The 57,230-nt window shown below is 68.1% G+C and carries 47 protein-coding genes (2 of these 47 cut by a window edge); 19 read left to right on the top strand and 28 right to left on the bottom strand.

The features are described 5' to 3' along the window. The 7 genes from ACSQ89_RS03665 to tssK form a co-directional block, all read right to left on the bottom strand. On the bottom strand, positions 1-276 hold the 5' portion of the coding sequence (locus tag ACSQ89_RS03665) for a hypothetical protein (RefSeq protein ID WP_436295308.1). Its footprint begins 489 nt before the window's first position; the window shows 276 of its 765 coding nt (coding positions 1-276); its start codon is at positions 274-276; its stop codon lies off the left edge, out of view. A gap of 240 nt (positions 277-516) precedes the next feature. Further along, complete coding sequence (gene mltA, locus ACSQ89_RS03660) at positions 517-2,154, bottom strand: murein transglycosylase A (RefSeq protein WP_436295307.1); 1,638 nt, start codon at positions 2,152-2,154, stop codon at positions 517-519. 54 nt (positions 2,155-2,208) lie between these two features. Continuing rightward, positions 2,209-4,083 (bottom strand): protein kinase domain-containing protein, encoded by a 1,875-nt coding sequence (locus ACSQ89_RS03655; protein ID WP_436295306.1) that lies wholly within the window; start codon positions 4,081-4,083, stop codon positions 2,209-2,211. A 55-nt stretch (positions 4,084-4,138) separates the two neighbouring features. Next, positions 4,139-4,789, bottom strand: coding sequence for a type VI secretion system-associated protein TagF (gene tagF / locus ACSQ89_RS03650; protein ID WP_436295305.1), 651 nt, complete (start codon positions 4,787-4,789; stop codon positions 4,139-4,141). Next, the gene (gene tssM / locus ACSQ89_RS03645; protein ID WP_436295304.1) at positions 4,786-8,385 is read right to left on the bottom strand and encodes a type VI secretion system membrane subunit TssM; all 3,600 of its coding nucleotides are present in this window, start codon (positions 8,383-8,385) and stop codon (positions 4,786-4,788) included. Before tssM ends, tagF begins: the two co-directional genes overlap by 4 nt. After that, positions 8,382-9,710 carry a DotU family type VI secretion system protein gene (locus ACSQ89_RS03640; protein ID WP_436295303.1) on the bottom strand — a complete coding sequence of 443 codons (1,329 nt, stop codon included), beginning with the start codon at positions 9,708-9,710 and terminating at the stop codon, positions 8,382-8,384. Before ACSQ89_RS03640 ends, tssM begins: the two co-directional genes overlap by 4 nt. A 33-nt stretch (positions 9,711-9,743) precedes the next feature. Continuing rightward, positions 9,744-11,075, bottom strand: coding sequence for a type VI secretion system baseplate subunit TssK (gene tssK, locus ACSQ89_RS03635; protein ID WP_093110748.1), 1,332 nt, complete (start codon positions 11,073-11,075; stop codon positions 9,744-9,746). 195 nt (positions 11,076-11,270) lie between these two features. Here tssK and ACSQ89_RS03630 point away from each other — a divergent pair, with 195 nt between their 5' ends. Then, on the top strand, positions 11,271-12,752 hold the full coding sequence (locus ACSQ89_RS03630) for a caspase family protein (RefSeq protein WP_436295302.1): 1,482 nt from the start codon (positions 11,271-11,273) through the stop codon (positions 12,750-12,752). Positions 12,753-12,762: 10 nt separating this feature from the next. Here ACSQ89_RS03630 and ACSQ89_RS03625 read toward each other — a convergent pair whose 3' ends face one another. Next, on the bottom strand, positions 12,763-13,782 hold the full coding sequence (locus tag ACSQ89_RS03625) for a Bug family tripartite tricarboxylate transporter substrate binding protein (protein ID WP_436295301.1): 1,020 nt from the start codon (positions 13,780-13,782) through the stop codon (positions 12,763-12,765). A 68-nt stretch (positions 13,783-13,850) separates the two neighbouring features. Further along, on the bottom strand, positions 13,851-14,936 hold the full coding sequence (locus tag ACSQ89_RS03620; RefSeq protein ID WP_093110742.1) for a CAP domain-containing protein: 1,086 nt from the start codon (positions 14,934-14,936) through the stop codon (positions 13,851-13,853). Between the two features lie 182 nt (positions 14,937-15,118). Between ACSQ89_RS03620 and ACSQ89_RS03615 the strand changes: the two genes are divergently transcribed. After that, positions 15,119-15,394 carry a DUF4242 domain-containing protein gene (locus ACSQ89_RS03615; protein ID WP_093110740.1) on the top strand — a complete coding sequence of 92 codons (276 nt, stop codon included), beginning with the start codon at positions 15,119-15,121 and terminating at the stop codon, positions 15,392-15,394. Between the two features lie 17 nt (positions 15,395-15,411). Here the strand turns inward: ACSQ89_RS03615 and ACSQ89_RS03610 are convergent, their stop codons facing one another. Then, positions 15,412-16,047 carry a LysE family translocator gene (locus ACSQ89_RS03610; protein WP_436295300.1) on the bottom strand — a complete coding sequence of 212 codons (636 nt, stop codon included), beginning with the start codon at positions 16,045-16,047 and terminating at the stop codon, positions 15,412-15,414. Between the two features lie 71 nt (positions 16,048-16,118). Between ACSQ89_RS03610 and ACSQ89_RS03605 the strand changes: the two genes are divergently transcribed. Both ACSQ89_RS03605 and ACSQ89_RS03600 read left to right on the top strand, forming a co-directional pair. Beyond that, entirely contained in the window at positions 16,119-16,493 is a 375-nt protein-coding gene (locus ACSQ89_RS03605) for a VOC family protein (protein ID WP_436295299.1), read from the top strand. Positions 16,494-16,598: 105 nt separating this feature from the next. Further along, positions 16,599-16,844, top strand: coding sequence for a hypothetical protein (locus tag ACSQ89_RS03600; RefSeq protein ID WP_436295298.1), 246 nt, complete (start codon positions 16,599-16,601; stop codon positions 16,842-16,844). A 26-nt stretch (positions 16,845-16,870) separates the two neighbouring features. Here the strand turns inward: ACSQ89_RS03600 and ACSQ89_RS03595 are convergent, their stop codons facing one another. The 11 genes from ACSQ89_RS03595 to phnD all read right to left on the bottom strand — a co-directional run bounded on the left by ACSQ89_RS03595 (position 16,871) and on the right by phnD (position 28,460). Continuing rightward, positions 16,871-17,602: a hypothetical protein gene (locus ACSQ89_RS03595; protein WP_436295297.1), complete on the bottom strand. Its 732-nt coding sequence runs from the start codon at positions 17,600-17,602 to the stop codon at positions 16,871-16,873. Positions 17,603-17,633: 31 nt separating this feature from the next. Continuing rightward, positions 17,634-19,031, bottom strand: a complete 1,398-nt coding sequence (locus ACSQ89_RS03590) for a hypothetical protein (RefSeq protein WP_436295296.1) — start codon at positions 19,029-19,031, stop codon at positions 17,634-17,636. Between the two features lie 64 nt (positions 19,032-19,095). After that, positions 19,096-19,521 (bottom strand): hypothetical protein, encoded by a 426-nt coding sequence (locus ACSQ89_RS03585; RefSeq protein WP_436295295.1) that lies wholly within the window; start codon positions 19,519-19,521, stop codon positions 19,096-19,098. Between the two features lie 307 nt (positions 19,522-19,828). Then, positions 19,829-20,566, bottom strand: a complete 738-nt coding sequence (locus tag ACSQ89_RS03580) for a CC0125/CC1285 family lipoprotein (RefSeq protein ID WP_436295294.1) — start codon at positions 20,564-20,566, stop codon at positions 19,829-19,831. A gap of 73 nt (positions 20,567-20,639) precedes the next feature. Further along, a complete protein-coding gene (locus tag ACSQ89_RS03575; RefSeq protein WP_436296085.1) occupies positions 20,640-21,767 on the bottom strand; it encodes a hypothetical protein in 1,128 nt (375 codons plus the stop codon). An 18-nt stretch (positions 21,768-21,785) separates the two neighbouring features. Further along, on the bottom strand, positions 21,786-22,172 hold the full coding sequence (locus ACSQ89_RS03570; RefSeq protein ID WP_436296084.1) for a hypothetical protein: 387 nt from the start codon (positions 22,170-22,172) through the stop codon (positions 21,786-21,788). A 22-nt stretch (positions 22,173-22,194) separates the two neighbouring features. Continuing rightward, positions 22,195-24,258 carry a DUF637 domain-containing protein gene (locus tag ACSQ89_RS03565; protein WP_436296083.1) on the bottom strand — a complete coding sequence of 688 codons (2,064 nt, stop codon included), beginning with the start codon at positions 24,256-24,258 and terminating at the stop codon, positions 22,195-22,197. Positions 24,259-24,267: 9 nt separating this feature from the next. Next, the gene (locus ACSQ89_RS03560; protein ID WP_436296082.1) at positions 24,268-24,495 is read right to left on the bottom strand and encodes a hypothetical protein; all 228 of its coding nucleotides are present in this window, start codon (positions 24,493-24,495) and stop codon (positions 24,268-24,270) included. Between the two features lie 20 nt (positions 24,496-24,515). Then, positions 24,516-26,147 carry a ShlB/FhaC/HecB family hemolysin secretion/activation protein gene (locus ACSQ89_RS03555; protein WP_436296081.1) on the bottom strand — a complete coding sequence of 544 codons (1,632 nt, stop codon included), beginning with the start codon at positions 26,145-26,147 and terminating at the stop codon, positions 24,516-24,518. 248 nt (positions 26,148-26,395) lie between these two features. Beyond that, on the bottom strand, positions 26,396-27,421 hold the full coding sequence (locus ACSQ89_RS03550) for a phosphate/phosphite/phosphonate ABC transporter substrate-binding protein (RefSeq protein WP_244503826.1): 1,026 nt from the start codon (positions 27,419-27,421) through the stop codon (positions 26,396-26,398). A 7-nt stretch (positions 27,422-27,428) separates the two neighbouring features. Then, on the bottom strand, positions 27,429-28,460 hold the full coding sequence (phnD, locus tag ACSQ89_RS03545) for a phosphate/phosphite/phosphonate ABC transporter substrate-binding protein (RefSeq protein ID WP_093105489.1): 1,032 nt from the start codon (positions 28,458-28,460) through the stop codon (positions 27,429-27,431). 236 nt (positions 28,461-28,696) lie between these two features. Here phnD and ACSQ89_RS03540 point away from each other — a divergent pair, with 236 nt between their 5' ends. The 4 genes from ACSQ89_RS03540 (at position 28,697) to ACSQ89_RS03525 (ending at position 34,628) form a co-directional block, all read left to right on the top strand. After that, the gene (locus ACSQ89_RS03540) at positions 28,697-30,589 is read left to right on the top strand and encodes an ATP-binding protein (RefSeq protein WP_436294490.1); all 1,893 of its coding nucleotides are present in this window, start codon (positions 28,697-28,699) and stop codon (positions 30,587-30,589) included. Between the two features lie 168 nt (positions 30,590-30,757). Next, the gene (locus tag ACSQ89_RS03535) at positions 30,758-31,762 is read left to right on the top strand and encodes an ABC transporter substrate binding protein (protein WP_093105413.1); all 1,005 of its coding nucleotides are present in this window, start codon (positions 30,758-30,760) and stop codon (positions 31,760-31,762) included. Next, complete coding sequence (locus ACSQ89_RS03530) at positions 31,759-33,744, top strand: ATP-binding response regulator (RefSeq protein ID WP_436294489.1); 1,986 nt, start codon at positions 31,759-31,761, stop codon at positions 33,742-33,744. Before ACSQ89_RS03535 ends, ACSQ89_RS03530 begins: the two co-directional genes overlap by 4 nt. 104 nt (positions 33,745-33,848) lie before the next feature. Continuing rightward, a complete protein-coding gene (locus tag ACSQ89_RS03525) occupies positions 33,849-34,628 on the top strand; it encodes a hypothetical protein (protein ID WP_093105407.1) in 780 nt (259 codons plus the stop codon). A 73-nt stretch (positions 34,629-34,701) separates the two neighbouring features. On the opposite strand, the gene ACSQ89_RS03520 is transcribed toward ACSQ89_RS03525, so the two are convergent. Then, positions 34,702-35,082, bottom strand: coding sequence for a tautomerase family protein (locus ACSQ89_RS03520; RefSeq protein ID WP_436294488.1), 381 nt, complete (start codon positions 35,080-35,082; stop codon positions 34,702-34,704). An 80-nt stretch (positions 35,083-35,162) separates the two neighbouring features. Between ACSQ89_RS03520 and ACSQ89_RS03515 the strand changes: the two genes are divergently transcribed. Beyond that, positions 35,163-36,020, top strand: a complete 858-nt coding sequence (locus ACSQ89_RS03515) for a LysR family transcriptional regulator (protein WP_436294487.1) — start codon at positions 35,163-35,165, stop codon at positions 36,018-36,020. 114 nt (positions 36,021-36,134) lie between these two features. On the opposite strand, the gene ACSQ89_RS03510 is transcribed toward ACSQ89_RS03515, so the two are convergent. The 4 genes from ACSQ89_RS03510 to ACSQ89_RS03495 form a co-directional block, all read right to left on the bottom strand. After that, positions 36,135-39,863: a two-partner secretion domain-containing protein gene (locus tag ACSQ89_RS03510; protein ID WP_436294486.1), complete on the bottom strand. Its 3,729-nt coding sequence runs from the start codon at positions 39,861-39,863 to the stop codon at positions 36,135-36,137. 1 nt (position 39,864) lies between these two features. Then, positions 39,865-41,535, bottom strand: a complete 1,671-nt coding sequence (locus ACSQ89_RS03505) for a ShlB/FhaC/HecB family hemolysin secretion/activation protein (protein ID WP_436294485.1) — start codon at positions 41,533-41,535, stop codon at positions 39,865-39,867. Beyond that, complete coding sequence (locus ACSQ89_RS03500; protein ID WP_436294484.1) at positions 41,532-43,643, bottom strand: CHAT domain-containing protein; 2,112 nt, start codon at positions 43,641-43,643, stop codon at positions 41,532-41,534. The genes ACSQ89_RS03505 and ACSQ89_RS03500 overlap by 4 nt, the downstream gene beginning before the upstream one ends. A gap of 195 nt (positions 43,644-43,838) precedes the next feature. Next, complete coding sequence (locus tag ACSQ89_RS03495; protein WP_093105392.1) at positions 43,839-44,735, bottom strand: LysR family transcriptional regulator; 897 nt, start codon at positions 44,733-44,735, stop codon at positions 43,839-43,841. 96 nt (positions 44,736-44,831) lie between these two features. On the opposite strand from ACSQ89_RS03495, the gene ACSQ89_RS03490 reads away from it, so the two are divergent. Beyond that, positions 44,832-46,292 carry an amino acid racemase gene (locus ACSQ89_RS03490; RefSeq protein WP_436294483.1) on the top strand — a complete coding sequence of 487 codons (1,461 nt, stop codon included), beginning with the start codon at positions 44,832-44,834 and terminating at the stop codon, positions 46,290-46,292. Between the two features lie 36 nt (positions 46,293-46,328). On the opposite strand, the gene ACSQ89_RS03485 is transcribed toward ACSQ89_RS03490, so the two are convergent. Next, entirely contained in the window at positions 46,329-47,270 is a 942-nt protein-coding gene (locus ACSQ89_RS03485) for a 2-hydroxyacid dehydrogenase (RefSeq protein WP_436296080.1), read from the bottom strand. Positions 47,271-47,418: 148 nt separating this feature from the next. On the opposite strand from ACSQ89_RS03485, the gene speB reads away from it, so the two are divergent. Next, positions 47,419-48,396: an agmatinase gene (gene speB / locus ACSQ89_RS03480; protein ID WP_093105386.1), complete on the top strand. Its 978-nt coding sequence runs from the start codon at positions 47,419-47,421 to the stop codon at positions 48,394-48,396. 18 nt (positions 48,397-48,414) lie between these two features. Here speB and gcvA read toward each other — a convergent pair whose 3' ends face one another. Then, complete coding sequence (gene gcvA, locus ACSQ89_RS03475; protein ID WP_436294481.1) at positions 48,415-49,356, bottom strand: transcriptional regulator GcvA; 942 nt, start codon at positions 49,354-49,356, stop codon at positions 48,415-48,417. Positions 49,357-49,530: 174 nt separating this feature from the next. On the opposite strand from gcvA, the gene argH reads away from it, so the two are divergent. The 8 genes in view from argH to ACSQ89_RS03435 are tightly spaced (at most 33 nt apart) and all read left to right on the top strand, a layout consistent with a single transcriptional unit that may run on beyond the window. Beyond that, on the top strand, positions 49,531-50,970 hold the full coding sequence (gene argH, locus ACSQ89_RS03470) for an argininosuccinate lyase (protein ID WP_436296079.1): 1,440 nt from the start codon (positions 49,531-49,533) through the stop codon (positions 50,968-50,970). Then, a complete protein-coding gene (locus ACSQ89_RS03465; RefSeq protein ID WP_093105382.1) occupies positions 50,964-51,839 on the top strand; it encodes an amino acid ABC transporter permease in 876 nt (291 codons plus the stop codon). Before argH ends, ACSQ89_RS03465 begins: the two co-directional genes overlap by 7 nt. A gap of 2 nt (positions 51,840-51,841) precedes the next feature. Continuing rightward, positions 51,842-52,615 (top strand): amino acid ABC transporter ATP-binding protein, encoded by a 774-nt coding sequence (locus ACSQ89_RS03460; protein ID WP_093105380.1) that lies wholly within the window; start codon positions 51,842-51,844, stop codon positions 52,613-52,615. 33 nt (positions 52,616-52,648) lie between these two features. Beyond that, entirely contained in the window at positions 52,649-53,479 is an 831-nt protein-coding gene (locus ACSQ89_RS03455) for an ABC transporter substrate-binding protein (RefSeq protein WP_093105378.1), read from the top strand. Positions 53,480-53,484: 5 nt separating this feature from the next. Then, positions 53,485-54,363 (top strand): polysaccharide deacetylase family protein, encoded by an 879-nt coding sequence (locus ACSQ89_RS03450; protein WP_436294479.1) that lies wholly within the window; start codon positions 53,485-53,487, stop codon positions 54,361-54,363. Continuing rightward, positions 54,360-55,268 carry a polysaccharide deacetylase family protein gene (locus ACSQ89_RS03445; RefSeq protein WP_436294478.1) on the top strand — a complete coding sequence of 303 codons (909 nt, stop codon included), beginning with the start codon at positions 54,360-54,362 and terminating at the stop codon, positions 55,266-55,268. The genes ACSQ89_RS03450 and ACSQ89_RS03445 overlap by 4 nt, the downstream gene beginning before the upstream one ends. Further along, on the top strand, positions 55,265-56,668 hold the full coding sequence (locus ACSQ89_RS03440) for an MmgE/PrpD family protein (RefSeq protein ID WP_436294477.1): 1,404 nt from the start codon (positions 55,265-55,267) through the stop codon (positions 56,666-56,668). The genes ACSQ89_RS03445 and ACSQ89_RS03440 overlap by 4 nt, the downstream gene beginning before the upstream one ends. A 12-nt stretch (positions 56,669-56,680) precedes the next feature. Continuing rightward, positions 56,681-57,230, top strand: partial view of a class II aldolase/adducin family protein gene (locus ACSQ89_RS03435; RefSeq protein WP_093105369.1) — the 5' portion only. It continues 224 nt past the right edge of the window; 550 of the gene's 774 nt are visible here — the first part of the coding sequence; the start codon lies at positions 56,681-56,683; its stop codon lies off the right edge, out of view.

Genomic DNA, 57,230 nt, shown 5'->3' with positions numbered 1-57,230 from the left:
GCTCGACGGCGCGCTGTGGCTTGCGGCCTCGCCGCGCGCGGCATCGTCCGCTTCGTCCGGATCGGCATCGAGCCGCAGCACCTTGACATAGATGAACTGCGCCACCAGTTCCTGACGGCCCTCGCCGAGCACGCGCAGCTCGGGCGGGTTGCAGCTGCGCAGCGCGCCGCCGACGATGCGGTACATCTCGCCCATCTCGCCGGGGGACAGCGTCTGCCTGCGCCGCCAGAGGCGGACGAGTTCGACGCTTTGCTCCGAAGACAGGGTCTCTTGCATGGTGTGTTTCGCGACTACGGTGTCTTTGCCCGTTGGGCTGTCCGCCCGGTATGCGGCGGCTGCGTGCGCTTCGAAGGCCTGGCGCCCTCACCCCCGCCCTCTCCCGGAGGGAGAGGGAGTAAGACCTGCGCGTGAAGCGTTCTGCCTTGTTCCCTCTCCCTCCGGGAGAGGGCTAGGGTGAGGGGTCGGCCGGCACAGGGCATACCGCCCGCCGACGCGCCCATCAGCCTTGCGGCGTTCCTAGTCATCGACGCACGCGCCTTCTTCAGGCACAAGGCATTGCGGCAAGTCTGCACCGACCGCCGCCCCACGCGTGCGAATGGTCGAGGTCGCGGCCGCCGCCACCGCGAGGCCGCGCGGCAGCAGGATCCACAGCTGGCCGCGCTCCTTCATGCGCCGGGCCTGGGTCGCGGCCTGCTGGCCGTTGCCGAAGAAATAGTCGGCCCGCACCGCGCCGCGGATCGCGCCGCCGGTGTCCTGCGCGATGGTGAGGCGCTGCATCGGCGTGCCGGTGCCGGGCGCACGCGTGGAGACGAAGACCGGATAGCCCAGCGGCGTGCTGCGCGGATCGACTGCGATCGAGCGGCCGGCCGACAGCGGCACGCCGAAGGCACCGACCGGCCCGCCGCCGCTGCCCGGCGACTCCTTGAAGAACACATAGCTCGGGTCCTTGATGCCGGTGCCGATCACCGGCCCGGCCACGCGCCGCCCCGGCACCATGACCGCACCGCTGTTGACCGGACGCGCGAGCGTGAAGCCGCGGGTGCGGATCACCGAGGTGTCGTTGCTGTCCTCGTCGTCATCGCCGTCGTCGAGTTCGAGCTCGATCGCGCCGCCGCGCACCTTGACGGGACTGCGCGTCTTGCCCGAGGAGGACTGCGCCAGCGTCGGCCGGAAGGGCTGGCCGTTCTGTTCGGCATAGGCGACGCGGATCACGTCGCCGTTGGGCAGCCGGATTCGGCCCGAGCCCTGGATCTGCATCTCGTAGAGCGCGGTGGCGCTGTTCACGAAGGCCAGCACGCGCGCGTTGGGCGCGCCCTTGGTCTCGATCTCTTCGCGCGTGTAGTAGGGCAGCAGGCGCCTGCCCTCGATGCGCAGGCGTACCTTGCGGTCCAGCGTGTCGCGCGTGATGGCCGAGAGGTCGAGCGCATAGAGGCCCGGCGCGCCCATGTCGCGCGTGCTGAGGCCGCTCTGCACCACCACGTTGCGGCCTTCGACGCGCGCCGCCACCGTGCCGCTGCCGGCCGGCAGCTTGCGCGCATCGGCGAACAGCATGTCTTCGGGCTGGCCGTACACCGGATAGATGAAGGGCGGCGCGTACTGCCGGCTGCCGGTGATCTCGGGCTCGAAGTAACCGGTGACCACGCCGTCGGGCCGGCGGTCGTCGTCGCGGATCTGGTAGGCCGAGAACTCGCGCTCGAAGAAGCCGCGGATGGCCGGATTGCTCTTGTCGTCGACGGCGCGCGCGCGATCGCAGACCTGCCGCCATTCGGTGCCGCGGCCGGTCAGCACCTTGCAGCTGCCGAGGAAGGCAGGCCAGCTTTCGGCGAAATCGTCGCGGCCCCAGCCCGGCACGGCGTCGAAGCCCACCGAGGTGTAGGTGGCAAGCTGGGTCGAGAAGGTGCGCGACTGGCCGGCCACGCTGGCGCCGGCGCTGGTCGAAGCCGGGCGCGAGGCGGAGGGCGCGGGCGTGACCTGCGCAGCCGCGGCTGCCGCGGGCGCGGCGGCGGGGGCACTGGCCGTGGCCGGTGTGGAGCTTGTGGAGCTTGTGGAGCTGACCCCCGGCATCGTGCCGCAGGCCGCCAGCGCGGCCATCGCGATGGCGGCGGCACCCCAGCGGGCGGGTGAAGCGAAGGGCAGTGAGGAAGGCTTGTTCATGAAGAACTCCTGGTCTGGGGGGCGGGGCCTGACGGGCCGCTGCCCCACAGACGATTACTTCTCGGTGATTTTGAAAAACGCGCTGCCATAGACGTCGTTGCACGGTGTGTTGGGCGCGCACACCGGCTTGCCCGCGAGCGGCGGCGGCCCGCTGCCGCGCGCGGCCTCGAGCGCTGCCAGCACGGGCAGCGGGAACTGTGGGAACACGCCGTCGTTCTGGATGCCCGAGGCGCTGAAGTCGCGCTCGTGCTCGCTGACCAGCACCGCGAACTGGTTGATGCCGGCCGGCCCGCCCGCGTCCATCGGCCACGAAGCGCGCGGCAGCGACAACGCAGCACCGGCGCCGATCTTGTTGTACTTGTCGAGCAGGTTCGGGAACAGCAGGAACAGCTCGCCGCCGCTGGACAGCAGGTAGACGTAGACGAAGCCTTCGCGCTTGCTGCGCACTTCGAAGCCCAGCCTGTCCTTGCCGATCGCGACCTCGGCCTTGCGCGGGTTCGCCGTCACCTCGAAGCCCGGCGCGGCGCCTTCGGCCAGCGACTGCAATGACTCGCCCGGCGTGCGCACCTTGGGTGGTGGCGGGGGCGGTGGAGGTGGAGGCGCCGGCGTCTGCGCGACTTCGGTGGACGGCGGCGGCGCTGCGCCGGCCGGCGTCGTGTCGGCCGGCTTGCCCTGGAACCACCACCATCCGCCCGCGGCGGCAATGACGGCCACGGAGGCCACGGCGGCGATGGCCGCGCCCTTGCCCTTGGGAGCCGGCGCGGGCGCGGGTGCCGCAGGACTCGCGCTGCCGGTACGTCCACCCGGTGCCGCCGCGGGTGCCGGCGCCGGCGCACGGATCACCGTCCGGTCGCCATCCAGACCCAGCGCCGCACGCAGCGCTTCCATCGACTGCGGCCTCGATTCGGGCCGCACGCCCAGGCCGGCATCGATGGCCGCGAGCAGCCCGGGGCTGTAGCGCTGCAGCAGCGCCTCGTTGCCTGCCAGCGGCACATAGCTGTCGGCCAGGAGGCGCGCGACCGAGGGCGGCGGCGCGCGGCCGCAGACGGCCACGTGCATCACGGCCGCGAGCGCATAGACATCGGTCCACGCGCCCTGCGACATGTCGGGCATCTCGGCGTACTGCTCGATCGGCGCGTAGCCGGGCTTGAGGATGACCGTGATCGCCTGCGTCTTGTCGGTGATCACGCGCCGCGCGGCGCCGAAGTCCAGCACCACGGGACGGCCCGAGCCTTCGAGCAGGATGATGTTGTCGGGCGCGATGTCGCGGTGGTAGCAGTGGGCGTGGTGCATCACCGCGAGCGCCTGCGTCACGCCGTCCATGATGCGCATCAGCCAGGCTTCGTCAACGCCTCCCGTCATGGCAGCCAGCGCCTGGCGCAGCGTGTCGCCGCGGTAGAAGGGCATCACCATGTAGGTGGTGCCGCGCTCCTGCCAGAAGCGGTAGACCTTGAGCAGCGAGGGATGGTCGAACTGGGCCAGGAGGCGCGCCTCGTTGATGAAGCTGCGCATGCCGAGCTCGAAGGTCTCGCGGTGCCGTTCGGACAAGGGCGCGACCGTGCCGTCGAGCTGGCGCGTCGAGAGCGAGGTCGGCAGGTATTCCTTGATCGCGACCACGCGTTCGAGCGTCGGGTCCCAGGCCTCGTAGACGACGCCGAAGCCGCCCTGCCCGACGATGCGCGTGACCTCGAATTCGGCGAGCCGGCTGCCCACCGGAAGCAACCCAGCCTCGGCGTTGCTCGGCGCTTTCTCGGCGCGCGTGATGCCGGCCACGGTGGGCATCTCGCTCGCCGGCAGCGCGGTGCCGCCGGAGATGACGGTCGCGCCCTCGTCCGGCGTGGGCGCAGCAGGCCGGCCGGTGACGACCTGCGTGCGGTCGTCGCCTTCTTGCGGCGGTGTGCCTGGCGGCCGGTCGTCGTCGGGGCTCATTGGCTAAGCTCCGTGCTACGCACTGCGGTATTCGCCTTGGGAGCGGCCCGGCGGCTCATGCTGCCTCCCCTTCCTGCGCCGCGGCATCGGGTCCGAAGCCGAACAGCGCATCGAACTGGTCATCCTGCGGCAGGCCCTGGCTGGTCATGCCCGGGCCTCGTTCGGCCACCGGATCGGTGAACCACAGCGAGTGGCGCGTCACCGGCAGCGCCAGCGACGGCCCGTCGCCCTCGCCCGCCTCGACCGAAAAGCCCGCAAACAATTCCTGCAGGCGCGCATCGAAGCGCTGCGCATCGAGATCGTGCTCCAGCCCTTCGAGCGCGGCCTGCGCGGCCAGCGTCCACCAGTGCTGCGTGCGCGCCAGCACAGCGCCATGCAGCTCGGGGCGCGAGGACACCAGCTCGGATGCGATTGTGAAGGGAAAGTAGCGCCCCACGCCGTCGACCGAGGGCATCATCACGCCGAGCCAGCCGCCGGCGCCGATCACGCCCTCGCCGAGCACGAAGCACCAGAGCGGCGCCTGGAGATAGCGCTCGGTCCAGTCTTCGCGCCGCGCGCGCAGCCGCGTGAGCCCATGCTGCAGCCAGCGGTCCCAGGCGTTGCGGAAGGGCTCGGGCAGACGGCGGCTCGCAAAGTCGCCCATGCCGGGCAGCTTGCCGAACCAGCCCGGCGCCATGTTCGAAGCGGCATCCTGTTGCGAATTCACAAGCCCTCCGGACACGCGAACTCCCGCAGCTCGCGCAAGCGGATCGGATGCTGCACGCTGTTGGTCGTCACCTCGAAGCGCGTTTTGCGGGCACCGATCTGGAAGGTGATGAAGAATTTCTCGGGCGCGTCGCCGGCTTCGAGCTGGCCGTCGTCGAGCACGCGGAACAGGGCCCACGGCCCGTCGACCGCCATGCCCGAGCTGCCGCTGGTCGACGGCGGGCTGACCTGCACGCGCACCTGGTTGCTGCCCTTGGGGCCGGGCCATTGCACCGCCATCGGCACCACCGGGCCGTGCGCGTATTTCACGAGCTGGCCGTCGACATCGAGGATGAACTGCGTGATGCCGGCATCCATCTCGACCGGCTTGAAGTCCAGCCGCATGGCGGGCGTGCGGCCGGCGGCGCGGAAGAAGATGTCCTTGATGCGCGCCGCGCGCTCGAACTGCGCGATCGCCTGCGCCGTGATCGCGCCCTGCTCCGCCACCGGCTTGTAGCGCCAGGGCCGCGTGCTGGTGTCGACCAGCGCAGCCAGCCGCTTCTGGAAGAAGTCGTCCATCAGGCCGCCGGGACCGAACATCTGGCCGAAGTCCTCGGGCAGCACGTCGCGCTTGCTGCTGGTGACGAAGGGATAGCGCCCGGCGATCGCGCGGGTGCAGAACTCGGTCACCGGACGCAGGTCCTGGCTCAGGCTGCCGCGCTCGGCCACGCGCGCCTGCGTGGCGCCGGCCTGGCTCAGGTTCTCGACCATGGTGCGCACTGGTTCCGGCAGGCGCCCGGCATCGGACTTGAGCTTGCCGGCCACGTCGCCGGGCGGCGGCGAGCTGCGGCTCTTGACCGCGGTGTCGACTGCGTTGAGGTAGACGTAGACCTCGTTGAAGAGCTTGAGCGCATCGTCGATCGGCGCCGGCCCGTTCGGCGTGGGCGAGGTGACGAGGCGGCGCAGCGGCTCGAAGCGGTCGTCGACGATGCTCTCGATGCGCCTGGGCGCGGCCGCCGGCTTGCTGGGGTCGCCGCCGAACAGGTCTTCCAGGCCCTTGCGCGTGTTGCGCACGGTCTCGGTGGCCTTGCTCACCACGTCCCTGCTGGTCTCGGCCGGCGTCAGCGTGGTCTCCTTGACCACCGCGCGCAGGAAGCTGGCGAGCGGCGAGCCGGTGCCCGAGAGGATGCGCGCGGTCTCGATGTTCTTCTCCAGGCCGGTGGCGCGCATCAGGCGCACGTCGGACAGGAGCGCCTCCCACACCTTGACGTACTCCTCGAGGTAGAGCCTGCGCACGCGGTCGGTCAGCGCGCCGAGCGCGGCGGCGTCACGCAGGCGGTCGGCCGTGCCGCGCTCCTGGCCGAGCACCCACGGGTCCTCGTTGGCGAGCAGGCCGGTGAGCACCGTGACCTCGTTCTGGAAGCGCTTGTGGTAGCCGTCGTAGGTGAACATGCCCGGCACGCCGTCGGCGAGCGGCTTGCCGCTGATGCGCTCGAACACCAGCGGGCCCGCGGGGCCGGCGGCGGTCGCGACGCTGAAGGGCGGGATGTCCTTGCCGAGGCGCTGGCGCTTCAAGCGGCTGAACACGCGCTGCTCCAGCGGATAGCTCGCGAGCACCGCGCGCACGTTGCGCACCAGGTTCTCGTCCATCTTGAGCGGCGAGCGCGGCGGGCCCTGGGCGATCAGCACGTCCAGCTGGTCCTCGAGCAGCTTGCGCTGTTCTTCGGGAATGCCGCGGTCGAGGCTGCGCGCCCAGTCGAGCGTGATCCAGGCCTTGAGCGCATCGGCATCGAAGCGCTCGGGCTGGTGCAGCATCAGGTAGGTCTTGAGCGCCTCGTAGCTGAACTCGAGGTTGTCCTTCTGCGCGGTGCGCAGCTGGTCCTCGATGCGCTTGGCGAGCTGCGGCAGGAAGGCCTCGTTGAGCGCGCGCTGGTGCGCCAGCATCGCGGCGGCATCGAGCTTGTCGCCCTGGTAGAGGCCGAGCGTCATCGACAGCGGCTCCTCGCCTTCGCGGTTCTCGGGCGCCTTCCAGATGTTGCGCAGCGCCTGCAGCACCGGCGCGACCTCGACCAGGTTCGACACGCGCGAAGGCAGCGCTGCCAGCGTCTGCCGCGCCGGCTCGACGCGCGCCTCGACGGCCTTCAGGTAATTCATGTTCTGCCAGGTGCTGTAGCCCCAGCCCGCGAGCAGGGCGACGGTGATCAGCGTCATCGCGGCCACGCCGGCCAGACGCAGCGTGTTTCGGCGTCGTTCGAGCTTGACGTCGGCGCCCGCGAGGCGCTGCTCGGGAAACACCACGTCGCGCAGCAGCGAGGTGAGGAAGTAGCTGCGCCCGCTGCTCTTCTGCGGCGGCAGCATGGCGCGCTCGAGCCCGAAGCTGCGCGCGAGGCTGCCCATCACACGGTCGATCGGGCTGCCTTCCTGCGTGCCGCTGGTGAAGTAGACGCCGCGCACCCACGGCGGCTGCGCGAAGCGCGAGCCGGTGAAGACCTGCTCGAGCAGGTCGGACAACAGCGGCCCGATGGAGCCGAACTGCGCCGGAAAACCGAAGATCGCGGCGCGCCGCGTGCCGTCGGTCTCGCGCTGCATGCGCTGGATCAAGGCGTCGTTGACGCGATCGTGCAGCAAGCCGAACTCGCGCTGGAAGGCGGTGGCGAGCCCCTTCTCGTCGACCTGCGCGCCCTCCTCGGCCGGCAGCGTGAATCCGAAGACCTGCGCGCGCTGCTCCTTGCCCAGATCGGCGAAGTATTCGCTGAAGCCGTAGAGCAGGTCGCTCTTGGTCACGAACACGTAGACGGGCAGGCGCGTCGTGAGCTTGGCGTCGAGCTCCAGCAGCCGCGCGCGGATCGAGGCCGCGAGCGTGCTGCGCGCCTCGGTGCCCTGGCTCAGCAGGTCGGCCACGCTGACGGTGAGGAACACGCCGTTGAGCGGGCGCCGCGGCCGCACCTTCTTGAGCAGGCCGAGGAAGCCTTCCCATGCGCTCTTGTCTTCCGTCTGGTGACTGTCTTGCGTGGTGTAGCGGCCGGCGGTGTCGATCAGCACCGCGTCGTCGGTGAACCACCAGTCGCAGTTGCGCGTGCCGCCGACGCCGCGGATGGCGCCGGGGCCGAACTTGTCGGCCAGAGGGAACGAGAGGCCGGAGTTGATCAGCGCCGTGGTCTTGCCGGCGCCGGGCGCGCCGATGAACACGTACCACGGCAGGTCGTAGAGGTAGCTGCCGCCCGAGAGCGAGAGCCAGTCACGCCAGCCGGGCTTCTTGCCGGCCGCGTGCAGGCGCATCTGCTTCAAGGTGGCCACGGCCTCGGTGAAGCGCGTGTTGAGCACCTTCTGCTCGCCGTTGTCGGCGGCCGCCGCGGGCTGCGCGGTGGGCGCCTTCATGAGGCCGTCGGTCAGATGCTGGCTGGCCTTGCGGGTGCGCCAGCGGCGGTAGACGGCGCGCAGCACCACCAGCAGCACGATGATGCCGATCAACACCGCGCGCGCGAGCTCGCTTTCGAGCGGGGCCAGCGCGCCGATCTTGATCAGCGGGCCGATCCACCAGATCAGCAGTGCGACGACGACGAGGGCCAGCGCGGTCAACAGGAGGGGATGGAAGAGCCATCCGAAAAGCTTTTTCATCGCTTCGCTCCCGCGAGTTCGGCGGCCACCTGGTCCGGCGGGCTCAGGAGCACGATGTCGACGCGACGGTTGCGCGCGCGGTTGGCCGGCGTGTCGTTGGCCGCGACCGGCTCCGCATCGGCCTTGCCGTCGGAGCGCATGCGGGCCGGCTCGATGAAGCTGGAGAGCGCGCCCTTCACCGCATCGGCGCGCGCGGCCGAGAGATGCCAGTTGGACGGATAGCGCATCGAGCGGATCGGCTGGTTGTCGGAATGGCCGGTGATCAGCACCTCGCCCTTGACCTCGGCCAGCGCTTCGCCGATGCGCTTCAGCACCGGCAGCGACTGCGCCATCGGGTCGGCGCTGCCGGAGCCGAAGAAGCTGTCGCCGCGCAGCCGCACGGTGCTGCGGTCGGCCTCGTCGGTGACGGTGACCAGGCCCTGCTTGATCTCGGGCTCGAGGAACTTCGCCAGCCGCGGCGACTTGGCCAGGATGGCGGGCGGCGCGATCTGCAGGTTGGGCACGCGCAGGCTGGAGACCGCCGCGTAGGTGGTGTCGGAGCGGTGGTTGAGCGTGAGCCGCAGGCCGAACCATGCGAGCGCCAGCAAGAGCGCGAAGCCGGCCGCGAACACCCACATCGGCAGCGACTCGCGCAAGCGCGCCGAGCCCGTGCCCTGCCCGCGCCAGTGCGGCGAGAGCTCGGCTTCGACCGGCGGGCGGTCTTTCGCGATCAGGTCGGCCAGGCGCTGGCGCACGGTGTCGAGCTGCGCGCGGCCGTTGTCGATCACGCGGTAGCGGCCCTCGAAGCCGAGCGCGAGCACGCTGTAGATCAACTCGAGCAGTTGCCGATGCGTGGGCACGTCCTGCGCGAGCTTGGCCAGGAGCTGGAAGATCTTTTCGCCGCCCCAGGTCTCGTTGTGGAACTGCACCAGGAGGCTCTGCTTGTTCCAGCCGCCCTGCACGCCCCAGGGCGTGTTGGCCACCGCCTCGTCGAGTGCGGTGCACAGGATGTAGCGCGCGGCCAGCACCGTTTCGTTGGAGATGCCGGCGCGGCGCGCGGCGGCGTCGAACTGGTTCACCGCATCGGCGGTCGATGCCCGTAGCGACTGCACGTTGGGCGCTTGCGCCAGATTGCGCAGCTTGCCTATCAGCACCAGCAGCTTCGCCGCGGCCGACACCAGCGGATTGAGCAAGCCCAGCTCGCCCACTTCGGCCGGCAGCGGATCGCCGCCACCGCCCATCGACGTGGGCGGCACGGCCGGCGTGTTGCCCCCGGGCGCGCGCGGCTTGGGCTTGATGACCGTGCGCTCCGACTCGAAGGCGGCGAAGGGGTCCGGGGTTGTCATGGTGGTGCTCCGGCAGGGGCGCGGGCGAGACGATTACGAGCGAATGGCCCAGAACGCGAGGTCGAGGCCGGGGAAGTCGCCTGCGATATGCATTGCGACGCCGCCCGACTGTTCGAGCTGGCGCCAGAGATCGCTGTTGCGCGTGTCGAGTTCGAAGTAGTTGGCGCCCGAATGAAAGGGGATCTGCCGCGGCGCCACCGGCAGCGGCATCAGCGTGACCCCCGGCAGCGCGAGGTTGACCAGGTCGCGGATGCGCTCCACCGGCGCGATTTTCACCTGCGTGGGGAAGCGCGCGCGCAGCGCCTCGCTCGGCATCTGCGCGTTGACCGCGAGCACGAAGGTGGCGTTGCGCTGCAGCTCGACATCGGGAATCACGGCCACGCGCACGCCGTGCTTGCGGTCGTGCAGCTCGATGCGGATGGCCGATTGCTCCAGCACCATCGACAGGCTGCGCCGCAGGTCGTCCATCACCGGCTTGAAGCTCATCGCCAGGTCGTCGTGGATGTAGGGGCCGAAGCGCGCGACGCGGCGCGAATCGCGAAAGCTCGCCAGGTCGCCGGCCAGCGCCAGCGCGTGTTCGTAGAAACGCTGCGGGTGCAGCATGGCGCTCTTGGCCAGGTGCGCGAACACGGCCTCGTTGCGATTGACCGTCTGCAGCAACATGAAGTCCGCGATCTCGGCCACGCCGCCGGTGCCGCCCTGGCTCATGCGCCCGGCCAGCGCCTCGCCGCGCTGGCGCAACAGGCCCAGCAGCTCGTCGAGCCACGCGCGGATGACGGCATGACCCGCCACGTCGAGCAGCGGCGGCAGCAGCACGCGATCGAGCTGCACCTGGTTGTCGACGCGCCGCTCGACCACACGCGAGACATTGAGCGTGGTCCAGGCATCGGTCGCGTCGCCGGCGCGCATCAGGCGGGTGTGCAGCTGGCCTAGTTGCAACATCGCGGTGCGTTCGCCGGCGGTGTTGGAATCGGGCACGTCGGACTCCAGCACGCGATGGCGCACCAGGTCGTCGTACGCCTCGGCATCGGCCTCGCGCGCGCCCGCGCGGCGCAGCGGCAGGGCCAGCACGACGGCCTCGTCGCGCATCGTGCTCGAGATGTCGATGGGTTCGGGCAGCGGATCGACCGCCGGCATGTCGAACACGGTGCCGTCGCCGAACACGCCGACTGCGCGCACCAGCGCCAGCTTGCCCAGCGAGAGCGCAGCCTGGTCGATCTCGAGCTCGGCAAAACCCCAGGCATATGGCGTGGTGCTTCGCAACAGAAGATGCCGCGCATGATCGGCATGGCGCTCGCTTTGCTGCAGGTGCTGAGGCTGCAGCAGCATCCCCTCGCTCCAAACCACTTTAGTTCGCCAACTCATCCGCGCTCCGTCGACGGCGGGGGCTCCCGCCTGGGTGGAAACATCTAGTTTCCGGCGCGCCGGAGGCGAGGCAAATCTGGCTAATGGCCTAGGCGCAGCGACCGGGATAGTGCTAAGGGGCTAGGCGCAATGAAGCACGAGCCCCTGCAGAAATACGAATTGCCATGGCGATAGCGCGGGCGGATATTCGTTGGCATGTCCGCCCCACGTGCCGCCGACGATCCAGCCGACATGGGCGCGGTCGTGTGCCGGCTGCTCGGAATGCTGGTGCTGGTGCTGGTGCTGGTGCTGGTGCTGGGGTTTGTCCTATTTGCACTGACGGCGGCCGCCCCTGCGCAGGCCCAGCCGGCCGACAAGCGCATCGCGCTGGTGATCGGCAATGCGCGCTATCCGAAGGTGCCGCTGGACAACCCGGAGAACGACGCGCGGCTGATCGCGAACAACCTGCGCAAGCTGGGCTTCGATGTCAACGAGCAGCTCAATGTCAACGTGCTGCAGTTTAGGCGCGCGCTGCGCGAGTTCGCGCGCCGGGTGCAGGAGGACGATGCCATCGCGGTGCTGTACTACGCCGGCCACGGGGTGCAGATCGACGGCCGCAACTACCTGCTGCCGGTCGACATTAACCTGCGCGACCAGGAGGAGGTCAAGGACGAGTCGGTCGACATCGAGGAGCTGTTCCTGAGTCGCATCGAGAAGGCACGCTCGCACCCGCGCATCGTGATCCTCGATGCTTGCCGGGACAATCCTTTCGCCGGCAAGACGCGCAACATCCGCTCCGCCGGCGGGCTGGCGGAGATGGGTGCGCGCGGCACCTTGATCGCGTTCGCCTCGGCGCCCGGCGCACCGGCCGAAGACGGCCCGAGCGGCCGCAACAGCGTCTACACCAAGCACCTGGCCGTGGAGATGATGGTCCCCGGCCTCGAGGTCGAGCAGATGTTCAAGAACGTGCGCGTCAAGGTGCTGCGCGACACCCGTGAGCGCCAGCTGCCCTGGGTCAACACCTCGCTGACCTCGAACTTCAGCTTCAACCCGCAACGCAACCCGCCGCCGGCCCAAGAGCAGCCGGGCCGCGAGGCGGCGCGGCAGCCTCAGGTTCGCGAGCCCGCGGGTCGGCGCTTCGAGCCGAACGAACTCGAGAAGCAGCTCGAGCGCGCGCAACGCGAACTCGACGCCGGGCGCGCAACGGCGCCGCCATCCATCCCGCCACCGGCGCCGCCGCCACAGCCGGCCGCAAAGCCGGCCGCACAGCCGCCAGCACTTCCGGCCCCACAGGTGGCCGCGCTATCGCCCCCCGCGAGCAGCACCACACCCGCCTCGGCAGCGCGCAAGTTCCTGGACCGCGCCGAGGTGGAGCAGCTCCTCGTCGGCAAGACGCACACCCTCAAGGACAGCACAGCGGGCTACCTGATGCGCTGGGACATGCGAAGCGGCGGCCTTATTTATTACAACAGCCAGAGCATCGGCAACGCGAGCAGCAACGGCTCGGGCCGCTGGGAGCTGAAGAGCGACGGGAGCCTCTGCGCCAGGTTCAACCCCGTGCCGCCGAGCCGGCTGACCGACGCGCGCAGGCCCGACGACGGCTGCTGGTATTTCTTCCGCGACGGCGAGAAGCTCATGCGCGCCGGCGCGGCGGCGCCCGAGGCGCAGCCGCAGGCGGAGATCGTGAAGATCCAGTAAGCCCGGCGCCTCACTCGGCGCGAATGTCGTTGGCCTTGACCACCTCGCCCAGCAGCTTGTAGTAGTCGCGCGTCAGCGCCCCCAGCTGCTCGGGCGTGCCGCCGCCGGCTTCGTCGCCGCGGTCGGCAACGGTCTTCTGCACGCCCGGGTCCTTGAGGGCGCTGTTCATCGCCGTGTTGACCTTCTTCACGATGTCGGCATTCAGGCCGGCCGGGCCGTACAGGCCGATGAAGGAGATGACCTGGAAGTCCTTGATGCCTCGCTCCGCGGCCGTGGGCACGTCCGGGAAGGCCGGCACGCGCTTGGGGCCGGTCGCCATCAGTGCCTTGAGCTGGCCGGACTTGAGGAAGGGCGCGACCACGGACGAGGCATCGAACATGCAGGGGACGCGCCCCGCGATCAGGTCGGTCATTGCCGGGCTGCTGCCCTTGTACGGCACATGGCTCATCTTTGGCTTGCCGATGCGCTCTCGGAACAGCTCCATCGCCGTCTGCACCAAGCTGCCGGGCCCGCCGGACGCGTAATCGACGGTCTTGCCCTCCTTGTCCTGCGCCTTGACCCAGGCGATGAATTCCTCGAGGTTCTTGACCGGCAGGCTGGCCGGCACCACCAGCATCAGCGACGAGGTCAGCGTGAGGCCGATGGGCGTGAGCTTGAGCGGATCCGCCACCGGCGTGTTGCGGTAGGTGTGCGGGTTGAGCACCATGTTGCTGCCGTTGCCCACCAGCAGCCTGTAGCCGTCGGGCGCTGCCTTCGAGATGAAGTCGGTGGCAATGTTGCCGTTGACGCCGGGCTTGTTGTCGATCACCACGCTCTGGCCCAGGCTGCTCTGCATGCCGGCGATGAGGATGCGCCCCGCGAAATCCGTCTGCCCGCCAGGCGGATAACCCACCACCAGCGTGACCGGCTTGGCGGGCCAGGCGCCCTGGGCGGCGGCGAATCCGGGCAGCATGCTCGCGCCGAGGCCACCCAGCCCGAGCTGCAACGCGGTGCGCCGCGAAAGAGAGACGTTCGACTCGATCGGCATCATGGTCTTCTCCAGACGTTGGCAAATTCGAACCGGCCCATCTTAGGAGCGTGCCGGGTGCCTCACAAGCCTCACCGGGCCGCGCCGGCGCCGGTCGAAAAGTTGAAGCTCCTGGCGAAGGACACGCCGTCGTTGGTGCCGGCGATCCTCACCGCGTAGGCCGTGTTCGGCATCAAGGAGGCGTCGGGAATGATCAGCGCCTTGTTGGCAGCCAGCACGCCGTTCGGATCGTTGTCACTGGTCATGGCCGGCCGGAGCACCACGGGCACGTTCCCCGACAGCGTCTGCATCGATGCCGAGGAGATCGCGAGCGTCTGTCCGGTTCGCACGGCCACCAGCAGGCCGTGGCCAAGCGGGCTGGCCCGCAGGTCGCGGCCCGGCACCGGATTGGGGGTCTCGTTGGTGATCTCGAAAAAGACGCCGCTGGTCCCTTCGCAGGGATAGGTGAGCACCTGGTCGCTGGCAGGCTCCTGGCGGCCGGCGGCCGGCGTGAAGCCCAGGTTGAACTGCTGCACGGTGCGCGGGCCGAAGATGGCAGTGGTGCCGAGTTCATCGCTGCCGCGCAGCGCGATCCCGATGTCGCGAAAGCCGCCCAGCATGCCGACCTGGTGGTACGGCAGCGCGAGCAGCGCCCGCACGCCGAAGACGCCCGTGCCCGCGATCGAGCCGGAGTAGTACAGGCTGGAGATTTCGTCGCCCACGCCGCCGGCCGAATAGCCCGCGGCCGAGACCCTGTCCACCGGGTTCACGCCCGTGAAGCCGGACGTGCCCGGCGTCTCCTGGTGGGTCAACTGGTTGTTCACGATCTGCCAGTCCGCGTGCGCTTTGGCAGCGGCATCGAGCTGGGCGTTCTGCGCGAGAAGGCCGAATCCGCAGCGCTCGCGCTCCGCGTTCAGCAGTGCAAAGGCCTGGTGGCCCTCCGAAGAAGCGCCGTAGGTGTCGGGGGGGACGGAAGTCACCAGCGTCGAGGGCAGCGCTCCGTCGGCCGGCGCGCTCGGCGGGGTCTGGGTCGACGCTGTAGAGCCCGGCGGCAGCACCGCCACGCCCCCACCTCCGCCGCCGCCCCCGCCGCAGGCTGCGATCAACGCACAGAAGATGGCTGCGAGCGCATGGCGCCAGCCGTAAGCGGATATGGAAAAGGAAAGCGAATGCGTCATGGCGCCATGACGTCACGAAATCGCGAACCTTCCTGTCAGAGCGCGGCCATCGTTGACGTAGGTAGGCCGAACTCGGAGCGATGCCAACGCTAGGCAAGTCCCGGGCAGACGCGAAAGGCATGCCCGGCTAAGCTGAGACCGACGGCGCATTCCTGCCGTAGCCACTCAACCAAGGAGCCGACATGCCTCGCTATCTGGTCGAACGCACCTTTCCCGAAGGCCTCGAGATCCCGGTGACCGATGTCGGCGCGCGGGCCTGCGGCATGGTGATCGCCAACAACGCCAAGAGAGGCGTGACCTGGGTCCACTCCTATGTGAGCAAGGACCATCGCAAGTCCTTCTGCGTCTACGACAGCCCGAACCCGGAGGCGATCCGCGAGACGGCGGGCGACAACAGCCTACCGGTGGACACCATCACGGAAGTCACCGTGCTCGACCCCTACTTCTATCGGGCCTAGGCGCGCACTCTCTTGATTCAAACCTCCCGCGCGGCAGACAGGAGCTTGGCGCCGAGCAGCGCCATGATGCCGCCAGCCGCGCGGTCGATCCAGGTCTTGTAGCGCAGGTAGGCCGAGCGCGGCGCGGCCGATGACAGCGCCAAGGCCACGATGGCATACCAGCCGGTCTCGATGCAGAAGATGACGACGGGCAGCGCGAGCGCCAGCGACAGGGGCACGTCGCGCGGCAGGAAGGCCGCGAAGATGCTGGCGTAGACCACGGCCGTCTTCGGGTTGCTGATCTGCGTGGCCAGGCCCAGCAGCAGCGCACGCCGGCCGGGCTGCCGGTTGCCGCCCGGCGCCTGCGCCTCGGCGACGTCCAAAGGTTGCTTCGCGCCGCGCCAGATGCGGATGCCGAGATACACCAGGTAGAGCCCGCCGAGCAGCTTGATCGCGAGGTACAACGCCGGCACCGCCAGAAAGGCCGCCTGCAACCCGACCAGCGCGGCGACCGCGAAGGCGATGCCGCCGAGCCCCATGCCCAGCGCCGCGGCGAGCCCGTCGCTGCGCGACGCAACGGCCGTGCGCGCGACCATGACGAAGCTCGGGCCGGGGCTCATGGCGCCGACGATCATGGCGCCGGCGATGCCGAGCAGCGGGAGGGTGATGTCCATGGTTGTGCTTTCGCTCCAAAAGCGCGATGGTAGGTGCTTGTCTTCAGGCCCGCGGATCACGGGAGAAAACCATGCTTCAGAAGTCACCGATGTACGCGTACATCCCGGCGCAAGACGTCGCCCGTGCGAGGCAGTTCTACGAGCAGAAGCTCGGCTTCAAGCCCAAGGCGAAAGTGGACGACGGTGTCGTCTACGAGTGCGCAGGTGGCACCAGCTGCTTCCTGTACCCGACGCCCAACGCCGGCACCTCCAAGGCCAGCCAGGCTTTCTGGCAGGTCGAGGACATCGAGAGCGAAGTGGCCGAACTGAAGACGCGCGGCGTCGTGTTCGAGGACTACGACATGCCGGGGAAGGACGAGAACGGCATCGTGAACCAGGGCGGGGCGAAGGCTGCCTGGTTCACGGATACGGAGGGGAACATCATGGCGGTGATACAAGGCGTGTGAGGTTCGCCGATCGACTTCTTGGCCCGGCCATGGGCGTCGAGACTCGCCGTTCCAGCCCCTGCGTCAGGGTCAGGTCAGTCGTGCTGAGAACGTGAGCCAGTCTGGATGACTCAGCTTCAAGTCGAAGAAGTCGTCGACATAGCTCAGGCCCAGCGACTCCAAGCGCTGGATGAACTCATCGCAAGCCTCTTGACCGAAAGACGGCCCGAACGATATCAACTCCGCGCTCTCATCCAGCGGCCGATCTACCTCAAGTGCTTCGAGGAGCGCCGCCTTCGAGATACCGCGAGCCAGCAACGCACTCTGCCGGATGACGATTCCGTGAAGGAAGGTGATTTCTATCCCATGTGATGGTCAGCAGGCTGTGGCTTTGCGTGTCAGGGCGCAGAAGAAACCCGCGCAGGCGCCGGCTCGAACTGCTCGCGAATGTTCTGCGCGATCCTCGCTGCCAGCGCCTCGACCGCAGCGTCATAGCTGCTCGTCACCTCCTGCGGCTTGCCAACCATCTCGTTGAAGCTCGCCCAGCGATGGCGAGCGTCTGCCGGAACGCTCCAGGACGCGTTGCCTTTCGAATCCGCGCCGTAGTAGATGGTCTCCCCATAGAGCGTGTCTGCATCCTGCGGACGAATCAGATAGGCGCTCAGGTTGACGCGCGGCACGTAGTCCATCGAGAAGCGCGAGGAATACATCCCGACTTCGTTGAAGTAGATGTGCAGCACCGGGTCGGTAGCCGGCAGGCCCGTGTAGTCGATGTTGTCAGGTGAGGATGCCGGCCGGCGAATACCCTCGATCACTTCTGCGTCGTAGCCCTGCGTACGCAGTTGCCTGACCAGCGCAGCCGTCATCCTCGTCCCCATGTCCTTGCGCATGGTCTCCATGCGGTCGTTGAAGTCCGAGCTCTTGATGCGATCGGCGATCGACTGCCACAACACGCCGAGCGGGATGCCCTTGTTCTCGGTGTGTAACTTGGCGATGGGCGTCACGGGGATCACCAGGATGCGCGTGAGGCGTGGCGGCTGGACGGGTTCGTCAGGCGTGACGGGGGATCGGGCGCAGCCTGCAAGCAGGCAGAGCGCGAGGACGGGTGTGAAGAAAGAGAAAGATCGCATGATGGCTTTGGTCAAGAACAGAGGGCAGCAACTACTGCTCGACCTCTGTGATTCTTCGCGAGTAGTAGGAAAACGCGGTCTTGCTGGATTCCGTCCGCACGACATGGCCGTAGTCCTGCAGGTAGTACGCCGTTTGAACCTGCTTGTACTTGTCGTTGACGACACGGCATTCGAGTTGCTTCGCCTTGCCGGCGAGCGCCGGATGCAGCGTTATCGCAGCCATCTCGGCGATGACCTGGCATTGGGTGGTGTACTTGCTTTCTGAAACGCCAAGGCTCGCGACAGCGGAGGCGTACTGGGTCGCCACGCTGAAGGCGATCTGCGAGCCGACGGGCATCCGGCTCCAATCGCCGCTGAACGAGGCTTCCGTCGTCAAGAAGCGGCTCTTGCGCTCATGCAGGGCAAACGCGGTTTCTGCGCTCAGCCCGAACAAGCCGAGGAATGTGATTCCGGTGCGTGTGTAGTCAGTGAGCTTGACCGTTTCGGACATGAGACCCGGTGAAGGCAACGCGGAGAGCAGATGCGCTTCGCGACTCGGTTTCGTGCGGCCCTCGAAGGTGTGCGTCCCTGCCAGCACGAGACGCTTCAAGGTTCTCGGCGCCCGTTGGATTTCGAGTTGCGCAATCGCTTGCAGCACCGCAGCCGCGGGAGCTTGCTGCACCGTCGCAGGGTCATCCGTTGCCTCTTTCTTGCGCACAGCGAAGGCCGGCAACTTGCCCCAGTTCGCCGCGTCACCGCAGACCGCCGCGAAGAGCGCCTTGTAGTCTTCGTTGATGTCGCTGCCGATGGCTGCGCGCGGGGCCCTGATATTGAACAGAAGGCCGTCCGTGACCCGATTCCGATTGTCGACGTCGTAGCCGCTGAGTTGCAGATAAGACCTCTCCGCACAAGAGAGGCTGAAGCGCTCGAACTTCTGACCGAAGGGTGCCCCGTACGGCGGATCGAATCCGATCTTGGGGTAGTCGAACGCGCCCCAGAAGATGAAATCGTCTTCCGCCCTCTCGATGCTCTTGACATCGATCAACGTGACGATGCCATCGCTGCTTCGGCGCACCTCGCGCCAGTCGGGCGCCGTCTGGCACGCGCCTTGAACCGCAGGGATGGCCTTGAGCTGACGCGCAGTCTCTTCCTTCAACTCGCGGCGCTCGCCGTAGCGCTTGCCGCCACCGGGATAGCGTCGCTCACCCGAGGACGTGAACAGCAGCCATGCCTTGACCGAGTCGCAAGATACCGCGAAGTTGCTGGAGAGCCTTCCTTGCTGTGTCGAGAAGGCGGCTTCGTTGCCTGCACGCAGAAGACTGTGGCGTTCCAGCCTGTTGCCGTCGATCAAAGGCTCGCTCGTGAAGCCGGCTGACTCTTGGCTCCCGGATGCGCAGCCCGCAAGGACGAGCACGGCTGCAGCGCAGAAGATGGTATGGATGACCTTCATGTACTTGCGCCGTGCAACGGCGCCTCTTTGTGTTTGTACGTATCGCAGGCACTCGCCGCGCCAATCAATCGAACTCGAACCGCTGGTCTCTCACCACGTGATGTCTGCCCCAGTGAAAGTTGCAGAGCCGAGCGACCTCCGCACCGTCCTTGCTCTCAGGGATGCAGCCTCCGGTGATCTTGACGGTCTTGGTGCCTTGCTTGGACAGCGGGTATTCGATGCCCGGGCCTTCGGGAATCGTGTGCTGGAGCTCCACCTGCTCCACATAGTCGTCGGTCAGCGCGAAGATCAAGGCGCCATCCAGCCGAAGCATGTAGGTGTCGTGCTGAAAAGCGGCGCCTCGAACCAGACAGAAGTCGACGCGTGACGCTTCTATTTGTTGGCCTCGGCACTCCGGTGCTTGGGGCTTGGGCTGCGCCATGGCGCAGAAGGCTGCGCCCGCAAGGACACAACCGAGGATGGCTCGAACAAGGTTCATGGAGTTGACCATGGGTTGACTCATGGAGAGGCGTGTGACTGATGTGGGAGTACCGACGCGTCAGGTATTGGCGCGGCAATTTCTGCTGCAGGATCTGCTTCAGCTCCCTCTTCTTTTCAAGCGGCGAATTCTGGTGCGCGCGCCCGCTGTTTTGGGCTGCGTCCGAAGAATCTTCACGCATTCGTGACTGAATGCGCGGCCATGCGACGAGTCGCGGTAGCTGTCTTAAGTCGTTCGTGCTAACGCACTGATTTGCCCGGCGCGGCTCTCGGTGAGGAAGAACATCTGAATGAATGGTCATGGCCAAGCCCCACGGTGATCACTTCTTGCCGGGCCGGATGATGCGCGGCCCCAGCTGATCGAGCACCTTCTGCGTCACGAACACGCGGTCCTCCGCTCCGGCGGGAACCGCCGGCAAGAGGCGAATGAGCAATGAGCGCTGATGCAGCACGATCGGCGTGGCAGGCATGTAGATGTAGGTCGGCACATAAACCGGCCTCGGCGGCGGCGACGGCACGCCGTAACTGCGGGTGCGCAAGATCGGCGCCGATTCCACGTTGACCACGCTGTCGGCGGGACCATCGCCGCGCCCGGGGTGGCTGACCGCCACGTCCTCGGCTTCGAAGCCGGCGCCGTTCGCGCGAGAGAAGGTATCCGTGCCCTCCAGAATTTGTCGATCGAACGAGCCCTCCAGGATCGAGAACGCCGGCGCGTTTTCTTCCTTGGCGATTTCCGCGGCCCGGTAGAGCGTGTAGGCCTGAACGGCTCTGAGCACCGTTCGTGCATTGCCTTGAAACTCGACGCGGACCAGCGCGTCTTCCACCTTGACGCTTCGATAGCCAAGAGAACCGCGCGGCGCCTCGCTCGCCGCTTGGTAGGGCGTTGGCGGCACCACGCAGCCTGATAGCGCGGCCGCCGCGGCCATGGTGAGCGCAGTCCATTGCTTCTTCATGGAAGTTCCTCCTTGATGGTTATTTGATACGCGATAAGCAGGGCCAGCGCCCGGCTGATTCATCTGCGGGATTGGCAAGACTGCTCCGGCGCCGTCTTGCCGCATGAATCGTCTTCAGAACCCGACTGCTGCTCGTGGGTGGCCGTTGCTTTGCAGCCAGACCTGGGTTGGTGACGCCTCAGTTCCTGAGGATGCGCTGGAGCTGAAGAGATTCCTTCGTCATCCCAGCGATTGCCTTGGTTTCGGCGTCGAACCGGACTACACGTTTGAGGTCCGGTGCATAGAGCACGGTAACTTCCATCTGTGAAGATCGCGGTGCTGCACCGTTGGACATAACCGTGTTGTTCTGCCAGCCGGCGTACTGAATCTTGACAACACGGACGTCCTCATCGCCGATCTTGTAGGAGCTTTCGCCGGACACGGTCGCGCGCAGGCTGTGCCTGGGATATTCCTCGCTCCATGCCATGCCCGGCCGAACGTTTGCGCGTGCCCAGCCACCGGGAGGGGAGGACGTATCAAAAATGCCCCCTGCAGGCGAACGGATCAACACAACCTGCCCATCGATTCTTTCGACACGAGCGCCTTGGTTAAAGGACATCTCGTTCGCAGTGACCTGATCCAGACGATAGATGACCGGCGACTTGTTCCCCGTCATCTGATCGATCAACACATACTCCAGCGCATCGCCTCGACGCAAGGGCGCCCTGATGCCGCTCGCTGCAACACTGGGCGCCGCCGCGACCGGTGGCACTGATGGATCGCTCGGCCTTGCAAGTTCCGCCGTCGTCGCGGGCCCCGTCGCCCGCACAAAGGTTCCAGAGACCGGCCCCTCATCCCGATGGCCGCTGCGGTCGAACAATCGCTCTTCCCCGAAGACCAGTTGCATCCACGTCGGATAGGTGTATGCCGCACCGGAGGTGGCGTCGATCACAGCGCCGATCCCGCCTCCGATCAGGACGTTGCCCGCCAAGCCGGCATTGGCGCGCGAGACTGCTTGGCCGACGGCAGAAGGTTGGCCGGCCAATTCGCAAAGCACTGAGAGGTCGCCGCCGGAACGCCGGACCAAAGCACTCTGCCCCGAAACTGCCATGGCCGTTCCCTTGTCGTTGGAAAGCTGGCATTGCGCGCCCTCGACGGCTTTTCCGGCACTGGTGAGCGTCTCGATTCGCACGGACTGCTCAAGCCCCTGGGTGACGGAAGCGCAGCCCGTCAATATAGACATCAAACCTGCAAATATACATACACCCACAAATCGCAATTTCCACCAAATCATTTTCAGCGTCCCAATTAAAAGCAAATTAGCCAAACCTTCGCTTAACACTAATTATGCGAACCACCCCCCTTGATCGACCTCAAGGACCAACGAGTCCTTGTTTTGAGAGAAAATCAAAGCACTCTTGTATGCAGCAGAAGAGGTTTTGCGCTCAAACTTCCAGCCACCGACCTCAGCACTCATCGTCAAATCGGCTTGCCGAATTTCCAGATTCTTGCAGGTTACTGAAATTTCTTGTTTCGCTATCATCCCGCAGTCATGCACCTTTACCGTTCCACCGGCCTTAAAGACTAAATCGGAGATTGCACTTAGCAACGCAAGACCGACGCTCCCGCTAGGCGGCGGCGGAGGCCCGATTTTGAAGAATAAATTTGCAGCAAGCCATACTGCAACGGCGACGACCGCCAACATTGCCACTGGAAGAATATTTTTTGACATGCAGCTCACTTCCAGATATTTATTACTGGCAATTCCATACACAGGTAGCTAGGCCGGTTCCCCCAGAGACACTAAAACCAGGCGATGTGAGCCCGATGTCAGTTGTTCCTCGAAAGGTACTCGGACCAGTTGGGGACCAAGAATTCCCGAATGTTAGCCCGAACATAGAAAAGGAAGTCGAGGTCGAGCTTCCTGCATAAAAACCTTCGATTTCGGCATTGGAGAGCTGGGTGTCAGAAATATTGAGTCGCACAGCCCATGAAGGGATAGGCGTATAGGGATAAGACAGAGTCAAGCTTTTTCCACCGCCTAAATATAGACTTCCATTGGCGCCATAACTGAGAGAAAGGTCGCCCACGAACGTGGAAACGCCTGCAGCAACTCCGATGACTACGCTGGGCCGGGTATCGCCGCCGGCGCCCGTTATGGCACAAGGGCCAACAGTGGCTCCTTGAATATTGCAGTAAGTACCATCCGAATAAGCCGTCTCACGATAGCCTGCGAGTCGCATGCCGTCGGGGAGATGAAGCAACTCGTTATTTGCGACGGCATCTTCTGCGGCTTGTAGTCCGATGCTTGCACTGCTGGCATCGCCTCCGATAAGCGCCCCCGCGATGCCACCCATAAGCGCCCCCAAACTGCTCACCGAGGCCGTGTCCTGAGGCCCATTGGCCAACATAAAGCCGGCGGTGAGGCTACCAACCACGGCGCCCACTGCGCCACTCGAACAGCCAGAGGCCGCACTGCTCCCACCCGTGCTGGCCCGTCCTGCGCCAACCGCACAGCCGACGATTGCATGAGCCACCTGACGGGTGAAGTCGTTAAGCGTGCCATTGGCCTTCATGTCCCCGATCTCGAACGCTCCTTGCGGCGCCACCGTATTCAGCAGCGCACTGGCCAGGCCATAGCTCAGCTCGTCCTCCAGGCTGGTGCCATTGATCGCACTGCGCACCAGCGAACTGGCCACCCCATCGATCAACTGGCGCTGTAGCTGGTCCGTGAACAGCGCCTTGCCGTTGGTCGCATTGGCCTGATTTGACGGCAGCAGGCCGGAGGCGCTCAGCCCCTCGATGACACCCGCCGTCAACATGGACGTAGCGATGGCCTTGATGCTCTCGCTGCTGCCCATCTCCTTGAGTACCTTGCCCAGGTCGCCGTTGTTGTTGGCCAGGCTCACGGCCAGGCTCACGGCGGCCCGGCTTGCAAGGGCGGTAACGCCTGCCTGTACCGCCGCGCTGGCACCGGCGGAGACGGTTGCACCCATGCCCGCCGTGGCGCTGCCTGCAGCCGCCCCCGCCTGCGCAGCCAATGGGGCCGCCGCCACTGCCGCCACCACGGTCACGATGAGCGTGGCCACCGGCCCCATGCCGCTCTGGTGGTAGGCCCACTTCTCGTGCTCTTCCTTCACGCGCTGCCACTCGACACTGTTGGCGAAGGCAGGGTCTTCGGTGAGCTTCTTCACCCACGCCATGCCGGGCTGCTGGCCCAGGGTGGCGAGGCTGTCTCGCTCGCCGATCTGTGCAGTCACGCCGCCATCGGCCTTGATGTTCAAGGTCGCCACGTTGAAGCGGTTGTACTGGCTGGCCTCGTCCACGCGCCCGCTGCCCGAGGCCGATACGAAGGCCGCGTCGCCTTCGTTCTCCTTCTGGCTCATCGCGCTGGTGGTGCTCTGCGTGAGCAGGTGGAGTTTGCCGCCGGCGTGGATGTCCAAGGCTTCGGCGTTCGCTTCGATGGCGCCGAGGGTCATGTCGCCGCCGCTTCGCAGCTTGATGTCCGTGGCGGTGAGGGTGGTGCGCGCCAGCGTGGTCTCCTGGCTGTCGGCGTCCAGGCTGTAATGGCTCATGCCCTTCTTGGTCGCGTGGCGGGTCTCGGCGCTGGCCTGGTTCTCGCCGGCGTACAGGGTGAGCTTGTCGCCGGCATCGAGGCTGAGCGTAGCCTGTCCTGAGCTTGTCGAAGGACCGGCGCTCAGGGTTGCGGCTCTGGCCGTGAGGTCGCCCCCGGCCTGCAGGCTCACGTTGCCGGCGCCGCTGACGATGCTGCCGGTCTCCTGGCTTTGCGGGCCCTCGCGCGCGTTGTGGAGCAGCACGCGATCACCTCACCATCGCCCCTTCCATTTGCCTTCCAGCCACATCAAGACGGTCGTAACCACGGTCATGCCGAGAACAAGCCAAGCCAACCACCAAAGGGAGCGACTGTCGATCGAGAAATAGAGCACCCCGTGGATCGCCCACCGGATCAGGGGCATGCCCAGAAGAATCAACATAGGCAAGCCGATGCCGTAGACAAGAAGAAACGCGACGAATAGGAGGCCGACCATCTTCAAGTTGTGCTTGTACGTAGGCTTCATCGACCACCCCGAGTTGGATTGCCTGCGTTGATCGGCGTACTTGGGTTATTGACCAATGCGTTGCCCACTTCCTGGCCGATACTGCCAAACGCGCTGCCGACGGCGCCAGGCACAGGACTCGGCCCAACCCACCGCTGGATCGTGAGGCCCATCTCCTGCCACATGGGTCGTGCCCAGTGATTCAGGTAGCCGTTCAATCCACTCTGAACCGCCGCACCCAGCGGATATCCGATTGCGGTTCCAAATGCCGCGCCGGCAATGCTCCCTGTTGAACCAGATGGATTGTTGTTGATCGCAGAAGTCACAACTGCACCTCCTGTATTGACGAATAGCGATGGCCAGAGCGTCGCACCGTTCAAGCCCAGTTCGGCGCTGACGAGCCTGAAGCGCGAGGTGCCTTCGCCGAAGGCTTCTTCGGGCGCCGGCAGGGCACCGAAGGCACCGGTGCCGCGGCGGTACGCAAGGTTGGCGTCGAGCGTGGCCTGGCCGATGAACTCGCGGTGCGCGAGGCCCAGCTCCCAGCCGCCGGTCACGCGCCGCTGCACCTCGATCTCGGTGTCGTTGATGAAGTTGCGCGCGCTGCGCCTGAAGCCGCGCAGGCCGAGCGTGGTCTTGCGGCGCTGGTCGCGGTAGATCAGGCGCGAGAGCTTGAGCTCTGCATTGCCCGACTCGCCGGCATAGACGTAGTCCTGGTCGGCGCCCTGCACGGTCTGGTGGTAGCGGTTGCGCGAAGCGGTGGCGCCGAAGAGCCAGTAGCCGTAGGGCACCGAGTAGTGCACGGTCTGCCCGCTGGTGCCCTGGCCGCTGTGGTTGAAGGCGTCGTGGTTCGCGCTGACGTAGAAGAGGTCGTTGAGTCCGAGCGGGTTGTCCCACGCGACGGTGGCGCCAGCCTGGGTCTTGCCGGTGGCCTGGGTGCCGCCGTCGTCCAGGCTGAGCGTGGTGCGCAGCGGGAAGCGCTGGCTGTACTTGACGACCAGGTCGCTGTCGCCGGGGCGCGCGCCCTCGGCCTTGGAGGGCTCGATCTGGATGTCGGCCTCGGCGGTCGGTGCGCGCTTGAGGTTTTCCAGGCCCTGCTCGATGTCGCGCAGGTTGAGCAGCTCGCCGGGCCGCGCCGGGATCGCGTTGTGGAGGCTGGTGCGCGCATCGCTGCCGGAGGCTTTGCGGATGGCGGCGATGCGCCCGGGGATCAGCGTGAGCGTCAGCGTGCCCTGGCTCAGGTCCTGCGGCGCCGCGAGCACGCGGGTGGTGACGTAGCCGCGCGCGACGGCGGCCTGCTGCAGCCGGGTCAGCACGATGTTGACGCCCTCGGTGCCGAGGCAACGGCCCAGCGGGTCGTCGCTGCCGTCTTCACCGGCGGCGGACGAGAGGAGGCCCTGGAAGTCTTCGGCGAGCTCGCCGTCGAGCACGATGCGCTCGATGCGAAAGCACGGGCTCTCGTCCTTGGCCAGGCGCCGGGTTTCGGGCGGCGCCGCGGGCTGCAGGCGGCTGTCGACCGCGCGTTCCTGCTGCTGGCGCAGCGCGCGTTCGCGCTCCTGCTGGCGCTGTTCTTCGACGAAAGGATTGGGCGCCGAAGGCAGCGGCGCGGTCTGCGCTTGCGCCATCGCCGTTGCGGCGCCCAGCACCGCCATCGTCCATGCATTGCGCCGCAAAAAAACGGCGCGCGTTTTCTCGTGGGCCTGTGGCCCTCGACCTCCCCTGAATACCATCGCTGGCCCCGACCTTCTTGCTTCTTGTTGAGGCGCGCATTCTGGCGGCCAGGGTCGAGGCTTCAAGCTGCGCGGCAAGAATCTGCGCGCTTTCGTGACCGAATGCGCAGCGGCGGGATCCCGCGTGAAAACTCGCTTAAGTCGTTCGTGTTATGAGGCCGAGGCCGCGCTCAGGGCCTGCCGTCGCGCAACACCGCCACCTGCTCCGCATGGCTGCGCTCGATGCGTTCCAGCCGGGCCGCGCGCGCTTCTGCATTGACCCACTTCGCGGCGAGCGCGCGCCGCTTCGCGAGCTGGTAGTCCAGCTCGGCCGCCGCCAGCAGCGCCGTGTTGTCCGCCGCAACGTAGCCGAAGGGCGCATGCAGCGACTTCAGCACCTCGCGCTCGCCGTCGCCGCGCGGCCCCTTGGTGCGGCCGTAGTCGACCAGAAAGTCCTGCAGCTTCTTCTGCAACGCGAGGGGATGGGCGCGCCGCATCACGAACACGGCCGGAGGAATGGGCTCGGACTGCCAGATCACCTGCAGCCGATCGGCCTCGGCCGGAAACTGCTGCCTGAAGCGCTCGAAGTCGATCGTGTTGTTGGTGGCCACGTCGGCATCGCCATTCGCCACCGCGAGCGCGGTGGCCTGGTGCGTGTCGACGATCTCGCTCTGGAAGCGCGTCTCCATCGCGATGCCGTTCGGCAGGAAGAGCTGGAGCTGCGGCACGATGAAGCCCGACACCGAGCGGCTGTCGCCGCGCGCCAGGCGCCAGCGTTCGGGGCGGGCCAGCAGCTCCTTCAGCGAATTGTGGGCGCCTGTCTTGCGCGCGAGCAGCACGGCGCGACTGTCGGGCAGGCCGTCGACCCGCGCCACCTGGGCCACCACGTTCATGCGCCGTTCTGCGACGGCATCGAGCGCCAGTTTGGCCGACAGCAGCGCGAAATCGACGTCGTCGCGCCGGAGGGCCTGGGCCAGCGATTCGTAGGAGGTCACGGAGAGCACGCTCACCGGCCGGCCGAGCGCGCGGCTCAGGTCGTTAAGGAGCGGCGTCCAGTTGCCGCGCGACTCGACCGCACCGCCGACCGGCAGCACGCCGAAGCGGATGGCCGGCGGCGGCTCGGCGCGAAGGCTTTGTGCGAGCGCGGCAGCGGCTTGCCAGCCCAGCGCGGCAGCCAGGGTGCAACGCCACGCCATGCGCAGCACGCACCGCCTCATGCGAGGCTCAGGGTGCGCCGTTGCGCAAGGCCGCCACCTGCTCGGCATACCCGCTCTCGATGCGCTGCAGCCGGGCCTGGCGTGCCGCCTCGTTGACCCACTGCGAGGTCATGGCGCTCTGCCTGGCGAGCTGGTAGGCCAGCTTGGCAGCCGGCAACAGCGAACTGTTGTCGGCCGCGACGAAACCGGCCAGGTCGTGCAGCGACTTCAGCACGGCGCGCTCGGCGTCGCCGCGCGGCCCCTTGGCGCGCGCGTAGTCGACCAGGAAGGCCTGCACCTTCTTCTGGAACTCGGGGCTGTACTCGCGCCGCACCACCAGTTGCGCGTGCGGGATCAGCTCCGACTCCCAGATCACCTGCAACCGATCGGCCTCGGCCGGGAACTGGAGCTTGAAGCGCTCGAAATCGGCCGTGTTGTTGGTGGCCACGTCGGCCTCGCCGTTGGCCACCGCCAGCGCCGTCGCCTGGTGCGTGCCCACCACTTCGCTGGCGAAGCGCGTCTCCATCGCAATGTGGTTCGGCAGGAAGAGCTGGAGCTGCGGCACGATGAAGCCCGACACCGAGCGGCTCTCGCCGCGCGCCAGGCGCCAGCGCTCGGGTTGTGCCAGCAGGTCTTTCAGCGTGGTGAACTTCCCGGTCTTGCGCGTGAGCAGCAGCGCGCGGTAGCCGGGCAGGCCGTCGTGGCGCGTGACCTGCGCCACGACGTTCATGCGGCGCTGCGTGACGGCATCGAGCGCCATCTTGCCGGACAGGAAGGCCATGTCGACCTGGTCGCGCTGGATCGCCTGCTCGAGCGCTTCGTAGGAAGTGACCGAGAGCACGCTGACCGGCCGGCCGATGGCGCGGCTCAGGTCTGCGAGGAGCGGCTCCCAGTCGTTGCGCGATTCGAAGGCGCCGCCCAGCGGCAGGATGCCGAAGCGCAGCGGCGCCGTCTTGGCGGCGGCAGCCGTGCCCGCGGTTTGCGCCGCGGCCGCGAGCGGCGCGCCCAGCAGCAACGCCAGCGCGCAGCGCCCCAGCAGGGCGGCGGCGCGCCGTGCCATCATCCGCAAACGCCCGGAATGCGGGGCGGGAGAAGCAAGGGGAGCACCGGCGGCGCAATGGACAGGAAATTGCATCTTCTTCTGGAACGCGTCGGCTGGGGGCCTTGGGGCTGGTCAAAGCGGTTCTGTCGAGAACACAATTAGAAACCAACTTCGATCAGATTCGTGACGTTTTTCCCTAGACATGTACTTAAGTCGGTGGTTGACACACAAGTCGCCAGGCGTCTGATGCGCCCATGAACTGGCCCTTTCGCGCCCTCCGCCTGCTGATGCGCCTGACGCTGGCGCAGCAGCTCGTGCTGCTGGCGCTCTTGCCCGCCATGGTGGCGACGCTGGGTGCGATCGCGGTGCTGACGCGCCAGCACCTCGCGAGCGTGACCGAGCTGATGCGCGCCAATGCGCAGACCGTGGCGCTGCAGGTGGCGACCGTGGCCCAGATCCAGCTCCACAGCATGGACCGCCGCGCGTTGCAGCGCACCGCGCAGTCCGGCAGCTACCAGCCGCACGTGCAGCAGGTGCAGATCTGGTCCGAAGACGGCGAGATCCTCGCCAATTCGGAAACCACCGACCGCGAGCGCAGCGAGGGCCTGCAGGTGGTGGCGCCGATCATCGGCGACGACGGCAAGCACACCGGCAAGGTGATGGTGGAGATCAGCCTCGACGCGGTGGAGCGCGCCAAGCGCTCGGTGTGGATCAACGTGGTGCTGGTGCTGGCGGCCAGCCTGGTGGGCGTGGGGCTGGCCGGCTGGTGGGCGGCACGCCGCATCAGCGCGCCGATCCGCGCCCTCGGCGAGGCGGTCGACCGGCTGGGCGCCGGCGAGGACGCGCAGGTGGCGGTCCAAGGCACGGCCGAGGTGCGGCACCTGCAACACGGCTTCAACGAGGCGGCGCGCGCGCTGTCGGAAAGCCGCGGCGAGCTGGAAAGCCGCATCGCCAACGCCACGGCCGAACTGGCCAGCAAGAACCAGCAGCTCGAGGTGGCGAGCCAGGCCAAGACGCGCTTGCTGGCCGCCGCCAGCCACGACCTGCGCCAGCCGCTGCACGCGCTGACGCTGTTCTCCGACGGCCTGGCCAACGGCGAGACCGACCCGGTGCGCCTGCAGCGCATCGGCCATATCCGCGAATGCGTCGAATCGCTGGACCGGCTGTTCTCGGAGCTGCTCAACCTCTCGCAGCTCGATGCCGGCGTGCTGCAGCCGCAGTGGGCGGACTTTGCGCTCGATCATCTGTTCGACGAGATCAGCCGCAACTTCCGGCCGGTGGCCGAGCAGCAGAACCTGCGGCTGGTGGTGCGCAAGACCGAGCTCTGGGTGCGCAGCGACTACGTGATGCTCTCGCGCATCCTGAACAACCTGGTGTCGAACTCGCTGCGCCACACCACCGAGGGCGGCGTGCTGATCGGCGCGCGCCGGCGCGGCCGCGGCATCCGCATCGACGTGGTGGACACCGGCGTCGGCATCGCGGCGCATCACCAGTCGCGGGTCTTCGAGGAGTTCTACCAGGTCGAGCCGCACGGCCGGCAGGGCCGCGACGCGCGCGGCATGGGCCTGGGCCTCGCCACCGTGCAGCGGCTGGCGGCGCTGCTCAACACGCGCGTCGAGCTGAGCTCGCAGCCGCACAAGGGCACCTGCGTGCGCGTGATGGCGCGTGCCGCCGAGCCCGCGGCAGCGGCGCCGGTAGGCCCGGCAGCCCTGCCCCATGGCGCCGGCGGCGAGGACGAGCCGAGCCTGCGCAATGTCCGGGTGCTGGTGATCGACGACGAGCGCACCATCCTCGAGGGCTTGCAGGTGGTGCTCTCGAACTGGGGTGCCGAGGTGATGGCCGCGCAGACGCGCAACGAGGCCCTGGCGCTGGCCGACGAGTGGGACCGGCCGCCCGACCTGGTGGTGAGCGACCTGCTGCTGCAAGGCGGCGACAACGGCCTCGACGTGCTGGCGGCGCTGGAGCGCCATCCGCGCGGCATCGGCGAGGCGACGGCACGCCTGCTGGTGACCGGCGAGACCAAGCCCGACCGGCTGCGCGAAGTGGCGAACTCGGGCGTCGCCGTGCTCTACAAGCCGGTGTCGCCGAAGCTGCTGCGGCAGGCGATCAATGCCCAGTTGGCGGCGGTGCGTCAGGCGGTGTTGTAGGAAGGTCCCGCCAGGGATACGACGTCGGAGATAGGCCGACAGGCCGCGAAGCCGTGCAGTCTTCCACGGCAATCCGGTGCCGTGCAGGCCGACATAAGCCCTCTGCCTTATCGCGCGAAGCAGGCCGCGTCCGTACATTGGGTCCATCACCCACTGCAGGTGCAGTTCATGTTTGCGAATCGATCTCCAGCGCTCTTTCAAGGGCTGCGCACCATCGCGGGCATGGCCATCGCCGTCCTGCTCGCCGGCGGCGCGAACGCGGCCGGGCTCACGGTGCTGGTGGCCGACGAGCTGGCGGCCCACACGGAGTTCGTTCGCCTGCTGCGCGAATCCCAGGAGGCCGGCAGCCGTTTCGATCTGGTCCGCCTGCCCGCCGGCGGCCCCGTCCCGGAGCTTGCGGGCGCCGGCGAAGACCGCGTGACGGCCGGCGTGCGCACCCGCGGCATGCGCCCGAGTGCTCCGGCGGAGGTTCCGGTCACGATGGCCGTCGGGCCGGTGGCGGCGCGCGCCGCCATCGAGCGGCCGGGCCAGGACCCGCTGGTGCTCGTGATGCTGAGCCGGCTCGACTACGAAAGCCTCAAGACAAGCCCCGCGCTGCGGCGCACCGACCGCCATGTCGGCGTGCTGCTGCGCGAGCCGGCGATGGCCGACCAGCTGACGCTCATCGACGCGGTGCTGCCGCAGAAGCGCCGGCTCGGCGTGGTGGCGACGGCCGAGTCGGAGCCGATCGTGCGCGAGCTGCAGCGCGCGGCCCAGGGCTGGGATCTGCAGGTCGAATACGCACCCGACGCGACCTCGCTGGCCTCGGTACTGCGCGTGCTGGTGCCGCGCAGCGATGCGCTCATGGTGCTGCCCGACCTGATCGGCGACAGCCAGGCCGCCACGCTCTCGGTGCTGCGCGCGGGCGCCGGCGCCGGCCTGCCGGTGTTCGGCACCAGCGACGGCCTGGTCCGCTCGGGCGGGCTTGCGGCCGCCGTCTCGACGCCGGGGCAGCTCGCGCTGCAGGCGCGCGCGCTCGGGCAGAAGGTGGCCGCCGCGCCGGCGGGCGCGGGCGTGCTGGTCGAGGCGGCGACGCCGGCCACGGTGCGCATCAACGCCACCGTCGCGCGCGGTCTGGGCCTGCGCATTCCGGAAGAGCGGGAACTGACCGAGCGGGTGACCGCCACCCGATGACCGCCCCGAGCCACGGTCTGGCCGTGCCCGCCTCCGCCGCACGACCGACGGACCCGCCCGCAACGGACGGCCGCACCGTCGTGGTCGGCGGCAGCCTCCAGCGCGACCTGTTCCGGCTCGGCGTGGTGCCCTGCGCGGCGGTGGCCATCGCGCTCACCGCCTGGTTCACCCACAGCCGCCTCGAGACGCTCGAAGCTGCCTTCAATGCCGAAGGCCAGGCCGTGGCGCGCCAGGTGGCCGCGATGTCCGACCTGAGCCTCTACGCCGGCGACCTGCCCGCGCTGCAGAACGTCGCCAACGCGGCGCTGCGCGGCGGCCAAGTGACGCGGGTGGAGATCAGCAACAGCGCCGGCGTCTACGTGACGGCCGGCCCCAAGACCGCGCCTCTGGCGCAGCTGCGCATGTTCACCGCGCCGGTCACGCTGCGCGAGGCCTCGCGCGCCAGCGCCTTCGCGCCCGAAGGCTCGACCGCCGCCGGCGAAACGCCCATCGGCCTGGTGCAGGCCTTCCGTGACACCACGGCCTATGCGCGCGAACGCACACGCTCGCTGATGGCGGGCATCGGCATCGCGATGATCGCGCTCCTGGCGGCGTGGGCCTGGGTGCGCCACACGGCGCGTGCGGTCGCACAGCCGCTGCGGCGCATCTCGCGCACCGTGGCGGCGCTGGAGGCGGGCCGGTTCGATGCGCGCTGCAACGTCGTCGCGCGCAACGCAAGCGAACAAAAGGGCGAAGCCGGCAAGCCGCGCGCGCGCCATGAGCTCGCCAACCTCGCCCACGACATCAACCGCCTGGCCGAGCGCCTGCAGCGCAACCGGCAGCAGAGCGAGGAGCAGGTGCGCGAAGCCACCGCCGTCGCGCTGCAGCGCATGGCCGAGGCCGAGCAGGCGGCCTTGTCGCGCGCCCGCTTCCTCGCCGCGGCCAGCCACGACCTGCGCCAGCCGCTGCATGCGATGGGCCTGTTCATCGACGGCCTGCTGCCCACGGCCACCGAAACGCAGCGGCCTGCCGTACTGCGCCTGCAGGAGGGCGCCGAATTCATGGGCGTGCTGCTCGACGATCTGCTCGAGATCTCGCGCCTCGATGCGCAGGTGCTGACGCCGGCGATCACCGACGTGTCGCTCGCCACGCTGTTCGACCAGCTCGACGCCCAGCATGCGGCGCGCGCCGCCGCCGCGCGCGTGCGGCTGGTGTGGATGGACCGCGGGCTCGCGGTGCGCACCGATTCGGCCCTCCTGCTGCGCATCGTCGGCAACCTGGTCAGCAATGCGATCCACCACACCTCGCCCGACGGCACGGTGCTGGTGCTGGCGCGACAGCGCGGCGGCAAGGTGCGCATCGAAGTGCGCGACAACGGCGTGGGCATCGCGCCGATCCACCAGGCGCGGATCTTCGAGGAGTTCTACCAGGTCGCGAACACCGAACGCGACCGCCGCCAGGGCTTCGGCCTCGGCCTCGCGATCTGCGCCCGCATCGCCGCGCTGCTCGGCACGCGCATCGCGCTGCGCTCGGCGCTGCAGGCCGGCAGCAGCTTCGCGCTGGAGCTGCCGCGCGCGAACCCGCGCGACGTGCTGCCGCTGGCCCCCGAGCCGCTGGCCGCGTCGCCGCTGGCCGGGCTGCGCTGCCTCGTGGTGGACGACGACCCGGCCATCCTCGATGCCAGCCGCGCGCTGCTCGGGCAATGGGGCTGTCTGGTGGAATGCGTGGCCACCGGCAGCGAGGCGCTGGAGCGGCTTGCCGACGCCGGCACGCGCTTCGACGTGCTGCTGTGCGACCTGCAGCTGGCCGGCGACGAGGACGGCATGGAAGTGATCGACGCCGCGCGCCGGCTGCAGCCCGATGCGCTGGCGGTGCTGGTCTCGGGCGCCACCGGGCCCGAGGTGCTGCAGCGGCTGCGTCAGGGCGGCGTGATGCTGCTCACCAAGCCGGTGGCGCCGGCCAAGCTGCGGGCCTTGCTCTCCACGCGCCGCAGCAATTCATGAGCCCCCGCGCTCCGTCACTGCGTGTACTCGCTGCCCCCGGAGGGGGCAGCAGGCCGCCTTGGGGCGGCCCGGCGCCGGCCTGAGCCTGAGTACACAATGCGCCGATGCTCGACATCACGGCCCTGAAAGACATCCGCCCCTTCATCGCGACGCCGAGCTACAACGGCGCGATGAGCTCGACCTACGTGCGCAGCCTGCTCGGCCTGGTGAACCTGGCCTGGAGCCACGGCTTCGCGATGCAGACCCGCTTTCTCGACGGCGACAGCCTGATCCCGCGCGCGCGCAACCGCCTCGTGGCCGAGTTCATGGCCGATGCACGCTGGACGCACCTGTTCTGGATCGACGCCGACATCGGCTTCGAGCCCGAGGCCGCGCTGCGGCTGCTGCTCGCCGGCCGCGAGGTGGTGGCCGGCGTCTACCCGCTCAAGAGCGACGGCTGGCCCGCCGAGGGCCTGCGCGCGCCGCTGCCCGCGGGCAGCACGCGCGAGGAGTTCGAGGTCCGCCATGCACGCTTTCCGGCCAACGCGCTGGAGGGCGATCGCACGGTGGACGCGGACGGCTTCGTCGAAGTGCTCGACGCGCCCACGGGCTTCATGCTGATCGCGCGCACGGTGTTCGAGCGGCTGGCCGCGGCCTGCCCCGAACTGCGCTACACGCCCGATGCCGCCACCGGCGACCTCGCCTCGCGCGCCTGGCCGCACTACCGCTTCTTCGACGTGATGGCCGAGCCGGACAACGGCCGCTACTTGAGCGAGGACTATGCGTTCTGCCGCCGCTGGCAATCGGTGGGCGGCAAGGTCTTCATCGATGCGCGCTCCCGCCTCACGCATCAGGGCCTGCGCACCTACACCGGCGACTTCGGCCGGGCGCTGGCGGCGCGATGAGGCGCGCGTGCGGAGGTGTAGGCGGGCCGCTCGTGCTCCTGCGGAAACTGCGGCCGCGTTCAACAGAATCGCCTCAAGCGTATTGCGCGAGGCCGTGGCCGAGGGACCAATTCTCTTTCGCGACCTCAACAAGGCTCACGAACACGTCCTCCGGCCGGATGCCGGGGCTTTCGCCGAGCAGCTCCGCGATCCGCCCGAACAGCGCCTTCTTCTGTTCCACGGTGCGGGTGTTGTTCACGGTCATCTGGATCAGCACGAGATCGTCGCTCCGGGCGATGCCAAGATAAGACGCGCCGTAGCGGAAGTTCGCAGCGTCATGCTCCCTGATGGTCATGAACTGGTTGTCTAAGGGCACGTTGAACGTTTCGTGCATCGCGCGGTAAAGGCTGTCGAAGATCGCCTGCCGGTAGGCTTCCGGCTTTCCGGCGCGCAGTGAGATGTGAGTGAGCGGCATGCAAGTCCTTTCCATGTCCTGGTCTTATGTTATCTATTTTGATATGCTATTGATATTTATATCAGCGATAACAAATAGAAATGACGGAACGCCCCCTCGACTTGGATGCCGTCGAGGCTTTCATCCGCATCGTCGAGCTTGGCAGCTTCACGCGCGCGGCTGAAGCCATGCAGACGACGCAGGCCGCGGTCAGCTTGAAGCTGAAGCGGCTCGAAGAGAGGCTCGGCTGCCGGCTCGTCGAGCGGACGCCCCGGTCGGTGCAGCTTTCGGCGCGGGGCGCAGCCTTCCTCGAACACGCCCGCGAACTCCTGGAGGTACACGACCGCGCGCTCGCCGAATTTGCCGGAGCCCGGCAGCGCCTCACCATCGGCATCAGCGACCATGTTGCGGGGCCGGAGCTCCCCGCGCTGATCGCGCGCATGAACGCGCAAGACCCGCAGCTGTTGATCGAAATCCGGATCGGATCGTCGGGCGACCTGCTTCAAAGCTTCGACCGGCGGGAACTCGACACCGTGATCGTCCGCCTGCATGTCGGGCGGAGCGACGGGGAAATTCTTACCGAAGAAAAATTCGGCTGGTTCGCAGCGCCAAGCTGGCAGCATCGCGCGGGCGAGCCCCTGCCGCTTGCCACGCTTGCCGAGCCCTGCGGCGTGCGTGTGATGGCCGGGCAGCTTCTCGATGCGGCAGCCGTGCCCTGGACAGAAATTTTCGTCGGCGGCGGCGTTGCGGCGGTCGCTGCGGCCGTCATGGCCGGGCTGGGCGTTGCTGCATTGGCTCCGCGCATGCTGCCATTTGGCGCAGTTGACGTGGGCGCCAAGCTCGGGCTTCCCGATTTACCGCGCTTGCCAGTTCTGCTTCACACAAGGGTCAAGGACGGCCGGCCGCGCGATGCGCTTGCCGCGCTTTCGGCTGCCTTCAGGAGCGCGGTGCGAGGCTAACGAAAGCTCACGAACTGTGAGCAGGCCGGGTCAGCAACTTGACCAAGGCTCACCCACTATGACTCCGGACAGGAGGCTTCGACAAGCTCAGCCCGAACGGATACGCAAGGTGCCTCAGAAGTCGGCGCAGCCGTTGCGGCGCTCCGTGTCGATGCAATTGGTGAGATTGGGCCGCGAGCGCACGCGCGACCATTCGCGCGCCAGCACGTCGCCGCCCTGCGCGGCGCGGTCGCCGCCCAGCGGCCCGGTCGCGAGGCAGATCGGCGCCGGCCCGATGTTGCGATCGTAGAGCCAGGTGCTCTGGTTCTCGCGCACCACGTCGGGCTTGATCAGTTCCACGAGTCCACCCACCGTCAACACGCCCGGCACCACGCTGACCGCATATCCCTCGGCCGAGCTGAAGCTGCCGTTGATCGGGTAGCTGCCCGGCAGGCTGAATTGCGTGGCGGGGCTCGACACGGCGCCGGCAAAACCGGCGCCGGTGTCGCCGAGGATCAGGCCGGTGATGCTGTAGGTGAACAGCGGATTCGGCACGCCGCCGGGCCGCGCGGCGTTGTGGACGAGGACGACGGCGCTCGGCTGCTGCGCGTAGATGAAGTGGTTGGCACCGGCGGGAATCGTCACCGTGCAGAGGCCCTGGTAGGCGCAGTGGTAGAGATTGGGCAGCAGGCCCGAGCCTGCGAGCCCGCCGCGCGTCTCGCCGACCCAGGTGTCGGCCCAGACGCGCCAGGGCGCGCCGGCGATGGTGAAGGCCCCGAGATTCTGGAAACGCGCTGCCGCCACCAGGTCGGTGCCGCTGCCGCTCGTGACGTTGGTGCCGAGCGAGAGGTCGCCGGCGAGCGTGCGCACGAACACGGTGTCGGCCGCCATCGAGGTGGCGGAGACCGGCTGCGGCAGGTTGCTCGCGGCGTCGAAGCCGGTCACCGTCACCGGCCCGACGGTGACCGCGTCTGCATCCACGTAGGCGAAGCTTCCCGCCGCACCGCCACCGACCGTGCCCACGTTGTTCTGCGGATTGCGCAACTCCACGTTGCCGCCGGTCGAGCGTGCGAGCAGGGTGCCGGCCGCGATCGCAGCAGCAGCCGCCTGCGTGATGTTGCCGGCGCTCAAGAGGCCGAGCTGCGGCGTCGACACCGCCGCGCCGAGGTTGATATTGCCGCCCGCGCCGTTCTGCAGCGTGAGCGCCGAAGCCAGCGCGAGCGGGCCCACCACATCGATGTTGGCCGCATGCGCGTTGCTGCCGGCCACGATGGTCGGCGTGGTGAGGCGCGTGAACTCGGCGGCCGAGACCGCGAAGCCGGTGGCCGCCGTGCCGCCGAGCGTGATCGGCACGTCCGGGCGGTCCAGCGCGTTGCCCGCGAGGTCCACGCCGCCGGGCCGCAGGTCGAGCGCATTGCCCGCGCGCACCGTGCCGCCGATCGCGAGCGCATCGGTGCTGCCGTCGTTGACCGCGCGCAGCACGACGTTGCGGTTGCCGTCGATGCGGCCGGCCGGCGGTGCGGTCGCCGATGCCGCGGGCGCGATGTTCACGCCCGCGGCACCGCCGTCGGACTGGCCCGTGACGATGATGTCGCCGCTGCCGGTGGTCTGCAGCAGCGCGCCGTCGCGCAGCAGCACGCCGTTGCCGGCCGTGCCGCCGGCCAGCCGGCGCCCCGTGACCGTGATGTTGCCGTCGACGGTGGTGATCGTTTCGCCGTTGATCACGACACCGTGGCCCGGCGCTTCGGAGCTGTTGCTGGTGAAGCTGCCGATGCCCGTCACCGACACGTTGCCGCTGGTGGTGACGATGGTGGCGCTGGCCCCGAAGTTTTCGATCTGGACGCCGCTGCCCGCGCTGTGGCTGCCGAAGATCGTCACGTTGCCCGTGGCGGTGGTGATCGTGCTGTTCTGGTAGAACACCGCGCCGTTGGTCGTGGCACCGTTGCTCGGGCCGGTGCTGACGCCGGTGAGCTGCACCGAGCCGCCCGTGCCTGCGTTGCTGCCGCCGGTATAGAACCCAGGAGTCCCGGGGATCAGCTGCTGGTTGCCGGTGCGCGTGTCGATCAGCGCGCCGGTCAGGCAGATGCTGCACATCTCGTTGCTGGCGTTGGCCCAGGCGCCGTTCATCGACACGATGCCGCCGTTGGTGTAGATGGCGCCGTCGAAGCTGACCTGGCCGCCGCCGACGGCGGCACCGGCGCCGTTCGCATCGGCGTTGAAGATCACGTTCAGCGGATCGCCGATCGACGCGATGACCGAGGCGCCGTTGCCGCGCACGCTGCGATGGGCATCGAGCTGGAAGGTGAGCGCGCCCTTGTTGCCGCTGTACTCGATCCGCACGTCGTCCATCACGATGTCGCCGACGGTCGCCGCACCGGCGGCGGGATTGCCGGTGGTGATGCGCACGCTGGTGCCGCCGTTGAGGGCGTTGTTGATGTCGCCGTCCTGGATGGTGGAGTCGGCGATCGGGGCGAAAGGATTGCTCGTGAGGCCGCCGTCGGCCGCGCCGTTGACGATGGTGACGTTGAAGGGATCGATCAGCCAGGTGCCCGCGGTGCCGCGCGGTGCCGACGCGTCGGTGCGCAGGCCCGCGAGATCGATGCCGCCGTTGCTCTCGCCTGCCGGCATGGCGTAGCCGCCCGAGGTCTCGATGTAGCCGCCGTCGCCGCCGTTCGGCCCGCCGCGGGCCGTAAGCGTCCCGTGGGCGCGCAGCGTGCGCTCGCCCATCAGGCGGATGTCGCCGCCATTGCCGGCCACGGTGGCATCGGCGCTGATGCGGCTGCCCGCGGCGACGGCGATCGCGCCGGTCTGCGGATCGCCGCCGACCGCCGTGGCCTGCAGCCGGATGCGGCCGCCGCCGGCGCCGCCGCCGGCATCGATGACTCCGCCATCGTCCGGCGCGCCGGGCTGCAGCAGGATCGTCCGCCCCTTGACGTCGACCGAGCCGCCCGTCAGACCTGCGCCGTTGCCGGCGGCGGACAGCAGACCGCCGCTGATGGTGACGCCCGTTGCCGAGCCGCCGCTGTCGAGCACGATCTCGCCGTTGCGCGAAGCCAGAGAATCGGCGCGCAGCACGCCGCGCGTGTTGACCACGCCTTGCGCGAGTTCGCTGCCCGCGGTCGCCATCATCACGACGCGCCCGCCATCGGCCTGCACCACGCCGCTGTTGGCGACGCCGCTGTAGAGGCCGGACGAGACCTTGAAGGTGGTGAGCCCGTCGCCCGCGAAATCGACCGTCACCGTGTCGCCCGACACCAGCCCGGCGGTGCCGCCCTGCGCGACGATGCTGCCGCTGTTGCTGACCTGCGCGCCGATCAGCGCGATGGTGCCGCCGCCCTGCGCCCTGATGCCACCGCGGTTCTCGACCGTGCCGAAGGCAGTGCCGTCCTGCTTGAATTCGAAGCGCTCGGTGCCGCTCATGAAAGCGCTGTCGCCGGTGCTCATCTTGAGCGTCGACGCGACCAGCCCGCCGACATTCACGCTCGCGCCGTTGCCGAACAACACGCCGTTGGGATTGACCAGGAACACGCGCCCATTGGCATTCAACGCGCCCGCGATGGTGGAAAGCTCGTTGCCCGTGACGCGGTTGAGCAGCACGCTGCTGGCGCCCGGTTGCGCGATGTTGACCGCATGGCCCGGGCCGATGGAGAAGCCCTGCCAGTCGACGATGGCGCGCTGCGTGCCCTGCACGATGCCCAGCTGCGTACCGCCGGCCGTCGGCACGCCGACCGCGACGGCGCCGCCGCGCACCTGGAAGTTGTTCCAGCTCGGCAGTTGCGCGAAGGCCGGTGCGGCGCCCATGCACGCCATGGCCAGCGCCACGGGACGCATGCTGAAGCGCGCGGAGTTGCGGGGGTGTTTCATGTCAGAACGCTTTCTGCGCTTGTACGTAGAGCCGCGGATTGCGGCCGCCGCCGTCGGTCTGCGCCGGCCGGGTGCCGTCGCGCCAGGCGAGCGTCGCGTTGATGGCGAAGTTGCCGGGCCGCGCCCACGAGACGCCGATGCCGTAGCCGCGCAGGCTCAGGCGGTTCACGCCGTCGAAGAGCGCCGGGTCGCGCGCCAGCTTGCCGCGCGCCGCGTCGTAGAACACGAAGGGCGTGAGCTCCTCGTTGTAGGACCAGCGCCATTCGACGATGCCGATCACGCCCTCGTCCGCCAGCACCTCGCCCGAGGGATAGGCGCGCACCGCGCGCGCGCCGCCGAGCGCGAGCTTTTCCGAGGCATCGAGGTTCTTGCTGGCCCACTGGCCGCCGAGCGACAGGTAGAGCGAATGGCGCGGCACGATGGCCTGCAGCCGCGAGACCAGGAAGCTCAGCTTGGTGAAATCACCTTGGGTGCGGTGGCCTCCGAGGCTCTGGTCGAACGCGAGGGTCTGCGGATCGCGGATGTCCAGCTTGCCGCGGTAGAGCGTGCCGGAACTGGCCCAGTAGCCGCCGCCCAGCACCTCGTCGCGCCGCTCCCAGGTCCAGCCGAGGCCGAGGCCCTGCACCCGCTTCTTCGTGGTGAAGCCCACCGCACCGAACTCGTCCTCGAGGTCCTTGACGTCGGCGCCCAGGCGCAGAAACAGGTTCTGCTGGCGCTGGCGGATCAGCGGGTAGTTGAGCGAGAAGTCGAGCACGTTGGCCGTGCCCTGCGCATCGAGGTCGGCGAACTGGCCGCCGAGCTCGTAGTTGACGCGCGCCAGGCCCACGCCGGCGCGCCACCCGTTGCTGCCGATCGGCGCCTCGTAGGCCACGCGGCCGAACACCAGCCCGTTGTCGTTGGACACCATCGCGCGCATGTCGAGGTTGTCGCCGATGCCGAAGGGACTGAGCCAGCGCGCGCTGCCACCGACGCGGTAGCGGCCGGACTCCTTGGTGCCGTGGTTGTCGGCCTCGGCGGTGAAGACCCAGCGCCGCGCCGCCGTCACCTCGACCGAAAGATCGGTGGTGCCGGGCTGCGTGCCTTCCTGCAAGCCGGAGGCGACACGGATGCCGGGCTGGTCCGACAGCAGCAGCATCGCGCGTTCGTAGCTTTGCGCACTGACCGCGTCCCCCGGCTGCACCGGCGCGAGGAAGGCGCGCACGCGGGCCTCGGCGATCGGCGCATCGGGCGCCACGATCACGTCGATCTTGCCGAGCCGGCCTTCGATCACGCTGATCTCCACCACGCCGCCCTGCACGGTCTGCACCGGCACCACCGCCTGCGCGAGGAAATAGCCGCGCTCGCGGTACCTGGCGGTGATGGCCTGCGCCAGCGCCTCCAGATCGCCGAGCGTCACGTCGCGGCCGATGTAGGGCTGCGTGATGCTTTGCAGCTCTTCGTTGCTGAGCGCCTTGACGCCGTTGAGGCGCAGGTCGTTGAGGCGGAACGCGGCCGCCGGCACGGGCGGCGCGGGCAGGCTTTGCGGCGCGGGCGAGGCCTGCGCGACCTGGCGGTCGCAGCTGCCGCACGGATCCTGGGTGGGCAGCAGCGTCGTGGCCTCTTCGTCCGCGGCCTGCGCGACCTGCGCGGCCAGCGCCAGCGCGACAGCCACCACCGAGCCGACGCCCCTCATGCCGGGCTCCCCACCTTCAACCGCCAGTTGCCGATCAGGTTGAACGGGGCCCAGAAGAACGGATGCGACATGCGGGGTTCCTTCAATACGGCCAGCTGCCCGGCCTGCATGGCCTGCTGGATGTCCCTGCCCTTGGCCAGTTCGGCATAGAGCGTGCTCATGAGAATGGCGGTGGCGTCGTCCGACACCGGCCACAGCGAGGAGATCAGGCTCGACGTGCCTGCGGAGAGAAAGGAGCGCGTGAAGCCCAGCACCTCGTCGCCCTGCGCGATGCGGCCCAACCCCGACTCGCAGGCCGACAGCGTGACCAGCGCGGTGCCCTGCATCGGCAGGCCGAGGATCTCGTGCGCTTCCAGGAAGTTCTGCTTGCCGCCTTCGTTGGCCAGGAGGATGCGCGAGTAGAGTGGATCGACCTGGTCGGCTTCGGCATGGGCCGCCACGTGCATCAGCGGTGCGCGCGAGGCCACGTCGCGAAACTGCGTCTTGGTGGCGGCGGCGCCCATGTAGACGTTGTTGCGCGGGAAGAGCTGCGCGAGCTGCTTGACCTCGACCTCGGCGCCGGGCAGGTCGTACTTGTCTTCGATGCGCGGATTGCCGAAGGCGATGAGCGCGGCGTCGACGCGCGGCGAGCGCTGCGCGAGCTGCACCGCGATGCTCATCGAGGGCGCGACCGAGACCGGATGCGTCTCGATCACGTAGCGCCCGTTCAGCCGCAGCGCCTGGAAAGGCAGGTAATGCAAGGGCCCGTGCGGCACGATGATGAGGCGCTCGCCCGGTTTCAACGCGAGCGGACCGAGCAGCGCGGCGCCCAGCTTGTCGGCATTGGCGATGGCGGCGCGCCGGCCGCGCACCACCGAGTTGCGGAAGGTCTCGACCAGTTCGGTCAGGTCGTCGCGCTTGATCGCGATGCTCTTCGCCTCGATGCCGGAGGGGCTGACCACCCAGGCCTGCAGGCGGTCGGGCAGCGCATGGAACTGCAGCACGCGTTCGTCGGGCGCCAGCGTGCGCTGCAGGGTCGCGAGGTCGACGGTCGCGGCCGCCTCGCTGCTCACGCGGGCCCGGCCGCGCACCGCGTCGAGCAGCGCACGCGAGCGGCTGCGCTCGCTGAGTTCGAAGGCCTGGCGCGCATCGCCCACCTCGCTGTAGAGGCCGACCCCGCGCTCGAACACGGCCTGCAGATCGGAGAACAAACCCATCTTGAATTCTTCGCTGCGGAACTTCGCGCGCACTGCATCGACGCCGCCGAGCGCGCGGCCCACCGCCTCGGCCGCGGCCTGCTTCTGCCCCAGCGCGAGTTCGCTGCGCGCCACGCCGTCCCAGGCCCAGAGCTGGTAGTAGCCGCTGTCGGTGCCGACCGAACGTGTGGTCAGCTGCAGGTACAGGTCGCGCGCCTCGGCCGGCTTGTTCTCGGCCAGCAGCAGCCGCGCGCGCGTGCGCTCGAGCTGCGCGGCCAGCGGCGCCTCGCGCGGCGGCGGCAGCGTGCCGAACAGCTGGCGCGCGCGTGCCGGCTCGCCCGACTCGATCAGCGCATTGACGAGCGAGGACTGCACCAGCGGCGCATAACGCTGCGAGCTGTTGGCGAGCGCGGTGTCGTAGCTCTGCACCGCGCCGGCATAGTCGCCGCGCCGGGTCTGCACGTCGCCGATGACCTTGTGCACCGGCCCGACGACCAGCTTGGGATCGCGCGCCGGATGCTTGAGCGCCTCGCGCGCGAACTCCTCGGCTTTCTCGAGCTGGCCCGAGTAGCTGTAGACGATGGCGAGATCGCGGTTCGCCATCGCGAGCAGGTTGGGGTCGCGCGTGGCGTTGGCCAGGTGCAGCGCCTTGCTCGCGGCGCGCACGCTCTGGCGGAACTCGCCGGCCTCGGCCAGCGCCACCGCCTGGCTGCAGTATTGATAGCCCGAGAGCTTGGGGCTGTCCTGCGCATAGAGCACCGCGCCGTCGTTGGTGAGCGCGAGCAGCGTGTCGGTGTCGGCGAGCCGCGCCTGCTCCTGCTTGCTGGCCGCCGCCTCGGCATCGGGTGCCTGCGCCATGGCCCACTGGCAGCCCACGAGCGCCCCGAGTCCGAGAGCGCCTGCGATCCACTTGCGCGCAGAGTGCGCCCACACGAACCTCGAAGAACCTTGCATTCGACCCCCGCGCGCAGTCTGTAGGCCCGCTTGGCGCAAGCCGCGACGCAGCGGAAGTGCGCGCCTCTCAGACCTCGTCGCGGGAGTCTAGGAGTGGCCTCAGGGGTCGCCTATTCGCAATACGGTCTAGCGCGAAGGGCGTAGGCCTCGGGCCTTGCTCCTGGCGCAGGAGGCTCAACCGGACGGGGCGCTGACGATGACCGCCTTGAAGGCCTCGATGAAATCAGCGGCCTGTTTCGGCGATCGTTCCCCCTGCGGCAACAGCGCCTGAACGCTGACCGGTACTTCCGGCAGCAGCGTGCGCACCTGCAAGGCATCACTGGTGGTGGCGGCTGCCGTGAACGAGTCGACGATGGCCGGCCCGAGCCCCTGTTCGGCAAACACCATGGCAATGTGATGCGTCTGCGCGGTCAGGCCGCCTTCGGGCTCCCCGCCATGGTGGGCACACTGCTCGGCCAGCATGGCGCCGATCGGATCGCGCTCGTCGATGCGGATGAAGCCGCTGCGCATGAGCTCGGTCAACTCCACCGTGGTACGCCGGTCGCTCGCGCGCCCGGACCGGAGGGACACGCAGACCAGACGGCCCGCGGCGATGGGGACCTGCTGGACGCCGGGATGCTGGATGGCGCCATAGACGATGCCCACATCGCCTTCGCGCAGCGCAATCGCCTGGGTCACCTCGTGCGAGTGCAGCATTCGTATCGCCACGGCCAGGTCGGGGTAGCGCTTGCGAAACAGCTTCAAGGCATCCGGCAGCGCGCGAACGGCCAGGGAGGGAACGATCAGCAGGCGCAACTCGGTGCGGCCGCCCCGGCGCAGGCTGGTGGAAAGCCGCCGCACGGATTCGAGCCGCGACACGAGCAACTGCACTTCCGGATAGAGCGCCTGGGCCTCGCTGGTGGGCACCAGCCTGTTGCGCTGGCGAGTGAACAGTGCATAGCCCAGCTGCAACTCGGCGTGCTGCAGCGTCAAGGTGACGGCGGGCTGTGTGACGTGAAGCAGGCGAGCCGCGCCGCTCACCGTTCCGGTCAGCATGATCGCGTTGAAGACCTCGATGTGCTTGAGCCGCATGATCAATCTTGTGCAGTCAGGGTATTAGATCACTTAATGGTTTGCAGCCATCTTTCAATGCGACAAAGGGCGTCTCGCCAATCAGAATCTCCATCCATGACACCGAGGCTCCGATCACTTCTCGTCGTCGGTCCGCCCGAGCATCTCGGGGCGGCCGATATCGCCGCGAAGATGGAAGCGATCTGCGCTGCCCAGGCGCCCCGGAAGTACCGAGTCGTGCTCGATCCGGATTCGGCATTCGAGGATGCACCTGCGACCTGCGAAGCCGAGATCGAGCGCGGCAAGATCGCCCTCTTCGACTCGATCTGGCGGATGGACGATACCGATCTCGCGGGCGTGTTGCTGCCGACGATCGAATCCCATCGATTCGCGTCCGAGCTGGCACCGGTCTCCGAAACGCCGATCGTGAGCATGCTTGACGCCTTGGCGAAGCATGTGTCGAGCCAGTACCCGCGCGTGCGAAGAATCGGCGTGCTCGCATCGGCTTCGGTCAAGTCGCTGGGCCTGTTCGAAAGCCGTTTCGACGGCGGAGCCCTGGAATTGATCTACCCGCGCGCCACGGCGTTGCGGGAGCTCACCGCAACGATCGAAACACTGAGTGCCTCATCCCTCGGGGGATATGCAGTGTCGGCGGCGGATCTTCAGGCTGTCGAGCGCGCGTACGACGACCTTGCGGATCAGGGCGCTGAACTGGTTCTGGTCGGAAGTACCGTGCTGTGCGTCGCAATGGACAGCTTGCACAGCAAGGCCGCGGCGGCCGGCCTCGCGGTCGTCGACTCGAACCAGGTCTACGCCGAGTTCGCCGCAGAAGCCAACCATGCCTCCGGAACGCGGCCGTTCAAGATCGGTGTGCTGGGCGGCGTCGGGCCGGCCGCCACGGTCAGCTTTCTTGACAACCTGGTTCGGGCGACACCCGCGGCACGGGATCAGGACCACCTCAAGTTCGTGGTGGAGCAGAACCCTCAGATTCCAGACCGCACCGAATACCTGATTCGGGATGGTCTCGATCCGACGCTGGCGTTGTATGCCACGTGCAAGAAGCTGCAGGATGCCGACGCCGACATCATCGCGATTCCCTGCAATACAGCCCATGCGTTCGTGAAATACATCCAGCCGATGCTGGACATCCCGATCGTCCACATGCTGCGGGAGACGGTCGAATTCATCACGAGGGAGTACGCGGGCCTCAGGAACATCGGCCTGCTCGCGACCACCGGGACCGTTGCGAGCCGCGTCTATCACGACGAGATCGAACGCGCGATGCGGCAAGTGACAACGCCTGAGCCTGTCGTCCAGCAGCAGATCATGGAGGTCATCTACGGACCCGGAGGCGTCAAGGCAGGCTTCCTGGACGATCACTGCCGGGCCGCGGTAGAGGACGCGATCGGGCACCTGGTGAGTAGCGGTGCAGAGGTGGTGATTCTGGGATGCACCGAGCTTCCGCTGCTGATTCAGCAGAACCTCGACTACGAGGTCCAGGGCAAGCGGGTCCCCGTCATTGACCCGGCCCAAGTGCTGGCCCGGCGATGCATCGAATTCAGTCAATCCGCACGTTAAAACTCTCATGCGCCCGCGCGCGCGGGTCGACCTGTTCTAGTAGCCTCGCGCCCAGTCGACCTGATTCAGCAAGCCTTGGCCTCGCATCGCGCGGCGTATGTTCTCCGCAATCTGCGGCGCGGCCGATTCTGGCGAGGTGATGCCGGCGATGTGCGGCGTGATCAGGATGCCGGGGTGGGCCCAGAACGGATGCCCCTCGGGCAAGGGTTCGACCTGGACGACATCGAGCGTGGCCGCGGCGATGCGGCCCTCGTCGAGGGCGCTCAGAAGATCCTGTTCGACAAGGTGCCCGCCTCGCCCCATGTTGATGAGGAAGGCGCCCTGCCTGAAGCTCGCGAACAAGCGCCCCGAGAGGATGCCCTCGGTGGCATCGGTCAGCGGCAGGACATTGATGACGATGTCCACGCCGGCTGCCATCGCGTGCAGGCCGGCGTCGCCGGCGTGGGTCCGGATGCCCGGCAGATCTCTCGCCCTGCGGCTCCAGCCCTGAACGCCGAAACCATCGACGGCCAGCGCGCTGGCGACGGCGCTACCGAGTTCGCCCAGGCCCAGGACGCCCACGGTGGTCTCGGCATTCGACTTCGGCAGCTCGAAGCGCCATGCGCTTTCCCGCGAATTGCGCTCGAACACGTGGAACCTTCGGTGATAGCGGTACACGGCGGCCTTCGCATACGCGATCATGTGCTGCGTGAGCGTCGAATCGATCGACCGCGACAAGGGCACGCCCGCAGGCAGCATCGCGGGGGAGAACTGGTTGATGCCGGCCGACAGCGAAACCACGGCACGCAGGTTCCTGAACGCCAGCAGGCCCTCCTTCGGCGGCTTGTAGACCAATGCGACATCGATCGCGGCCGGATCCGCGCAATGCGGCCCGACCGTGAAGCTGAAGTCGCCGAGGTGCCGCGCCAAGGCTTCGCGCCAGGCTTGCGGTGAATCGAGGTTGCTGCTGAAGAAGATATGGGGTGCGGTGGCGGTCATCCGGTAGGGAGCGTCGGGCGAATCCACCAATGCTAGGCAGCAGGGAACCAAGCCGGCGCAATAAATCTAAGCCGAGATGCTGAGATTTTCGAAGTCCGCTGCGCGCGCGTCTTCCTATGATCGTTCGATCCCATCGCCCGGTTCGCTCATGCCATCCTCGCACCTCCATCCTGAACGCACAGGCTTCAACCAGCCGCTCAGCGGCGACGCCGTGCCGCGTTTCGCGGGCATCGCGACGATGATGCGACTGCCCTTCCAGGAAACGACCGAAGGCCTCGACGCCTGCTTCGTCGGCGTGCCCTTCGACCTCGGCACCTCCAACCGTTCGGGCGCCCGCTTCGGCCCGCGCCAGGTACGCAGCGAGTCCGTATTGCTGCGGCCCTACAACATGGCAACGCGCGCCGCGCCCTTCGACTCGCTGCAGGTCGCCGACATCGGCGACGTGGCCACCAACGCCTACAACATCTTCGACTCGATCGACCGCATCGCCACGGCCTACGACGCCATCATCGCCAACGGCTGCCGCCCCATCAGCATCGGCGGCGACCACACCATCGCGCTGCCGATCCTGCGTGCGATGCACAAGCGCCACGGCCCGATCGGCGTGGTCCACGTCGACGCGCATGCCGACGTGAACGACACCATGGGCGGGGAGAAGATCGCTCACGGCACGCCTTTCCGCCGCGCGGTGGAAGAGGGCCTGCTCGACTGCCGGCGCGTGGTGCAGATCGGCCTGCGCGGCACCGGCTACCACGCCGACGATTTCGACTGGTGCCGCGAGCAGGGCTTTCGCGTGGTGCAGGCCGAGGAGTGCTGGCACAAGAGCCTGGTCCCGCTGATGAAGGAAGTGGTGGAGCGTGTGGGCAAGGGGCCGGTCTACCTCAGCTTCGACATCGACGGCCTCGACCCCGCCTTCGCGCCGGGCACGGGGACGCCGGAGATCGGCGGACTGACGGTGCACCAGGGCCTGGAGATCATCCGCGGCCTGCGTGGCCTCGACCTGGTGGGCGCCGACCTGGTCGAGATCTCGCCGCCCTACGATCCGCACGGAACGACGGCGCTGGTCGGCGCCAACCTCGCGTTCGAGATGCTGTGCGTGCTGCCCGGCGTCGTGTACCGCGACTGAAGCCGAGGCGTGGCGCGCCTATTCGCCGGTTCGCACCTTGCCGAGGATCCAATCGGTGAAGCCCGCGACCAGCGGGTTCTCGCACACTTCGTGGCGGCACACGAGGTAGTACGCGTGCTTGGCCGGAATGCGGTTCTCGAACAGCCGCACGAGCCGGCCTTCGGCCAGGTCGTCGCCCACCAGAAGGCTGTCGCCCAGGGCCGCGCCCTGGCCATGAAGTGCCGCCTCGATCGCGATGTGCGCGTTGCCCATCTCGGTCATGCGAAAGCCGCTGGCCGGCATGCCGGCCGCGAGCAGCCAGCGCGTCCACTCGGTGCCGCCGTCCTCGCACAACAGCATGTGATGCTTCAGGTCGTCGAGCGCCCGCACTCCCACCGGCCCGTTGATCATCGCGGGGCTGCAGACGGGGAACAACTCGACATGGCTCAGCAGCCGCACCTGCCGCTCGGGCCAGATGCCCGTGCCGTAGCGGATGCACAGGTCGACCGAGGGCAGGTAGACCTCCTTGTCCTCGTTGGAGGCGATCAGCTTGAGCCGCACATCCGGATGCGCCACCATGAATTCGCCGATGTGACGCGTCAGCAGGCGCGAGGCGAGCCCGACCGGCACCGACACCACCAGGTCGCCCATCATCACGCTGTCGCCCAGCCTGGCGGCCGCGGAAGCAATCATCTGGAAGGCCGCACGGATCGAGGGCAGCAACGCCTCGCCGTGGGGAGTGAGTTTCAGGCGCGTCTTGTTGCGCGTGAACAGCTGCACGCCGAGTGCGTCTTCCAAAGTGCGCAGCTGATGGCTGACAGCGCTCGGCGTCACGCTCAATTCGTCGGCAGCCTTGACCACGGTCAGGTGGCGGGCAGTGGCATCGAAGGCTCGCAAGGCATTGAGCGGAGGCAGCCGGCTGCGCACCGCCAGGCGCTTCGCAATGTCGTGCACGGAGTGTTCTTCTGTGGGTTTGTCCATGGGGGATGGGATGCCAGCAAGGTTCAGGCCACAACCCTCGTTTCCCCGCAGTTTCGGCAGGGCCGTGTCCTCCGGATGCTGAGATTTTTTGCAGGCAACCCGGTTCTTAATCTCGTTTTCCAGCGCTGGTCATTCTTACTACGATGCAGCCCATTGTCACTTTGTGGTAACGATATGGAAGCGCAAGAAGCGAGTGCCACGCAGCGTCTTTGGGGAGCCCGTTTCAGGTCGGAACCGTCGGCGGCACTGAAGGCGCTGTCGCGATCGGAGCCGAGTTTCTTCAGGCTCGTGCCCTACGACCTGGCCGGCTCCCGCGCCCATGCTCGCGAGCTGCAGCGCGCGGGCGTGCTGAAGGCCGACGAGCTGACCCAGCTCCTCGCGGCCATCGATGCCGTCGAGCGCGAGTACGCCGCCGGCGACCTGCATCCCTCCGAAGCCGACGAAGACGTGCACACCTTCCTCGAGCGCGTGCTGACCCTGCGGCTCGGCGCCATCGGCGGCAAGCTGCGCGCCGGCCGCTCGCGCAACGACCAGGCCGCCAACGACCTGAAGCTGTACCTGCGCGACCGGGCGCGCACCCTCGCCAGCGCCGTGCTCGAGCTGCAGCACGCGCTCGTGGCGCAGGCCGAGCTGCACATCGGCACGCTGTCGACCGGCTTCACCCATCTGCAGCCCGCGCAGCCCATCGTGTTCGCGCATCACCTGATGGCGCATGCCCAGGCCGTCGGCCGCAACATCGACCGGCTGATCGACTGGGACCGCCGCAGCGCACGTTCGCCGCTCGGTGCCGCCGCGCTGGCCGGCTCGGCGATCTGCCGCTCGCCGGAGCTGTCGGCGATGGAGCTCGGCTACGACGCACCGTGCGAGAACTCGATCGACGCGGTCGCGGCGCGCGACCACGTGTGCGAGTTCCTGTTCGTCGCCAGCATGCTCACGGTCGAGCTGTCGCGCCTGTCCGAAGAGGTGGTCCTGTGGTCATCGCGGCAGTTCCGGTGGGTGGAGCTGGACGACGGCTACTGCACCGGCAGTTCGATCATGCCGCAGAAGAAGAACCCCGACATCGCCGAACTGAGCCGCGGCAAGGCCGGCCGCCTGATCGGCAACCTGACGGGAATGCTCTCTGCCCTGAAGTCGCTGCCGCTGGCCTACAACCGCGACCTGGCCGAAGACAAGAGCGCGGCCTTCGACAGCATCGACACCCTGTCGCTGGTGCTGCCGGCCATGGCCGGAATGATCCGGACGATGCGCGTCGATGTCGAGCAGCTGAAGCGCCAGGCGCCGCTGGGCTTCACGCTCGCCACCGAGGTGGCGGATTGGCTGGCGGTGAACGGCGTGCCTTTCAGCGAAGCGCACGAGATCACCGGCGCGCTGGTCAAGGCCTGCGAAGCGAAGCAGATCGAACTGAGCGATGTCTCCGCCCTGCTGCTGGCCGAGGTCGACCCGCGGCTCAAGCCCGCAGTGCTCGAGCACCTGACGCTCGAAGCCGCCGTGTCGGCGCGCCACGGCCAGGGCGGCACCGCGCCGGAGCGCGTGCGCGAGCAGATCGCACGCCTGAAGACCCGGCTCGCGGAACATGGCGCGTGGATCGCCGACTACACGGGGCCGCGATGCTGACGGCCGCAGCAACCGCACCGCCGGATGCGTCCACGCCGGCCGGCATTTCCCATCTGAAGCATGTGCCGCGCCGCTACTGGGGGCGCTACATCGCCACCACGCTCATCGTGGTGGCGCTGCTGTTCGTGCTCAACGCCTTTGCGCGCGGCAAGATCGAATGGCAGTACGTCGGCAAGTTCCTCACGGCGCAATCGATACTCACCGGCCTGGTCAACACCATCGTGATGAGCGTGCTGGCGATGGGGCTGGGCATCGTGCTGGGCGTGATCACCGCGGTGATGCGCGTGTCGGCCAATCCGGTGCTGAGCTGGGTGGCACGCGGCTACACATGGCTGTTTCGCGGCACGCCCGTGATCCTGCAGCTGCTCCTGTGGTTCAACCTGGCGCTGGTGTTCCCGACCATCGGGATCCCGGGCCTGTGGGAGATGCGCACGGTCGACCTGATGACGCCTTTCCTCGCCGCGCTGCTGGGTCTCGGCATCAACCAGGGCGCCTACACCTCCGAGGTGGTGCGCGCGGGCCTGCTGTCGGTCGACGTCGGCCAGTACGAGGCCGCCAAGTCGATCGGCATGCCGCGCCTGCTCGCGCTGCGCCGCGTGATCCTGCCCCAGGCGATGCGCGTGATCATCCCGCCGATCGGCAACGAGTTCGTCGGCATGATCAAGCTGACCTCGCTGGCCAGCGTGATCCAGTACGCCGAGATGCTGCACAACGCGCAGAACATCTACTACGCCAATGCCCGCGTGATCGAGCTGCTGATCGTGGCCGGCATCTGGTACATCGTGGTGGTCACGGTGCTCTCGCTGCTGCAGTCGCGCGTCGAGTCCTACTACGCACGCGGCGCAGGGCGCGCTGCGGCAAGGCAGTGAGCATGCGCCATACCGATCCCATCGTGCGCGCGGTCGACGTGCGCAAGAGCTTCGGCGACTTCCAGGCGCTGCAGGGCATCACGCTCGACATCGCCGCCGGCGAGGTGCTCTGCGTCATCGGCCCGTCCGGCTCCGGCAAGAGCACCTTCCTGCGCTGCATCAACCAGCTCGAAACCGTGACCGACGGCGCGCTCTGGGTGAACGGCGAACTGGTCGGCTTTCGCCAGGTGGGCAACAAGCTCTACGCGCTGTCCGAAACCGAGATCGCCCGCCAGCGCCTGAAGACCGGCATGGTGTTCCAGCGCTTCAACCTGTTCCCGCACATGACGGCGCTGGAGAACGTGATCGAGGGCCCGCTGCGCGTGCAGCGCCGCCCGCGCGAGGAGGTGCTCGCCGAAGCGCGCGCGCTGCTCGATCGCGTCGGCCTCGCCCACAAGAGCGAGGCCTTCCCGATCGATCTCTCGGGCGGCCAGCAACAGCGCGTGGCGATCGCCCGCTCGCTGGCGATGCGGCCGCAGCTGATGCTGTTCGACGAGCCCACCTCGGCGCTCGACCCCGAGCTGGTCGGCGAGGTGCTGTCGGTCATGCGCGACCTGGCGACTAGCGGCATGACCATGGTCGTCGTCACCCACGAACTGGGCTTTGCCCGCGACGTGGCGACGCGCGTGATGTTCATGGACCAGGGGCAGATCGTCGAGACCGGCACGCCCGCACAGGTACTGTCCGCCCCGCAGCATCCGCGCACCCGCGAGTTCATTTCCGCCGTTCGCGGCTGACTTTTTTTCTTTGACCACCTCTGGAGCTCCCGCATGACTTGCCGCCCACTCACACGTCTCAGCCTCCTCGCCGCATCCTTCGCGCTGGTCCTGCCGCTGGCGCAGGCACAAACCGCACGCGCCAAGGGCGCGCCGATCTCCGCCGCGGTGGTCTCCAACTACCCGCCGCTCGAGTTCAAGGACCCGGCCAGCGGCAAGCTGAGCGGCTTCGACATCGACCTGGGCGAGGCACTCGCGGCCAAGCTCGGCACCACGATCAAATGGGAAGAAACCAGCTTCGACCAGATGATGAGCTCGCTCGCCACCGGCCGCGTCGACATCATTCTTTCCGGCATGACCGACTTGCCGGAGCGTCGCGACGCGGTCAAGTTCATCGACTACCTGAAGACCGGCCCGCAGTTCTACGTGACGAATGCGCGGGCGGCCGAGTTCTCCAGCATGACCGCGCTGTGCGGCAAGAAAGTGGGCGCGAGCCGCCGCACCTCGTTCCCGGTCGAGATCGGCAAGTGGAGCGACGCCCAGTGCGTGAAGGCCGGCAAGCCGGCGATCATCGTGACGGGCACCGACGGCTCGGCCGACGCGCGCACCCAGCTGCGCCAGGGCCGCCTCGACGCGGCGGTGCAAGGCGGCGAAACGCTGCCTTACATCATGGGACAGGAGCCGAACACGTACGCGACGGTCGGCAAGCCCTTCGCCTTCCAGTACGTCGGCCTGGCGATCGGCCGCAAGAACGAGGCGCTCGTGGCCGAGCTGAGCGAGGCCATGACCAAGCTCATCGCCGACGGCAGCTACGCGAAGATCGCCGTCAAGTGGGGCCTCGCCGACTACGCAGTGCCCAAGCTGATCATCGACAGCGCCAACTGAAGCGCATGCCCGTGCAAGCGATCGGCGACGCCGCACCGTCCCGTCTCTGGCCCGAAGGCGTGCAATCGAGCGTTGCGCTCGCCTTCGATGTCGACGGCCCCACCGGCAACGCGATGCTCGACGGCTCGATCTGGCGCAATCCTTCCTTCTTCACGCTCGGCGCCTACGGCCCGTGGCGCGCCGTCGGTTATCTGCTGGACATGCTCGACGAGTACCGCATGCCGGCGACCTTCTTCGTGCCGACCTGGGTGCTCGAGAACTGGCCGGCGCAGATCCGCGCCATCGTCGAACGCGGCCACGAGATCGGCTACCACGGCCATCGGCACGAGGCCTTCTGGCAGCTGACGCGCGAGCGCCAGCAGGAAGTGATGGCGCTGTCGCTCGCGCTGTTCCGCAAGCACCTGGACCTCACGCCCGCCGGCTTTCGCACACCCTCGGGCGACTGGGGCGCGGACACGATCGAGATCCTGCTCGACGCCGGCGTGTGCTATTCGAGTTCCATGCGCGGCGATGACCGGCCCTACTTCATCGAGCATGCGGCCAGCGGCCGCAGCCTGGTGGAGATCCCGGGCCGCTGGGAGCTGGACGACTACGCATCGCTGGCCTACCAGCGCAACCCCGACTATCCCGCCGGCCTCGACCGCATCGCGAGCTACGACGCCACCTTCGACAACTGGCGCCGCGAGTTCGACGGCTCGCACCGCGACGGCCTGTGCATGACGACGCTGTTCCATCCGAAGGTCTCGGGCAAGCCCGGACGCATCCTGCTGCTGGAACGCCTGTGCCAGCACATGCGCAGCCGCGAAGGCGTGTGGTTCGCCCGTTGCGGCGAGGTCGCGCAGTGGTGGCGCGAGCAGCATGCCGGCGCGAGGGTGCTCGCATGAAGCCGCCGGCACGCAGCCACTGGCCCGAGGGCAAGCGGATGGCCTTCGTCGTCACGGTCGACTTCTTCGACGCTGCCGGCATCCTTGCGCAGGAGCCGCGGATGGCGGGGCGCGAGAAGAGCCTGTCGGTGTGGCAGTACGGCGCCAGGCGCGGCGTGGACCGGCTGCTCGGCGTGCTGGAGGAGTTCAAGCTCGGCGCGAGCTGGTTCGTGCCCGGCAGCGTCGCGCTCGAACATCGCGCGACGGTGCGACGCATTCACGAGGCCGGTCACGAGATCGGCAACGCATCCTTCGGCTGCGAGAACTTCGACGCGCTGAGCCAGGCGCAGCAACGCGACAGCCTGCTGTCCGCGCAGGCCGTGCTGGCCGAGGTCATCGGCGAGGCGCCGGTGGGCTTTCGCTCGCCCTTCGGCAACTGGGCGCCAGGCTTCACGCAGCAGCTGCGCGCGGCGGGCATCCGGTGGTCTTCGTCCTGGCGCGGCGACGACCTGCCCTATCTGCATCCGCCCTCGGGCGATGCCGCGCAGGCGCTGGTTGAGATTCCGCTCCACTACGAACTGGAAGACGAGCCCTACTTCGCCTTCAACCTCTATCCGCCGGTGCCGGTGGGCCAGCCGCGCATCGCGTCGTACCGCGAGGTGCTGGGCAACTGGCAGCAGGACTTCGCGGGCTTCCGCCGCTTCGGCCTGTGCCTTCCCTTGCGCCTGCATCCCGAGATCATCGGCACGGCGGGACGCATCGACCTGCTGCGCGAATTCCTCGCCGGCGTGCTGGCGCACGACGACGTGTGGGTCGCGACGGGACGGGATGTCGCCGCGTGGTGGAGCAGCCGTCACACCGGGAACGAGGCCGGCCATCCGGTCGACGTCTTCTCACCGCTTCACGAAGCTTCCGTCGCACCATGAGCGACAGCATTTCCCTGCAGCTGGCGCACTTCTGCGCCGGCACGCGCTACGACGACCTGCCTGCCGAGGTGGTGGCGCGCGCCAAACGCCACATCCTCGATACCTTCGGCGCGACGCTGGCCGGCGCTGCCGCGTTCGAGCCGCGCCAGGTGCAGCAGATGCTCGGCGCCGAACCCAGTGCCGGAACATCGCCGGTGTGGGGCACGACGCGTTCGCTGGGTGCACGCGACGCGGCCTTCGCCAATGGCGTGGCGGCGCATGCGCTGGAGCTCGACGACACCGGCGGTTGCGACCATTCGGGCGCCGTCGTGCTGCCCGCGGCCATCGCGGCCTTGACCGTGCCGGCCGGGCGCGCGCGGCCCCGGCCTGTCTCCGGCCGCGATCTCATCACCGCCTTCGTGCTGGGATACGACATAGGACGGCGCGTGCTCGAGGCCTGCGGCGGCTATTCGGCGCACAACGGCAAGGGCTGGCATTCGACCGCCACCTGCGGCACCTTCGGCGCTGCTGCAGCAGCAAGTCATCTGCTGGGACTCGACGCGGCAGAGACCGCGGCCGCATTCGGCCATGCCGCCAGCTTCAGCAGCGGGCTGTGGGCTTTCATTCACGACGCATCGCAAACCAAGCGCCTTCATGCCGGGCGGGCGGCGGAAGGCGGGCTCACGGCAGCCTTGCTCGCGGCACAGGGCGTCAGCGGTCCGACGCAGGTGTTCGACGATGTGTGGGGCGGCTTCTTCAACGCCTTCGCGTCCGCGTCGAAGCAACCCGAGGCCTTGCTGGCCGAGGCGGGCAGCGTCTGGAAGCTGATGCGCTGCTCGATCAAACCGCATGCTTCGTGCCGCAGCAATCATTCGACCATCGACGCCGTGCTGCATCTGATGGCGGCGAATCCGGGGCTGGCGCAGCAGGTGGGCCGCATCGACGTGCGCCTCAGCGCGTTCGTGCACGACATGTGCGGCGGGCGCGACCTGGCCTCGCTCTCCAGTGCGCAGATGAGCATGCCGTACGCGATCGCCATCGCCTGGGTGTTCGGCGACGCCGGCCTCGCGCGCTATCTCGCGCCGGCACGCAAGGATGCGCGCCTGAGTGCCGCGATGTCACTGGTCCGCCTGCACGTCGACCCGGAGATGGCCGCGCTGGACGAGCCGGTGGTCAGCGTCACGCCCCAGCGTGGCGCGAGCGTTTCGCATCACGTGCCGATTGCGCTCGGCGCACCCGCCAACCCATTGAGCGATGCCGCGCTGCGCGCGAAGTTCAGTGAACTGGCCGCCATTGCGCTGCCGGCCGAGCAAGCCGATGCGCTGGCCGATCGCGTCCTTCACCTCGACGAGCTCGACGATGCCCGCGCGCTGCTGCCTCTCCTGGCCGGCCAGTCCGAACGGCACGAGTTGATTCGCTGAGAGGAACACCCCATGAATAACCCTCCCGAAGGAATCGGCCACGAGGAATGGGCGACGCGCTGCGAACTCGCGGCGCTGTACCGGCTGGTCGCGCACTTTCGCATGACCGACCTGATCGACACGCACATCTCTGCGCGCGTGCCGGGCCCGGAGGCGCACTTTCTCATCAACCGCTACGGCCTGCTGTTCGAGGAGATGCGTGCCTCCGATCTCGTGAAGATCGATCTCGACGGCAACGTGGTCGACGGGCGCGCGCACGGTGCGCCCGATGCGCGCTTCCGCATCAACAGGGCCGGCTTCACGATCCACTCGGCCGTGCACGCGGCGCGCGCCGACCTGCACTGGGTGATCCACACCCATACCGCTGCGGGCGCGGCGGTGTCAGCACAGGAAGCGGGCCTGCTGCCCATCAGTCAGCACGCGCTGAAGTTCCACGGGCGGCTGGCCTACCACGACTACGAGGGCATCGCGCTCGAGCTCGGGGAACGCGAGCGCCTGGTCGCAGACCTGGGGCGCTGCAACGCAATGATCCTGCGCAACCACGGCTTGCTGGTCGGCGGCG

Origin of the sequence: Variovorax sp. LjRoot175, assembly GCF_964253805.1 — a bacterium.
Lineage (GTDB): Bacteria > Pseudomonadota > Gammaproteobacteria > Burkholderiales > Burkholderiaceae_C > Variovorax.
Note: the sequence above shows the minus strand (reverse complement) of the source record. Positions and strands in the feature narration are given on the sequence as shown.

Bases quoted from the DNA above. Each gene is read 5' to 3' on its own strand.
- ACSQ89_RS03515 (WP_436294487.1), top strand. From the start codon at position 35,163: ATGACGGAACGCCCCCTCGACTTGGATGCCGTCGAGGCTTTCATCCGC.
- ACSQ89_RS03460 (WP_093105380.1), top strand. From the start codon at position 51,842: ATGCGCCATACCGATCCCATCGTGCGCGCGGTCGACGTGCGCAAGAGC.
- ACSQ89_RS03510 (WP_436294486.1), bottom strand. From the start codon at position 39,863: ATGAAACACCCCCGCAACTCCGCGCGCTTCAGCATGCGTCCCGTGGCG.
- ACSQ89_RS03505 (WP_436294485.1), bottom strand. From the start codon at position 41,535: ATGAGGGGCGTCGGCTCGGTGGTGGCTGTCGCGCTGGCGCTGGCCGCG.
- ACSQ89_RS03450 (WP_436294479.1), top strand. From the start codon at position 53,485: ATGCCCGTGCAAGCGATCGGCGACGCCGCACCGTCCCGTCTCTGGCCC.
- ACSQ89_RS03440 (WP_436294477.1), top strand. From the start codon at position 55,265: ATGAGCGACAGCATTTCCCTGCAGCTGGCGCACTTCTGCGCCGGCACG.
- ACSQ89_RS03555 (WP_436296081.1), bottom strand. From the start codon at position 26,147: ATGGCGGTGCTGGGCGCCGCAACGGCGATGGCGCAAGCGCAGACCGCG.
- ACSQ89_RS03530 (WP_436294489.1), top strand. From the start codon at position 31,759: ATGACCGCCCCGAGCCACGGTCTGGCCGTGCCCGCCTCCGCCGCACGA.
- gcvA (WP_436294481.1), bottom strand. From the start codon at position 49,356: ATGGACAAACCCACAGAAGAACACTCCGTGCACGACATTGCGAAGCGC.
- ACSQ89_RS03640 (WP_436295303.1), bottom strand. From the start codon at position 9,710: ATGACAACCCCGGACCCCTTCGCCGCCTTCGAGTCGGAGCGCACGGTC.
- ACSQ89_RS03585 (WP_436295295.1), bottom strand. From the start codon at position 19,521: ATGGTCAACTCCATGAACCTTGTTCGAGCCATCCTCGGTTGTGTCCTT.
- ACSQ89_RS03535 (WP_093105413.1), top strand. From the start codon at position 30,758: ATGTTTGCGAATCGATCTCCAGCGCTCTTTCAAGGGCTGCGCACCATC.
- ACSQ89_RS03570 (WP_436296084.1), bottom strand. From the start codon at position 22,172: ATGTCAAAAAATATTCTTCCAGTGGCAATGTTGGCGGTCGTCGCCGTT.
- argH (WP_436296079.1), top strand. From the start codon at position 49,531: ATGGAAGCGCAAGAAGCGAGTGCCACGCAGCGTCTTTGGGGAGCCCGT.
- ACSQ89_RS03610 (WP_436295300.1), bottom strand. From the start codon at position 16,047: ATGGACATCACCCTCCCGCTGCTCGGCATCGCCGGCGCCATGATCGTC.
- ACSQ89_RS03550 (WP_244503826.1), bottom strand. From the start codon at position 27,421: ATGAGGCGGTGCGTGCTGCGCATGGCGTGGCGTTGCACCCTGGCTGCC.
- ACSQ89_RS03590 (WP_436295296.1), bottom strand. From the start codon at position 19,031: ATGAAGGTCATCCATACCATCTTCTGCGCTGCAGCCGTGCTCGTCCTT.
- ACSQ89_RS03655 (WP_436295306.1), bottom strand. From the start codon at position 4,083: ATGAGCCCCGACGACGACCGGCCGCCAGGCACACCGCCGCAAGAAGGC.
- ACSQ89_RS03490 (WP_436294483.1), top strand. From the start codon at position 44,832: ATGACACCGAGGCTCCGATCACTTCTCGTCGTCGGTCCGCCCGAGCAT.
- ACSQ89_RS03605 (WP_436295299.1), top strand. From the start codon at position 16,119: ATGCTTCAGAAGTCACCGATGTACGCGTACATCCCGGCGCAAGACGTC.
- ACSQ89_RS03455 (WP_093105378.1), top strand. From the start codon at position 52,649: ATGACTTGCCGCCCACTCACACGTCTCAGCCTCCTCGCCGCATCCTTC.
- speB (WP_093105386.1), top strand. From the start codon at position 47,419: ATGCCATCCTCGCACCTCCATCCTGAACGCACAGGCTTCAACCAGCCG.
- phnD (WP_093105489.1), bottom strand. From the start codon at position 28,460: ATGGCACGGCGCGCCGCCGCCCTGCTGGGGCGCTGCGCGCTGGCGTTG.
- ACSQ89_RS03595 (WP_436295297.1), bottom strand. From the start codon at position 17,602: ATGCGATCTTTCTCTTTCTTCACACCCGTCCTCGCGCTCTGCCTGCTT.
- ACSQ89_RS03630 (WP_436295302.1), top strand. From the start codon at position 11,271: ATGTCCGCCCCACGTGCCGCCGACGATCCAGCCGACATGGGCGCGGTC.
- ACSQ89_RS03620 (WP_093110742.1), bottom strand. From the start codon at position 14,936: ATGACGCATTCGCTTTCCTTTTCCATATCCGCTTACGGCTGGCGCCAT.
- ACSQ89_RS03615 (WP_093110740.1), top strand. From the start codon at position 15,119: ATGCCTCGCTATCTGGTCGAACGCACCTTTCCCGAAGGCCTCGAGATC.
- ACSQ89_RS03465 (WP_093105382.1), top strand. From the start codon at position 50,964: ATGCTGACGGCCGCAGCAACCGCACCGCCGGATGCGTCCACGCCGGCC.
- ACSQ89_RS03600 (WP_436295298.1), top strand. From the start codon at position 16,599: ATGACTCAGCTTCAAGTCGAAGAAGTCGTCGACATAGCTCAGGCCCAG.
- ACSQ89_RS03495 (WP_093105392.1), bottom strand. From the start codon at position 44,735: ATGCGGCTCAAGCACATCGAGGTCTTCAACGCGATCATGCTGACCGGA.
- ACSQ89_RS03520 (WP_436294488.1), bottom strand. From the start codon at position 35,082: ATGCCGCTCACTCACATCTCACTGCGCGCCGGAAAGCCGGAAGCCTAC.
- ACSQ89_RS03580 (WP_436295294.1), bottom strand. From the start codon at position 20,566: ATGCGGCAAGACGGCGCCGGAGCAGTCTTGCCAATCCCGCAGATGAAT.
- ACSQ89_RS03525 (WP_093105407.1), top strand. From the start codon at position 33,849: ATGCTCGACATCACGGCCCTGAAAGACATCCGCCCCTTCATCGCGACG.
- tssM (WP_436295304.1), bottom strand. From the start codon at position 8,385: ATGAAAAAGCTTTTCGGATGGCTCTTCCATCCCCTCCTGTTGACCGCG.
- tssK (WP_093110748.1), bottom strand. From the start codon at position 11,075: ATGAGTTGGCGAACTAAAGTGGTTTGGAGCGAGGGGATGCTGCTGCAG.
- ACSQ89_RS03485 (WP_436296080.1), bottom strand. From the start codon at position 47,270: ATGACCGCCACCGCACCCCATATCTTCTTCAGCAGCAACCTCGATTCA.
- ACSQ89_RS03625 (WP_436295301.1), bottom strand. From the start codon at position 13,782: ATGATGCCGATCGAGTCGAACGTCTCTCTTTCGCGGCGCACCGCGTTG.
- mltA (WP_436295307.1), bottom strand. From the start codon at position 2,154: ATGAACAAGCCTTCCTCACTGCCCTTCGCTTCACCCGCCCGCTGGGGT.
- ACSQ89_RS03445 (WP_436294478.1), top strand. From the start codon at position 54,360: ATGAAGCCGCCGGCACGCAGCCACTGGCCCGAGGGCAAGCGGATGGCC.
- ACSQ89_RS03540 (WP_436294490.1), top strand. From the start codon at position 28,697: ATGAACTGGCCCTTTCGCGCCCTCCGCCTGCTGATGCGCCTGACGCTG.